At 65.8% G+C, this 53,702-nt stretch carries 46 protein-coding genes and 1 pseudogene; 27 read left to right on the plus strand and 20 right to left on the minus strand.

Annotated features, from left to right (window positions below; translation table 11 throughout):
* Positions 1–1,974: pseudogene (locus tag AWC08_RS39000) on the plus strand (PE family protein); the annotation flags it as partial.
* A gap of 72 nt (positions 1,975–2,046) precedes the next feature.
* On the opposite strand, the gene AWC08_RS09975 reads toward AWC08_RS39000, so the two are convergent.
* Both AWC08_RS09975 and AWC08_RS09980 read right to left on the minus strand, forming a co-directional pair.
* Positions 2,047–2,577: a hypothetical protein gene (locus AWC08_RS09975; RefSeq protein ID WP_069434362.1), complete on the minus strand. Its 531-nt coding sequence runs from the start codon at positions 2,575–2,577 to the stop codon at positions 2,047–2,049.
* A 46-nt stretch (positions 2,578–2,623) separates the two neighbouring features.
* On the minus strand, positions 2,624–3,703 hold the full coding sequence (locus tag AWC08_RS09980; protein WP_065132084.1) for a ferredoxin--NADP reductase: 1,080 nt from the start codon (positions 3,701–3,703) through the stop codon (positions 2,624–2,626).
* A gap of 146 nt (positions 3,704–3,849) precedes the next feature.
* Between AWC08_RS09980 and hsaA the strand changes: the two genes are divergently transcribed.
* The 5 genes from hsaA (at position 3,850) to AWC08_RS10005 (ending at position 8,203) form a co-directional block, all read left to right on the plus strand.
* The gene (hsaA, locus tag AWC08_RS09985) at positions 3,850–5,034 is read left to right on the plus strand and encodes a 3-hydroxy-9,10-secoandrosta-1,3,5(10)-triene-9,17-dione monooxygenase oxygenase subunit (protein ID WP_065132085.1); all 1,185 of its coding nucleotides are present in this window, start codon (positions 3,850–3,852) and stop codon (positions 5,032–5,034) included.
* Positions 5,035–5,036: 2 nt separating this feature from the next.
* Positions 5,037–5,912 (plus strand): 4,5:9,10-diseco-3-hydroxy-5,9,17-trioxoandrosta-1(10),2-diene-4-oate hydrolase, encoded by an 876-nt coding sequence (hsaD, locus tag AWC08_RS09990; protein WP_065132086.1) that lies wholly within the window; start codon positions 5,037–5,039, stop codon positions 5,910–5,912.
* A complete protein-coding gene (gene hsaC, locus AWC08_RS09995; protein ID WP_065132087.1) occupies positions 5,909–6,811 on the plus strand; it encodes an iron-dependent extradiol dioxygenase HsaC in 903 nt (300 codons plus the stop codon). The genes hsaD and hsaC overlap by 4 nt, the downstream gene beginning before the upstream one ends.
* 9 nt (positions 6,812–6,820) lie before the next feature.
* Positions 6,821–7,387 (plus strand): 3-hydroxy-9,10-secoandrosta-1,3,5(10)-triene-9,17-dione monooxygenase reductase subunit, encoded by a 567-nt coding sequence (gene hsaB / locus AWC08_RS10000; RefSeq protein ID WP_065132088.1) that lies wholly within the window; start codon positions 6,821–6,823, stop codon positions 7,385–7,387.
* Between the two features lie 207 nt (positions 7,388–7,594).
* Positions 7,595–8,203, plus strand: a complete 609-nt coding sequence (locus AWC08_RS10005; RefSeq protein WP_065132089.1) for a hypothetical protein — start codon at positions 7,595–7,597, stop codon at positions 8,201–8,203.
* A 13-nt stretch (positions 8,204–8,216) separates the two neighbouring features.
* Here the strand turns inward: AWC08_RS10005 and AWC08_RS10010 are convergent, their stop codons facing one another.
* Entirely contained in the window at positions 8,217–9,947 is a 1,731-nt protein-coding gene (locus AWC08_RS10010; protein ID WP_065132090.1) for a GMC oxidoreductase, read from the minus strand.
* A 325-nt stretch (positions 9,948–10,272) separates the two neighbouring features.
* On the opposite strand from AWC08_RS10010, the gene AWC08_RS10015 reads away from it, so the two are divergent.
* The 10 genes from AWC08_RS10015 (at position 10,273) to AWC08_RS10060 (ending at position 19,366) form a co-directional block, all read left to right on the plus strand.
* On the plus strand, positions 10,273–11,169 hold the full coding sequence (locus AWC08_RS10015; protein ID WP_082986066.1) for an MlaE family ABC transporter permease: 897 nt from the start codon (positions 10,273–10,275) through the stop codon (positions 11,167–11,169).
* The gene (locus AWC08_RS10020) at positions 11,169–12,053 is read left to right on the plus strand and encodes an MlaE family ABC transporter permease (RefSeq protein ID WP_065132091.1); all 885 of its coding nucleotides are present in this window, start codon (positions 11,169–11,171) and stop codon (positions 12,051–12,053) included. The genes AWC08_RS10015 and AWC08_RS10020 overlap by 1 nt, the downstream gene beginning before the upstream one ends.
* A 3-nt stretch (positions 12,054–12,056) precedes the next feature.
* A complete protein-coding gene (locus AWC08_RS10025; RefSeq protein WP_065132092.1) occupies positions 12,057–13,049 on the plus strand; it encodes an MlaD family protein in 993 nt (330 codons plus the stop codon).
* Positions 13,046–14,050, plus strand: coding sequence for an MlaD family protein (locus AWC08_RS10030; RefSeq protein ID WP_065132093.1), 1,005 nt, complete (start codon positions 13,046–13,048; stop codon positions 14,048–14,050). Before AWC08_RS10025 ends, AWC08_RS10030 begins: the two co-directional genes overlap by 4 nt.
* Entirely contained in the window at positions 14,047–15,054 is a 1,008-nt protein-coding gene (locus tag AWC08_RS10035; protein ID WP_069434360.1) for an MlaD family protein, read from the plus strand. The genes AWC08_RS10030 and AWC08_RS10035 overlap by 4 nt, the downstream gene beginning before the upstream one ends.
* A gap of 1 nt (position 15,055) precedes the next feature.
* Positions 15,056–16,180 (plus strand): MlaD family protein, encoded by a 1,125-nt coding sequence (locus AWC08_RS10040; protein ID WP_069434359.1) that lies wholly within the window; start codon positions 15,056–15,058, stop codon positions 16,178–16,180.
* Entirely contained in the window at positions 16,177–17,181 is a 1,005-nt protein-coding gene (locus AWC08_RS10045; protein ID WP_065132096.1) for an MlaD family protein, read from the plus strand. The genes AWC08_RS10040 and AWC08_RS10045 overlap by 4 nt, the downstream gene beginning before the upstream one ends.
* Positions 17,178–18,143 carry an MlaD family protein gene (locus tag AWC08_RS10050; protein WP_069434358.1) on the plus strand — a complete coding sequence of 322 codons (966 nt, stop codon included), beginning with the start codon at positions 17,178–17,180 and terminating at the stop codon, positions 18,141–18,143. The genes AWC08_RS10045 and AWC08_RS10050 overlap by 4 nt, the downstream gene beginning before the upstream one ends.
* A complete protein-coding gene (locus AWC08_RS10055; protein ID WP_232007981.1) occupies positions 18,140–18,796 on the plus strand; it encodes a hypothetical protein in 657 nt (218 codons plus the stop codon). Before AWC08_RS10050 ends, AWC08_RS10055 begins: the two co-directional genes overlap by 4 nt.
* A gap of 213 nt (positions 18,797–19,009) precedes the next feature.
* Entirely contained in the window at positions 19,010–19,366 is a 357-nt protein-coding gene (locus AWC08_RS10060) for a type II toxin-antitoxin system HicB family antitoxin (RefSeq protein WP_069434357.1), read from the plus strand.
* Positions 19,367–19,382: 16 nt separating this feature from the next.
* Here AWC08_RS10060 and AWC08_RS10065 read toward each other — a convergent pair whose 3' ends face one another.
* Together AWC08_RS10065 and AWC08_RS10070 are read right to left on the minus strand one after the other, a co-directional pair.
* Positions 19,383–19,829: a hypothetical protein gene (locus AWC08_RS10065; protein ID WP_069434367.1), complete on the minus strand. Its 447-nt coding sequence runs from the start codon at positions 19,827–19,829 to the stop codon at positions 19,383–19,385.
* 94 nt (positions 19,830–19,923) lie between these two features.
* Positions 19,924–22,968, minus strand: a complete 3,045-nt coding sequence (locus AWC08_RS10070) for a serine/threonine-protein kinase (RefSeq protein ID WP_069434366.1) — start codon at positions 22,966–22,968, stop codon at positions 19,924–19,926.
* A gap of 96 nt (positions 22,969–23,064) precedes the next feature.
* On the opposite strand from AWC08_RS10070, the gene AWC08_RS10075 reads away from it, so the two are divergent.
* On the plus strand, positions 23,065–23,907 hold the full coding sequence (locus AWC08_RS10075) for an arylamine N-acetyltransferase family protein (RefSeq protein WP_069434356.1): 843 nt from the start codon (positions 23,065–23,067) through the stop codon (positions 23,905–23,907).
* Here the strand turns inward: AWC08_RS10075 and AWC08_RS10080 are convergent.
* From AWC08_RS10080 to fadD3, 5 genes are read right to left on the minus strand one after another with little or no spacing between them, the layout of a single operon-like run.
* Positions 23,872–25,038, minus strand: a complete 1,167-nt coding sequence (locus AWC08_RS10080; protein WP_142283502.1) for a pyridoxal phosphate-dependent aminotransferase — start codon at positions 25,036–25,038, stop codon at positions 23,872–23,874. The genes AWC08_RS10075 and AWC08_RS10080 overlap by 36 nt on opposite strands.
* A complete protein-coding gene (gene ipdE2, locus AWC08_RS10085; RefSeq protein ID WP_069434355.1) occupies positions 25,035–25,991 on the minus strand; it encodes an acyl-CoA dehydrogenase IpdE2 in 957 nt (318 codons plus the stop codon). Before ipdE2 ends, AWC08_RS10080 begins: the two co-directional genes overlap by 4 nt.
* On the minus strand, positions 25,988–26,926 hold the full coding sequence (locus AWC08_RS10090) for an acyl-CoA dehydrogenase family protein (RefSeq protein WP_085087741.1): 939 nt from the start codon (positions 26,924–26,926) through the stop codon (positions 25,988–25,990). Before AWC08_RS10090 ends, ipdE2 begins: the two co-directional genes overlap by 4 nt.
* Positions 26,927–26,934: 8 nt before the next feature.
* Positions 26,935–28,071, minus strand: coding sequence for an acyl-CoA dehydrogenase family protein (locus tag AWC08_RS10095; protein ID WP_069434600.1), 1,137 nt, complete (start codon positions 28,069–28,071; stop codon positions 26,935–26,937).
* Position 28,072: 1 nt separating this feature from the next.
* A complete protein-coding gene (gene fadD3, locus AWC08_RS10100) occupies positions 28,073–29,593 on the minus strand; it encodes a 3-((3aS,4S,7aS)-7a-methyl-1,5-dioxo-octahydro-1H-inden-4-yl)propanoate--CoA ligase FadD3 (RefSeq protein WP_065132103.1) in 1,521 nt (506 codons plus the stop codon).
* 114 nt (positions 29,594–29,707) lie between these two features.
* Here fadD3 and ipdE1 point away from each other — a divergent pair, with 114 nt between their 5' ends.
* From ipdE1 to AWC08_RS10115, 3 genes are all read left to right on the plus strand, one after another.
* A complete protein-coding gene (gene ipdE1, locus AWC08_RS10105) occupies positions 29,708–30,856 on the plus strand; it encodes an acyl-CoA dehydrogenase IpdE1 (protein ID WP_065132104.1) in 1,149 nt (382 codons plus the stop codon).
* On the plus strand, positions 30,853–31,641 hold the full coding sequence (gene ipdF / locus AWC08_RS10110; RefSeq protein WP_065132105.1) for a (5R,7aS)-5-hydroxy-7a-methyl-1-oxo-2,3,5,6,7,7a-hexahydro-1H-indene-carboxyl-CoA reductase: 789 nt from the start codon (positions 30,853–30,855) through the stop codon (positions 31,639–31,641). Before ipdE1 ends, ipdF begins: the two co-directional genes overlap by 4 nt.
* A gap of 139 nt (positions 31,642–31,780) precedes the next feature.
* Positions 31,781–32,938, plus strand: a complete 1,158-nt coding sequence (locus AWC08_RS10115; protein WP_065132106.1) for a DUF4878 domain-containing protein — start codon at positions 31,781–31,783, stop codon at positions 32,936–32,938.
* 95 nt (positions 32,939–33,033) lie between these two features.
* On the opposite strand, the gene AWC08_RS10120 is transcribed toward AWC08_RS10115, so the two are convergent.
* The 4 genes from AWC08_RS10120 to AWC08_RS10135 form a co-directional block, all read right to left on the minus strand.
* Positions 33,034–34,650: a PPE family protein gene (locus tag AWC08_RS10120; protein ID WP_372511534.1), complete on the minus strand. Its 1,617-nt coding sequence runs from the start codon at positions 34,648–34,650 to the stop codon at positions 33,034–33,036.
* 182 nt (positions 34,651–34,832) lie between these two features.
* Positions 34,833–36,548, minus strand: coding sequence for a PPE family protein (locus AWC08_RS10125; protein WP_069434601.1), 1,716 nt, complete (start codon positions 36,546–36,548; stop codon positions 34,833–34,835).
* Between the two features lie 486 nt (positions 36,549–37,034).
* Positions 37,035–38,717 carry a PPE family protein gene (locus AWC08_RS10130; protein ID WP_065132107.1) on the minus strand — a complete coding sequence of 561 codons (1,683 nt, stop codon included), beginning with the start codon at positions 38,715–38,717 and terminating at the stop codon, positions 37,035–37,037.
* A gap of 383 nt (positions 38,718–39,100) precedes the next feature.
* Entirely contained in the window at positions 39,101–40,801 is a 1,701-nt protein-coding gene (locus AWC08_RS10135) for a PPE family protein (protein WP_065132140.1), read from the minus strand.
* A gap of 336 nt (positions 40,802–41,137) precedes the next feature.
* Between AWC08_RS10135 and kstR2 the strand changes: the two genes are divergently transcribed.
* The 3 genes from kstR2 (at position 41,138) to AWC08_RS10150 (ending at position 43,901) form a co-directional block, all read left to right on the plus strand.
* Positions 41,138–41,740, plus strand: coding sequence for a TetR family transcriptional regulator KstR2 (kstR2, locus tag AWC08_RS10140; protein WP_142283504.1), 603 nt, complete (start codon positions 41,138–41,140; stop codon positions 41,738–41,740).
* 2 nt (positions 41,741–41,742) lie between these two features.
* A complete protein-coding gene (fadA6, locus tag AWC08_RS10145; RefSeq protein ID WP_065132108.1) occupies positions 41,743–42,912 on the plus strand; it encodes a steroid 3-ketoacyl-CoA thiolase FadA6 in 1,170 nt (389 codons plus the stop codon).
* A 128-nt stretch (positions 42,913–43,040) separates the two neighbouring features.
* The gene (locus tag AWC08_RS10150; RefSeq protein ID WP_065132109.1) at positions 43,041–43,901 is read left to right on the plus strand and encodes a DUF559 domain-containing protein; all 861 of its coding nucleotides are present in this window, start codon (positions 43,041–43,043) and stop codon (positions 43,899–43,901) included.
* 81 nt (positions 43,902–43,982) lie between these two features.
* On the opposite strand, the gene AWC08_RS10155 is transcribed toward AWC08_RS10150, so the two are convergent.
* From AWC08_RS10155 to echA20, 6 genes are all read right to left on the minus strand, one after another.
* Positions 43,983–44,609 carry a superoxide dismutase gene (locus AWC08_RS10155; RefSeq protein WP_065132110.1) on the minus strand — a complete coding sequence of 209 codons (627 nt, stop codon included), beginning with the start codon at positions 44,607–44,609 and terminating at the stop codon, positions 43,983–43,985.
* Positions 44,610–44,803: 194 nt separating this feature from the next.
* On the minus strand, positions 44,804–46,813 hold the full coding sequence (locus AWC08_RS10160) for a fatty acid desaturase (RefSeq protein ID WP_065132111.1): 2,010 nt from the start codon (positions 46,811–46,813) through the stop codon (positions 44,804–44,806).
* Positions 46,814–46,843: 30 nt separating this feature from the next.
* The gene (ipdC, locus tag AWC08_RS10165; RefSeq protein WP_065132112.1) at positions 46,844–47,911 is read right to left on the minus strand and encodes a (3aS,4S,5R,7aS)-5-hydroxy-7a-methyl-1-oxo-octahydro-1H-indene-4-carboxyl-CoA dehydrogenase; all 1,068 of its coding nucleotides are present in this window, start codon (positions 47,909–47,911) and stop codon (positions 46,844–46,846) included.
* On the minus strand, positions 47,911–48,654 hold the full coding sequence (gene ipdB / locus AWC08_RS10170; RefSeq protein ID WP_065132113.1) for a cholesterol ring-cleaving hydrolase subunit IpdB: 744 nt from the start codon (positions 48,652–48,654) through the stop codon (positions 47,911–47,913). The genes ipdC and ipdB overlap by 1 nt, the downstream gene beginning before the upstream one ends.
* Positions 48,651–49,529 carry a cholesterol ring-cleaving hydrolase subunit IpdA gene (gene ipdA / locus AWC08_RS10175; protein ID WP_065132114.1) on the minus strand — a complete coding sequence of 293 codons (879 nt, stop codon included), beginning with the start codon at positions 49,527–49,529 and terminating at the stop codon, positions 48,651–48,653. Before ipdA ends, ipdB begins: the two co-directional genes overlap by 4 nt.
* Complete coding sequence (gene echA20 / locus AWC08_RS10180; RefSeq protein WP_065132115.1) at positions 49,526–50,284, minus strand: (7aS)-7a-methyl-1,5-dioxo-2,3,5,6,7,7a-hexahydro-1H-indene-carboxyl-CoA hydrolase; 759 nt, start codon at positions 50,282–50,284, stop codon at positions 49,526–49,528. Before echA20 ends, ipdA begins: the two co-directional genes overlap by 4 nt.
* 65 nt (positions 50,285–50,349) lie before the next feature.
* Here echA20 and AWC08_RS10185 point away from each other — a divergent pair, with 65 nt between their 5' ends.
* From AWC08_RS10185 to AWC08_RS10200, 4 genes are all read left to right on the plus strand, one after another.
* Positions 50,350–51,138 carry an SDR family oxidoreductase gene (locus AWC08_RS10185; RefSeq protein WP_065132116.1) on the plus strand — a complete coding sequence of 263 codons (789 nt, stop codon included), beginning with the start codon at positions 50,350–50,352 and terminating at the stop codon, positions 51,136–51,138.
* A 15-nt stretch (positions 51,139–51,153) separates the two neighbouring features.
* Positions 51,154–52,074: an SDR family oxidoreductase gene (locus AWC08_RS10190; RefSeq protein ID WP_065132117.1), complete on the plus strand. Its 921-nt coding sequence runs from the start codon at positions 51,154–51,156 to the stop codon at positions 52,072–52,074.
* A 278-nt stretch (positions 52,075–52,352) separates the two neighbouring features.
* Positions 52,353–52,817, plus strand: coding sequence for a hypothetical protein (locus AWC08_RS10195; RefSeq protein WP_142283505.1), 465 nt, complete (start codon positions 52,353–52,355; stop codon positions 52,815–52,817).
* 208 nt (positions 52,818–53,025) lie between these two features.
* The coding region (locus tag AWC08_RS10200) for a PE family protein (RefSeq protein WP_142283506.1) at positions 53,026–53,702 on the plus strand (677 nt) is incomplete at its 3' end.

Here is a 53,702-nt window from a genome sequence, read left to right on the forward strand (position 1 = left end):
GGCGGGGCCGGTGGCGTCGGCGGTGCAGGTGGTGTCGGCGCGGTCGGTGACACCGGTGCGACAGGAGCCATCGGCGGTGCCGGGGGCGCAGGCGGTGCCGGCGGTGCGGCGGCTGGGCCGCTTGGCGTGGGTGGGTTGCTGGGCGCCGGTGGGGCCGGTGGTCATGGCGGGGTCGGCGGAATCGGGGGCCAGGGAGGCGCGGGCACCGACCACAGCGCCACCATCGGCCAAGTCGGCGGAGCCGGCGGGATTGGCGGCACTGGCGGTGCGGGTGGTGCGTCGGGTGCCGGTGGAGCTGGCGGATTGTTCGGTAGCGCAGGGCAGGTGGGCGCCGCCGGTGACGGCGGCCAGGGTGGTTCGGGTGGACATGGCGGCGCCGGTGGTGCGGGCGCGGCGGCACTTGCGGCCGGAGCGACCGGCGATTCCGGTGCGCGCGGCGGGGCGGGCGGTAATGGCGGTGCCGGTGGAGCCGCAGGCGCCGGTAGCGGTGGTCGCCAGGGTGCCGGTGGAGTTGGCGGTAGCGGCGGGGTCGGCGGCACCGGCGGCCAAGGCGGTACCGGTGCGGATAGCACCTCGACGGCGCAGGCTGCCCAGAGCGGCGGGACCGGCGGGACCGGCGGGGCTGGTGGAGACGCGGGAACTGGTGGTGTCGGGTTCGGTGGCACGGCGGCCTCGGGCCAGGCCGGTGACGGCGGCCAGGGCGGCGTCGGCGGCAACGGCGGGCGTGGTGCGGACTTCACCGCGGCGGTGGCGGCCGGTCAGCAGGGTGGCCAGGGCGGTCACGGTGGGGCCGGCGGCACCGGGGGTGCCGGCGGGGCCGCGGGCCAGGGTGGTGGCGGCAACCAGGGTGTCGGTGGTGTCGGCGGCACCGGCGGTGCCGGCGGCACCGGCGGCACCGGTGGCACCGGCAACGACGGCACCGGCTCGGGCCAGGCCGGTAATGTCGGCGGCACCGGCGGTGCCGGCGGGACCGGTGGGGACGCCGGCAACGGCGCCGACAGTGCGTCCGTGACCCAGTCGGGCCAGGCCGGCGGGACCGGCGGGACCGGCGGGACCGGTGGGGACGCCGGTGGCGGTGGTGTCGGGTTCGGTGGCACGGCGGCCGGCGGCAAGGGCGGCACCGGCGGTATAGGCGGTGACGGTGGCACCGGTGGTAAGGGCTTCGGCAGCACAGTCTTTGGTGGTCCTACCACCCAGGGTGGCAGCGGCGGCACCGGCGGCACCGGCGGCCTCGGTGGAAACACCCCCTCGGGCGGACAGAACGGCACGGGCGGCCAAGGTGGTCGCGGCGGCGCCGGCGGCTCAGGCGGCGACTACAGCGTGGCATTCCTCGCGGACGGAACCGGCGGGGGCGGCGGCGGCGGCGGTGCCGGCGGCGCCGGCGGTCAAGCGGGCACCGGTACCGGTTCCCTCGGAACGGGTGGCAGCGGCGGCACGGGTGGTACCGGTGGTAACGGCGGGAATGCGACCAATGGACTTCCGCTCACCGGATTCGGCGGCACAGGAGGTAGCGGAGGTGTTGGTGCATTCGGCGCAACGGCACCCGGCGCCGGCGGCGCTGGGGGCGGCGGAGGTGCCGGCGGCTACGTGACCCAGTTCGGCGGCGCTGCCGGCGGTGGCGGTGGCGGTGGCGGCGCCGCGGTCGCAGTCGGTGGGCAGGGCGGCAGCGGCGGCGCAGGCGGCGATGTCGGCACCGGGATACCCGCTTACACAGGCGGCTCCGGCGGCGCGGGCACGTTCTTGGTGCCCGGTTCTGCTGGCGGCGGCGGAGGTGGCGGGGGCGCCGGCGTCAACATCTCCAACGTGTTCGCCAACGGCGGCAACGGCTTCGCCGGTAACAACGGCAGCGGGGGCGGCACCGGTGCCGTCGGAGGAAACAGCGGTGGCTCCGGCGGCTCCAACCCAGGACAAGGTGGTCAAGGAGGTATCGGGTACAACAGCAACGGCAACGGCGGCACTGGCGGCTCCACCTAAAGTGCCGGCCTGTCGTGCGGCGGGTTCGACCCGGCTAGCTGCGCCACCCAGCGAGCCCTAGGAGCGGCCAGCCTAGGAGAAGTTAGTCTGCGCGCAGGTGCTGGGTGAGGTGAGGTTGACGCCCGAGTACACCACCTGCATGTGGGTGCACACGAAGACCATCACGTTGGTCATCGGCTGCCCGGTCGACCAACTGGTCGAGTCGATGACACCGGTGGTCTGGTACTTGTCCGGCGGTCCCTCGCCGAAGTAGACGGTGGTGATCACGTCGCCCCCGCCGGTTTTCATCACCCGCTCGAACTGGCTCGTCGCATGGGCATCCAGGTAGGCCACCCGGCTGTTGGAGCGGATCTCGGTGGTTTGCCGCGCCCACAGGCCCGGGGGGAAACCCGCCGGCCCGTCGGGGGTCATCAGGTTCGCGCCCGCGACGAAATCGCAGCTGCCGTTGCCATGGCAGTCGACGAAGCTGTGCGTCTGGATCTGGGTAGCTTCGTCGACCGGGAAGAGCGTGGTCGCGGTGTTGCTGGCGGCCGAAGCCATCGGAGTGGGCGCCAGCGCCGCGAGCAGCCCACCCAGCGCCAGACCCGGTAACAGCCGCTTCATCCTGCTCCCCTTCCCACCGATCGCCAAGCAGAACTTATCCCCGCGACTATTCGTCGTAGGTCACTTCTACCGAATCAGATTCCGGGTGAGATTGACAGGCCAGGATCAGCCCGTCGTCGAGGTCCTGCTGTTCGAGCACGTCGTTGACCTCCATGCTCACCTTGCCGCTGCGCAGGGTCACCGCGCAGGCGCCGCAGTGCCCTTCCCGGCAGGAGAACGGGGCGTCTAGCCCCTTGGCCAGCAGCACGTCGAGCAGTTTGGCGTTGCGCGGCCAGGACACGGTGTGGGTTTCGCCGTCCAGCTCCACGACCGCGGTGGCCGCCTCCTCGTCACCGGCGTCCTTGATCGTCACGGCCGCGAACGGGTCGGACTCCAGCGACTTGAATACCTCGATGTGCACCTGCTGCGCAGGCACTTTCAGCGTTTCCAACGCGAGCCGGGCCGCCTCCATGAAGGGCCCGGGCCCGCAGATGAAGGCCGGGCGACCAGTGAACGGCGCCGCCAGTGCCGCCAGCGCGGCCGCGCTCGGTAGGCCTTGCAGCGACTCCAGCCAATGCACCACGGTGAGCCGGTCCGGGTACTTGGTGGCCAGCTCTCGCAGCGCGTCGCGGAAGATGACCGAGCGGTCGTCGCGGTTGGCGTAGACGAGCGTCACCTGCCCGCTGCCTTCGGACAACGCTGATTTGCAGATCGACATGATCGGGGTGATTCCGCTACCGGCGGCCAGCAACAGGAAGTCGTCGTCCAGCGTCTTGGGCACGAAAGTGCCCGAGGGGGCGAGCACGTGGATGCGCATGCCCTTATGGGCGTGCTCGCACAGCCAGTTGGACGCGTAACCGTCCGCCGTCCGCTTCACCGTCACCGTCAGCGAGTCGTCGGTGAACGGCGAACTGCACAGCGAGTAGCAGCGCGCCACCGAGCCGGTGCGGTCGCTGGGCACCCGCAGGGTCAGGAACTGACCGGGCGCATAACGCAGTCGCTCGGGCGGTACGGGTGCATCACCGGGTGCCTCGAACACCAATGACCGCGCGTCGTCGGTTTCGGCGACGACGTCGGCGATCTGCAGCTCCAGGACATGGTCGCCCAGCGGCTCGTCAGGTGCTTGGTCCAGATCCGCCTCAGTCAAGGCGCTTCCTCTCTTCGGTCTCAACTAGAACATGTTATAGAAAACCCGATTCGCATCTCTACCAGCCGCAGGAATACCCTGCTCGACACAAATCGGAACGTGTTCTAGTCTTTGTGTAAGTCAGCACTCCCAGGAGGCATACGTCAGTGACCACTATTCAACAGCGTGATGCGCAGACGGTCCTAGCTGCCATCGATGATCTGCTGCCGCGGATCCGGGAGCGTGCTCAGGCCACAGAAGATCGGCGCCGCTTGCTCGACGAGACCGTTGCGGAACTGGACGAGGTCGGCTTCTTCACGCTGCTGCAGCCGGAGCAGTGGGGCGGACTGCAGTGCGAACCCGCCCTGTTCTTCGAGGCGGTGCGCCGCCTGGCCAGTGCGTGCGGTTCCACCGGCTGGGTGAGCTCGATCCTCGGTGTGCACAACTGGCACATGGCGCTGTTCGACCAGCAGGCCCAGGAAGAGGTCTGGGGTGAGGACGCCAGGACCCGTATCTCCTCGTCGTACGCCCCGATGGGCGCCGGTGTCGTCGTCGACGGCGGCTACCTGGTCAACGGGTCGTGGAACTGGTCATCCGGCTGCGACCACGCCACCTGGGCCTTCCTCGGCGGACCGGTCATCAAGGACGGTCGCCCGGTCGACTTCGGCAGCTTCCTGATCCCCCGCACCGAGTACCGCATCGACGACGTGTGGCACGTGGTCGGGCTGAAGGGCACCGGCAGCAACACCGTCGTCGTCAAGGACGTGTTCGTGCCCCGGCACCGGTTCCTGTCCTACAAGGCGATGAACGACGGCACCGCCGGCGGTTATCAGACCAACACCGCCCCGGTTTACAAGATGCCTTGGGGCACAATGCATCCCACTACCATTTCGGCGCCCATCGTGGGCATGGCGTACGGCGCCTACCAGGCGCATGTGGAGCACCAGGGCAAGCGGGTGCGCGCCGCGTTCGCCGGCGAGAAGGCCAAGGACGACCCGTTCGCCAAGGTGCGCATCGCCGAGGCGGCCAGTGACATCGACGCGGCCTGGCGGCAGCTGAGCGGCAACGTTTCCGACGAGTACGCACTGTTGGCGGCCGGCAAGGAGATCCCGTTCGAGCTGCGGGCCCGGGCCCGGCGCGACCAGGTGCGCGCCACCGGCCGCGCGATCGCTTCGATCGACCGGCTGTTCGAGGCCTCCGGTGCCACCGCACTGGCCAATGACGCACCGGTACAACGCTTCTGGCGGGATGCGCACGCCGGTCGGGTGCACGCAGCCAACGACCCCGAGCGGGCGTACGTGATCTTCGGTAACAACGAGTTCGGGTTGCCCCCCGGCGACACCATGGTCTAGGGATGACCGCCACCGAGGAAATAACGTTCGAATCAACGTCGCGCACCGCGGAAGTCGACGTCGACGGACCGCTGAAGCTGCACTATCACGAGGCGGGCGCCGGTAACGACCAGACGGTGGTGCTGTTGCACGGCGGGGGACCCGGCGCGTCGAGTTGGTCCAACTTCTCGCGCAACATCGCCGTGCTGGCGCGGCAGTTTCGCGTGCTGGCGGTCGACCAGCCCGGCTACGGCCACTCCGACAAGCGGGCCGAGCACGGGCAGTTCAACCGGTACGCGGCCCGGGCCCTCAAAGGTCTGTTCGACCAGCTTGAGCTGGGACGCGTTCCGCTGGTGGGCAATTCACTCGGCGGTGGCACCGCGGTGCGATTCGCGCTGGACTACCCGGACCGGGCCGGCAAGCTGGTGTTGATGGGGCCGGGCGGTCTGAGCGTCAACCTGTTCGCGCCCGACCCGACCGAAGGCGTCAAGCGGCTGGGCAAGTTCTCCATGGAGCCCACCCGCGAAAACCTCGAGGCGTTCCTGCGGGTCATGGTGTACGACCAGAAACTGATCACACCCGAGCTGATCGACCAGCGCTTCGAACTGGCCAGCACGCCAGAGTCGTTGCAGGCGACCCGCGCGATGGGAATGTCGTTCTCCGGGGCCGACTTCGAGCTCGGCATGATGTGGCGCGAGGTGTACAAGCTGCGCCAGCCGGTGCTGTTGATCTGGGGCCGCGAGGACCGGGTCAACCCGCTGGACGGCGCGCTGGTGGCGCTGAAAACCATTCCGAGGGCCCAGCTGCACGTTTTCGGGCAGTGCGGACACTGGGCTCAGGTGGAGAAGTTCGACGAGTTCAACAACCTGACAATCGATTTCCTAGGAGGTGCGAGATGAGCATCCGGTCATTGGGCTATCTGCGCATCGAGGCCACCGACATGGCCGCGTGGCGAGACTACGGCCTGAAGGTGCTCGGCATGGTCGAGGGCAAGGGCACCGTCGAAGGTGCCCTCTACCTTCGGATGGACGACTTTCCGGCCCGGCTGGTGATCGTTCCCGGCGAGCAGGACCGGCTGGCCGAGGCCGGCTGGGAGTGCGCGAACGCGCAAGGGCTGCAGGAGATCCGGAATCGGCTGGAGATAGAGGGCACGCCGTACAAGGAAGCCACCGCCGCCGAACTGGCCGAACGCCGGGTCGACGAGTTAATCCTGTTCAACGATCCCTCCGGCAACCCATTGGCGGTCTTCCATGGCGCGGCCCTGGAACACCGCCGCGTGGTCAGTCCCTACGGGCACAAGTTCGTCACCGAGGAACAGGGCCTGGGTCACGTGGTGCTGACCACCCGCGACGACGCCGAGGCGCTGCACTTCTACCGCGACGTGCTCGGTTTCAAGCTGCGGGACTCGATGCGGATGCCCCCGCAGGTGGTGGGCCGACCCGCCGACGGCGCGCCGGCGTGGCTGCGGTTCTTCGGCTGCAATCCCCGGCACCACTCGCTGGCCTTCCTGCCGATGCCGACGCCGTCGGGCATCGTGCACCTGATGGTGGAAGTGGAGAATTCCGACGACGTCGGCCTGTGCCTGGACCGCGCGCTGCGCCGCAAGGTGCCCATGTCGGCCACCCTCGGCCGGCATGTCAATGACTTGATGCTGTCCTTCTACATGAAGACGCCAGGCGGATTCGACGTCGAATTCGGTTGCGAGGGCAGGAAAGTGCAAGACGACGACTGGATTGCGCGGGAGAGCACCGCGGTGAGCCTGTGGGGCCACGACTTCAGCGTCGGCATGCGTGGCTAACCTTCAGTAATGACTGCTGCGCCGATTGACCCGCGCGCATTCCGCACCGTGCTGGGTCAGTTCTGCACCGGGATCACCATCATCACCACCGTGCACGACGACGTGCCGGTCGGCTTCGCCTGCCAGTCGTTCGCCGCGCTGTCGCTGGACCCGCCACTGGTGCTGTTCTGCCCGACCAAGGTCTCCCGCTCCTGGCAGGCCATCGAGGCCAGTGGCCGGTTCTGCGTCAACGTGCTCACCGAGTCGCAAAAGCACGTCTCGGCCCGATTCGGCTCCAAAGAGCCTGACAAGTTCGCCGGAATCGACTGGCGCGCTTCGGAACTCGGCTCGCCGATCATCGAGGGCTCGCTGGCCTACATCGACTGCACAGTGGCGTCGGTGCATGACGGGGGTGATCACTTCGTCGTGTTCGGTGCGGTGAATTCGCTGTCCGAGGTGCCCAAGATCAAACCCCGTCCGTTGCTGTTTTATCGCGGCTCGTACACCGGCATCGAGCCGGACAAGACCACGCCGGCGCAGTGGCGCGACGACTTAGAGGCATTTCTGACGACCACGACGGACGACACCTGGCTTTAGCCGACGTCTGTCAACCGGCTTTACGCGCGCCCAGAAAAACTGATCGCGGCGTGAATTTGTCCAGCGATGCGATCGCGAATTGTCGCATATTAGACAAAATTGTCTTTTGCAGAAGCTGTTCCATTTCGGCTATTGCGGGGTTAACATCTGGGCCATTGCGCTCCGCCTGGATGACCTATGGGGCCCGATCACAGATAAGGGTATGAAATGTCAGTTGAAGCAACCGAATCCCGCGTTACCGAACTGCGGCAGCGGGAGGCGGCCGACGAGGCCTGGCAATGGATCGTCGACCTGAAAGAGCGAGCGAAGTCTGACAGTGCCGCCGCAGCGGCCGAACTGGACGCGATCTTCCGCAACGGGACGCCGCCGGGCGACCTGGACGGGGCTACCGACGGCATTCTCGTGATGACGACGACTAATCCGGTCGTCGACGCGGCGGCACGCTTCGTCACCAACCTGTGGATGCCGTGGCAGGGCAAGCGGTTCGACCTCGCGGCCGGCACCGGCGACAACCGGATGACCTCCAATGCCAAGCTTCCGTCGAAGTTGCTGTGGCCGCTGTACAAGATGAAGGACGCCGCCGACGGCAAGCTCGCCTTCGACTTCAAGACTTATCAGGACGCCGGCAAGCAGGACCCGGATGTGCAGGTCATGGTCATCGACTATGCAGACGTCAAGGAAAATCCCTACGTGATCATCCGCAGCATCCGCGACGAACTGGTCGAGGTGGTGCCGGGCACCTACCTGGGCAAGATCCTGTTCCGCCTGCCCCGGGACCGCTACGAGATGATCGGCTTCTTCGCGCTGCGCACCTAGTCTGACGACCGGCCTAGGCCCGGTCGTCACCTTCGACGGCCGGGTCATAGCCGGGCAGGTCCAGCTCCTCGCGCATCAGTTCGGCCGTCCGCTCGGCGAACATCGAGATGGTCAGGAACGGGTTGACCCCGATCGCCCGTGGGATCACCGACGCGTCGCACACGTACAACCCGTCGTAAGTGCCGCCGTCCGGCCGGAACACCCGCCCCGCATGGTCGACCACGCCCGCGTCGACGTTGTCCGCCGTGGTGCAGCCGCCCATCGGATGAGCGGTGATCAGGTGCTTGCCCAGGAACCGCTTGTCCCAGCGCGGGTTCTTGATATAGGTGCCGCCGATGGCTTCGACCGCCGGCCGCATGACGGCGTCCACATCCTTGTAGACAAGCTCCGTGGGCGCCCCGGGCCAGTCGATCTTGACGGTGCCGTTCTTGCGCAACACCAGCTCGCCGTCGGAGTTGTCGTGCACCATGATCAGGAAGCCGAGCGAGTGGTTCATCGCCCCGTCGGTGTTGAACGTGATGTCGCGCCGCCACCGGTCCAGCTTGTCTCTGCGATAGTCGCGGTAGCTCGTCGCGGCCAGACCCATCAGCCCGAAGCGGAAGCTGTCAATCAGCGCGCGGGGCAGCGACAGATCCTGCACCGTGAATCGTTTGCGCAGGTCGGACTGGTCGGCGCCGAAGCGCATCGCGGCGGTGATGCTGGGCCCACACGCCAGCAATGAGCGTGGCGGCCCGTCGGTGGTGGCCCAGGTTTGGGTGTCGGTCCGCATGTCGGTGTTGTAGGCGATGCCGAAGTTGTCGCCGTTGCCGCTGAAGTTCTTGCCGACCCGGGTCGACAACGCCAACCCGGCCTGACCCGAGCGCAGCAGGATCCCGTTGCTTCCCAAGGTGCCTGCCGACACCACCACCTGCCGGGCCAGCACCGCGGTCTCTTGGCCGCCCTTGCCGCTGGTGCGACGGGTGATCACGCGCCAGCGGCCGTCGTCGGTCGGCTCGACGCGCAGCCCCTCGATACCGGCGAACAGCTCGACGCCGAAGTGAGCGGCCATCGGCAGGTAATTGGTCATGAGGGTGTTCTTCGAACCGGTGTTGTCGCCGGTCCCGTCGCCGCCGTGGTTGGGGCATCGCCGGCGCTGCACACCGTATTTGGTGACCCGGTCCTCGGTGCTGACGGTGAGATTGAGCAGTTGTAGCTGGGCGCCGGCGTTCTTGGCGATCTGGGTGAAGGCGTCGACTCGGCGCAGCGGCACGTTTTCGGCGTACGGCACCGCGCCCAGCATCCGCCGGGCCCGCGCGTAGTACTCCTCGAGCCCGCCGACCCCCTCCCGCTCCTGCTCCACCAGCCGCTGAAACGCCTTGGGCCACGAGGCCAGGAACACTTCCCGGTCCGGCACGATCGCCACGTTGAAGTTGATCAGCGAGGTGCCACCCAGGCCGTTGGCGTGGATGACGTCGATGGTTTTGAAGCGTTCGAGTTCGATCAACCCCAGTGGATTGAGCGGCGAACGCAGTTCAGCCGCTGCCGCCTTCTCGGTCTCCGGGAAGGTGCCGGTCGGGTGCTCGGAGCCGCGCTCGAAGACCGCGATGCGCAGCTTGCCGCCGGCCCGCGCATTGGCCACCCCGAGCCGTGCTGCGGTGATGGCGCCTCCGTAACCGGAGCCGAGGATCACTACGTCGTACTCGCTGCGCAGCGCATCCGGTGCGGTGGCCAGTGTCGCGGCGGTTTGTGAAGCCGTTGCCTCCATGGCGGCAACCTCCAATGTCAAGGAACCGGTAAATGTGTAGCGCAGCCTAAACCGGTGGCGGCTTGCATACCACAGTTCGCCGCAAATTGGCCGAGAAACTCTTCCGGCTTGACGTGCCGGCCTTTATCGAAGCGGTATAGCAACCGCGTAAAGATACTTTACATTTGAAATTCAGCACAATATGTCCACGCTCTGGACACGGCATCACGGCACCCGAAAGAAATAACAATTGGGACTCGCTTTAATAACGCCCGGTGTTGTACTGTGCGAACTCACTAACAACGTCAGTTAGCCCAAACTTCCGTGTGATCCCCGGGGAATCGTCATGTCTATTTCGTCTGCCTGCCCAGTTGCGGCCGGCTCGCGGACGGTTGCGCCGGAAGCACCTGTGATGCCTCGCCGTAGCGCTCCGAGGATCGTCAGTGCGGGGCGCCGGGCTGTCCGAAAGGCCGACGGCTCGCTGCAGACGCTGGGACGTTTCTTCGACCTGGCCATCCAGTCGGCGGTCTACCTGATCACCGATCTGCTCCGGCTGCGCCACCCGTGGCGGGACACCTTGCACCAGGCGTCGTTCATCGTCAGCGTCACCGCGATCCCCGCGCTGCTGATCTCCATCCCGTTCGGCGTCATCGTCGCCGTCCAGGTGGGCAGCGTCATCCAACAGGTGGGTGCGACCTCGATCTCCGGTGCGGCCGGCGGACTGGGCGTGATTAGGCAGGCCGCGCCGATCGTCGCCGCGCTGCTGCTGGGCGGCGCGGCCGGTGCGGCAGTCACCACCGACCTCGGCGCGCGCAGCATCCGCGACGAGGTTGACGCGTTGCGGGTCATGGGCATCAACCCGGTGCAACGCCTGGTGACGCCCCGGCTGGCCGCGATGATGCTGGTGGCGCCGTTCCTGTGCGTCTTCATCATTTTCATGGGCCTGTCGGCCGGCTACGTGATCAATGTGGCCTTCCAGGACGGCACTCCGGGCAGCTACATCGCCTCGTTCGGATCCTTTGCCACCACAGCCGATCTCGTCGTCGCTCTGCTGAAGACGTGGTTGTTCGGCGTCATCGTCACACTGATCGCCTGCCAACGGGGGCTGGAGGCCAGGGGCGGCCCGCGCGGGGTGGCTGACGCGGTCAACGCCGCCGTCGTGCTGGGCGTCGTCGCGGTCTTTCTGCTCAACCTGGTGATCACCGAACTAGTCACCACGCTCATGCCGACGAAGGTGGGCTGATGACGGGATATGTGGCAAGGCCGGCTGAGTACCGGCCCGGCGGCGTGGCCGCAGCTCTGCGGCTGCCACAGGCAATAGCCAATCGGGGTCTGGCGTTCTTCGAGCGTATTGGACATCAGGCCAGCTTTCTGATCCTGGCGCTGGGCGCGATCCCGCGGACCATGACCCGATACCGCCGCCACACCGGGGCGATCCTGGTCGACATGATCTGGGGCAACGGGTCATTGATCGTCGGCGGCGGGACCGTGGGAGTGCTGGTGTTCATGGGCGCCGCGATCGGGGCGTCGGTCGGCATCGAAGGATACGCCGCCCTGGACATGGTCGGAATGGGGCCGCTGACCGGCTTCATCTCCGCTTACGCCAACACCCGGGAGATGGCGCCGATGATCGCGGCGATCGGATTCGGCGCACAGGCGGGCACCCGGATGACCGCCGAGATCGGCGCTATGCGAATTTCCGAGGAGATCGATGCCCTTGAAGTACAGGGCATTTCGTCGATTCCGTACGTGGTGACTCCGCGCGTCCTCGCCGGCGTCTTCACGATCATTCCGCTTTATCTGATGTCGCTGGTCCTGAGTTACCTGTTCTGCTCCCTGGTGGTGAACGTGGTCCACCACCAGTCATCGGGCACCTACCACCACTACTTCGATGCGTTCATCCAACCGTCCGACGTGCTGCTCTCGGTGGTCAAGGCAGCCATCTTCGTGCTGTTGATTGTGGCAATCCATTGCTACGAGGGCTATTACGCGGCCGGTGGTCCCGAAGGCGTCGGCCGGGCCTCGGGCCGTGCGATCCGGGCCAGCCTGATCTCGGTGGTGGTCGCCGACATGGTGCTCACGTTGGTGTTCTGGGGCAACAATCCGGGCCTGAGGTTGTCGGGGTAGCACATGACGATCCGTAACCTGCTCGCGCGACGGGCGAGCGCCACCACCCTGAGGATTCGCGGCCTTGTCGTTGCCGTGCTGTTGGCTGCGGTGGGCAGCGTGCTCTACCAGACCGCCCAGGGATCCTACGACGACACGTTCAAGCTCACCGTGATCGCCAACACGATCGGTGAGGGCCTGGCACCCGGCGCCGAAGTCAAGTTCCACGGCCTGGCCATCGGCTCGGTGAAGGAACTGGAATCGGTCGGCTACAACAGGCAGCGCATGACGGTGGTACTCGATCCGCACCAGGCCGGGGCGCTGACCACCGATACCAAGGCCAGGTTCACCTCGTCGAACGTATTCGGCACGGCCGCAGTGGAACTCGTCAGCGAGGGCAACGGCCCGCCACTGCGGTCCAACCAGACGCTGGTGATGAGCGCCGACGTGCAGGCCGCATCGATCACCGGACTGCTACGTCAGGGCCAGAAGCTGAGCCGCAGTTTCGACAACCCGGAGTTCGAGCACGTCATCGAGGTTCTGCGCCGGCACGCCGACATCGTCGAGCCGCTGGCCCGGGCCGGATCGGACCTGGCCAAGATCATCGCCGACACCAACACCATGCCGGTCGCGCAGTCACTTTCGGTGCTGGCATCGTTCGTGAGCGGGCTGGGCGATGCGCTTCCAGTGGTCGAACTGAGCACCGGTCTGGTGGACGGGTTGACCCCGCTGGTGGGCCCCGGTGGCATCGAGCGGACCAACCTAGTTTTCGGCCAGACCGGGCAACTGCTGATTGACGTGGGTCAGCTCGCTGCGCAGAACAACGGCTGGATCGTCCAGTTGGTCAACTCGATCATGAACGTCGGCATCCCCGCGTCGTTCGCCGCGGGCAGTCTTGCCCCGGCCTACGACCGGCTGTCGGGCCTGGTCGACCGCGCGGACGGCGCGCTGACGGTGGTCGACGGACAGGTCCGGCTGCGCACCGAAGTGTCCCTGGACGGCGGACCGCGACGATGAGAAAGCTTGCAAAGCCGGTATTTTGGCTGACGGTGTTCACCGCGGTGGCCACCGTGTGCGCAATCCTGCTGCTGACCGCGCTGCGCAGTCCGGTCAACGGCGCGGTCTCGCACTACACCGCGACGTTCACCGACGTCTCCGGACTGGACGTGGGCAACGACGTGCGGATCTCCGGAGTGCAGGTAGGCAAGGTGAAGGGTATCCGGCTCGACGGCCGCACCGCCAAGGTCGATTTCACCGCGCTCAACGAACATCCGGTGTATCGCAACACCATTGCGGCCGTGCGCTACCAGAACCTGCTGGGCCAGCGCTATGTGGAGCTGGTTCAGACCTCGGCGGGCGGCCAACGTCTTCCCGACGGTTCCAGCATCCCCGTGGGCCAGACGGTGCCGTCCTTCGATATCACCAAGCTGTTCAACGGATTCCGTCCGGTATTTCAGACGCTCGACGCGGCCCAGCTCAACCAGTTCGGAGAGAACCTGCTGCGGCTCATCCAGGGTGACGACACCGGCATCGGGCCGGTGCTGCGCGACCTGGACGTCATCTCCAAGTACGCCGTCAACCGGCAGGCCGTCATCACGGTGCTGTTGCACAACCTCAGTGACCTGTCACATGATCTGGGCGGCAAGTCGCAGCAGCTGTTCGATCTCATCAACGCCCTCAACGGTGCGCTGGCGACATTCACATCCAAAGCCGAGCAGTTCCGCACTTCCATCGACATCGAACTGCCGATGATGCGCAGCCTCGTTCGGGTGCTGCAGACCGCCGAACGCGGCTTCGACGCGTCGACATCTCCGCTCTATGGTCTGACCACCCGACTGTTCCCGCAGACACCCACCGTCATCGCCGGGCTGTCTCTGGCCCCCACCCTGATCCAGGGCCTGCGCGACTCGCTGGTCGACGACGAGCGACCGGCCTTCACGTGCTCGCACGGTGAAGTCCGCCTGCCCGGCATCGGCGAAGTGTCCTTCGCTCAGCAGGATTTGGTGGTCTGCCGATGATCGGCCTGCCGAATCGTCGCGTGCTCGACGATCGCGGCGAGGCCGTCCGCAATCGCCGCCTCGGCATCGTGGGGGTGTTCGCCATCGTCGTCGCGTTGGTCACCACCGGGCTGGCATACGTCAATCCGGCCGGCCAGGCCAGCTACACCGCGCACTCGGCCACGTCCGGCGGCGTGCGGGTCGGCGACGAGGTCCGTGTTGCCGGTGTTCCGGTAGGCAAGGTGACCGGGGTCCGGCTGAGCCGGACGCTTGTCGAGGTGACGTTCGACGCCGACCGCTCGGTGTCGATCGGAAATGATTCGACGCTGGATATCCGGCTGCTGACACCACTCGGCGGTCATTACGTGGCTCTCGACCCGCAGGGCAATGTGCCATTGGGCCGCAACATCATTCCGCCGCAGCGGGTCAAGACACCGTTCGAGGGCAACGACATCATCCAGGCCGTCACGCCTTTTCTGCGCGACGTGAACGGGCAGGTCATCCACGACACGTTCACTGAACTCGCCAACGCGACCAACAAATACCCCAATGCGCTGCGTGAGATCCTGCAGTCCGCCAACGAGTTGACCGGATCGCTGAGCAAGATGAGCGGTGATTTCCACCGCGGCCTGGATTTCGTCAACGACGCCAGCAGCGCGTTCACCTCAGGGCGTCAGCAACTCACGGCTTTGATCGAGCAGTTTGCGCTGGTCGGGCAGCGCTATACCAGCAAGTCTGTCGACATCGTCGAATTCTTCACGCTGCTCGGCGAATTGACCCGCATCATCGACCGGGTGATGGTGTTCTACAACCGCGAGCTGGCGCCGTCGGTCAACGGCATCGACGACATCGTCACCGCACTGGTGGCGCATCCGGAGCGGGTAGGCAAGGCCAGCGAGGGTTTGACCCAGATCGTGAATGTGTTGTTGCCGATGCTGCAGGGGCACGGTGTCGTCGTGGACCAGAGCAACCGGGTGGTGCATGCGCCGGCCGTCTGTCTGCCCAACATGGTGAAGCAGTGCTGATATGAAGAAGAAATCCGCCTGGATCGGTGCCACGGTGCTGGCCGTGGTTGCCGGAATGGTCGCCCTCGCGGTCACCGGCGCCAAGGTGATGACACCCGCCACCCGGGAGTTGTGTGCCGAATTCAGCGACGCGGTAGGGCTTTACCCGGGAAACAAGGTGCAGCTGCTGGGCATCGATGTGGGCTCGGTGACGGCGATCGCCAACAAGCCCGATCACGTGCAGGTCGACTTCACCGTGCCCGGCGACCTCGAGTTGCCCGCGGATGTCGGGGCCCTCACCTATTCGCAGTCGATTGTCGCCGACCGGCACGTCGAGCTCACCAAGCCCTACGCCGGTGGTCCCAAGTTCTCCGGCGCGCAGTGCATCAGGCTGGAATCGACGAAGACGCCGATCAGCGTGAGCCAGACCTTCTCTGCGGTCGACAAACTCGCGGGCGCGATCCTGGGCGACGGGCCGGATCCGGCGAAAGCCCCGGGCGCCCAGGCGATCAACCAGAGTCTGGCAGCGCTGAGCCGCTCACTGGAGGGCACTGGACCAGAGACCAACCAGACACTGCGGGATCTGGTGACACTGGTGGGCGACCCCAGCCATGCCGACGCCGAATACCGTCAGTTGCTGGCCAACAGCGAGATCCTGACTTCTGATCTATTGGCGCACTGGGACACCTTCACCACGGTGTTGCAGACCTTGCCCGAGAGCCTGCGGATGATCGAGGGCCTGTCCAACGGATTTGGTTCCGCACTGGCGCATCTCGCCCATTCGCTGCCACTTCTGGTAGATGCGCTGAACCGGTTCGGACCCAGGGCGTACAACAACATCGGCGACAAACTGATCCCGTGGCTGCGGGATGTCCTCACCGCCTACACCCCGCAGATCGTCGGATTCATCAACGCCTTGCCGCCGGTCACTAATTGGCTTGCCGCGCAATATCAGCCGGCCTGGGGGTCGCACCGTGTCACATATATCCCGCCGCAGGTTTCGATGTCGCCGGCGCAGGTCAGCACTATTTGCGGCGTGCTGCGCCAGCGCAACGTACCGGGCGCGGAGGCGGCTTGCGCTCCCGGTGCGAACAACGATGCGGTCACCCTCGGGCTGACCGATCTGCTGCTGGGGGCCGCGTCATGATTCGGCGCTGGCTGGTAGCGATTTCGTTGGTGGGCGGGTGTCTCCTGTCGGGCTGCTCGCTCGATCCGGCCCGTCTGCCGGTGCCGGGTGCCTATGTGCCAATCGGCAAGTACACCATCAAGATCGAGTTTTCCAGTGTGCTGAATCTGCCGGCGCGGGCCAAGGTGGACCTCGGCGGGGTCCAGGTGGGTGTCTTGGACCGGGTCCAGCTGGTGGCCAGCACGGCCGTGGCGTACGTCGACGTCAACAACAGCGTCAAGTTGCCGCAGAACACCCGCGCAGAGCTGCGTCAGGCTACGGTGCTGGGCGACATCTACATTGCGCTGTTGCCGGCGGACAACCCGGCGCCCAGCCACCTGCACGACGGCGACACCATACCGCTGCGCAATACCGTGCCGGCTGACAATGTCGAGGACATCCTGCGCTCGGTGTCGAGCCTGGTGACCGGCGGGTCATTGAACACGCTGGAAGAATCGGTGGCCAACTTCAACAAAGCTTTCTCCAAGGATCCCGCCGAGTTGGATCGGATGCGTCAGAAGCTGGCCGGAATGCTGCGGGACCTGGCGGCCAACCAGGACAAGCTCGACGAGATCCTGGCCAGCACAGAACGTGTCAGCAACGGGTTGCTGGCCGAGACCGGAGCCTTCGACCGGCTGATCAACGAAGGGCCGGTGCGACTGCGGGCGATGTCGGCGGTACTGCCCAGCATCGTCCAATTGCTAGTGTGCGCACAGGATCTGGGCCGTTACGGCGGAGAGTTGTTGGTACCGAATACCCCCGACTTCCTGCAGATGCTGTCCTACATCACGCCCACCGTCCAGACCATCGCGTCAGCCGACACCTCACTGCCCGCGATGGCCGACAAAATGGTTGCACTGATGCGCGACAAGCTCATTCCGTTCTATAGCAACGGTGGCCCGCGAGTGAGCGTGTCGGTCGATCCGGGAACCCGCGCGGACGAGGCGATTGCGGCGATGCGGACGATGGGGATGCTGCCATGAAATTCAATGCCGGGGTAACCGTGGCGATTCTCGTTGTGGCAACGCTGCTGGGCGCGGGGTATCTCACGTTCGGAGTGCTCAAGGTGGAACCCACTGCCCAACCCACCCGGCTCACGCTGATGCTCGACAATTCCGGTGGGTTGATGCCCACGTCGCAGGTGACGATGCGCGGCATCAGGGTCGGCAAGGTGTCCGGAATCCGCACCACGGCAAGCGGACTGAAGGTCTCAATCGACCTCGACCCGGGGCATTCGATCCCCGCGGACAGCGCGATCAGCATCCAAAACCTGTCGCTGGTCGGCGAGCAGTACATCGACTTCAAGCCGGAACACATCGCGCCGCCCTATTTCAGCGACGGCACCGTGATTCCCGCCGAGCGGGTGGCATCCGCGGTCACCGTGAGCGACCTGCTGACCAAGGCCAATGCGCTGCTGTCGGTGCTCAACCCGACGTACGTCAACAATATCGTCGGCACCGTGTCGCAGGTATTCTCCGGCAACGACGCCGCCATCGACGCGTTGGCCGCCACTGCGGGCGGGGCCGCCAAGATCGAGCGCGACAACAAGCAGATGCTCGCCGCACTCTTCGGCAACCTTGCCACGCTGACCGGCAACATCAGCGACCAGGACGTCGGCGGAGTGCTCAGCCGGAGCGGGAAGTTGCTGCCGAGCTCGATCTCGGCGCTGGCCGGGCTGACCCACGAGGTCGACGTGTATGCCCGCGCCGGCGATGGGGTGTTCGCCCCCGGCGCCCCGGTCCCCGCCTTGGTAGCCAACCTCAGGCGGTACCTCGACATGCTGTCCGGGCCGCTGAGCACCTTCGCGGCGGCACTGGAGCCGGCGACCGCGCCACTGCGCGGATTGAAGGTCGACGCAGGGCATTTCGTCGACGTGTGGGAGTCGACTTTCAGTGCTGCAGGCGAAGTTCGTGTGCAGGTGAGCGTTCCGGAGGGACACCGATGAGTGACACGTTGCTTGATGAGATGGAGACGGTCGACGAGGTCGTGGTCACCGAGGAGACCGAGGAGGCTGCCGAAACCCCGCCGGATCGGTTGCGCCGGAAGCGATCCTGGCTGGTGGCACTGGCTGTCATCGCGATCGTGGCGGCCGGGTGGTTCGGGTTCGACAAGTATCGCCACGTGTCCGGCGAGCTGGCTGCGTTGCGCCAGAGCGAATCAGATCGCGATGCCGCCGCCAAGCTCGCCCGGGACTATGCGCTGAAGTCCCTGACCTACACCTTCGAGGACCCCGACGCCTTCTTCCGTTCGGTCGAAGACGGTGTGTCCCAGACGCTGAAGGACAAGTACGTCAACGCCACCGAACTGCTCAAGGGCATCATGATGCAGGCGCAGGTGACGTCCTCCGGTGAAGTGCTCGCCACCGACGCGGTGGTCCAGCCTGGGCAGGTGTATCAGGTGGTGGTGTCGGCCGCGCAGACGACACGCAACTTGCAGAACCCGAAGTCGCGGGTGTCGCTCATCCTGTTGCAGGTCACCGTCAACAAGGCGGGGGAGCGGTGGCAGGTGTCCGACATCGGGCCGAAGACCGGTAGTCACGTGGGTACGGATCCCGTCGGCCCGCTGGAGCCCGGCACGGGACCGGGGCCCGGTCGCTGACGTTTAGCGGCCTCGGCCGGTCACACCCGTCACTTCTGCATCTGTCTTCCGGGGCATGACATCGTCTGAAAGGTGATATCACCGGCGATATCGACTTCGTGAAGGAGTCATGCCGAAGTTTCCCGGTGCCAATGTGACTGTTGTGACCAAGCCGGCAGCGGCGCGGCCGGTAGTGACTGGTGACTCCGGCGATCGCGTGCTACCCAGTTCGGCGTGAACCGCTACACGTTCCGCGTCGAATGGTGTCCGGAATACCATGAATACCTGGCCAAGTGCCTCGAGCTCCCGTTTCTGACCGAGCGAGCGCCGATGGCTCAACAGGCCGTCGCACTGGTGACCCAGGCGGTCGAACAGCACCTTGAGACCTGCCGGGAGGAGGGGAGTGAGGCGCCGCCGCCGCTGACCGAGCGTGACTACAGCGGCACCTTCGTCGTCCGGACGTCGCGGGCGTTACACACCCGGCTCGCCATCGAAGCCACCGAACAAGGCGTCTCGATGAATCAGTGGGTGGTACAACAGCTTTCGGGCCGTCAGTCGAAGAACAGCTTCGGTGAGCTCTTCTTCGACTGACGGCCCAGAGTCGCGGTCAGGTGCGTGCGCCGCGGTAGTGGTCGGTGTCGCCGTAGGAACCTTCGCGGGTGACGACCTCGTCTCGGGTCTGGGACTGTTCGGCGTTCTCGAGCCTGGTGTGGGGGTCGATGGTGTCGGCCCGCTTCCACTGCTCATCGAGCTGCTCTCGCGACGTCGCCGCCTCGCTCTGATGCGCCGCCGCCCGATCCTGCAGACGCTTGGCTTCGGCGGCCTTGGCCTCCGCCTCCGCCTGGGCGGCACGGGCCCGCGCGGCCGTCTCCTCGGCCAGCGCCTCGCGGCGCTCGACCCGGGCGGATTCCACTCTGGCCTGCTCGCGGATCTCCTCGGCCTGCTGGATCTGCCGACGTCGCTTGGCCTTCGACGACACGACGATCAGTGCGGCGATCACCGCTATGACGACTAGGGCGGCGATCACGATCAAGACGATATTGCCGGTACTCATGGTGAGCTCCATTGATAGACGGTTTGCTGCTGTGCGGTAGCCGTCTGGAGCGGATCCCCATATTCCACAAAAATAAAACAAGCGCGCGGTGGTGCTACATGAAGTCCAGTGCCTCGACGGTCGCAGTACCACCCTCGTGCGACGGCCGATTTGCACCACCGATCACGTAGATCGTGTGACCGACCGTCGCCACCGCCTCGCCGTGGCGCGCGGTCGGCATCGGCGGCAGCGTCGACCATTTGCCGTCGGCGATGTCATATGCCTCCACCACCGCCAGCACCTGCGTCGGCTCTTCGCCACCCACCGCCACCACCCGGCCGTCGATGAACGTGGCGCCGTAGCTTCCGCGTGGCGTCGGCATGTCGACCAACTTGGTCCAAGCATCCGCTTGGGGGTCGTAGCGCTCGAACGCCGCGGAATTCTTGTCGGCCGACAGGAACCGGCCGCCGACGGTGTACACGTAGGTGCCGTCGGAGACCGCCGCAAGGTGCTCGCGCGGGGTCGGCATGTTCGCCGCGTCCTTCCACGAGTTGCCGTCGAAGACCTCGGTCTGGGGCACCACTTGCTTGGCGTTCTGCCCACCGACGACCACGAGCTTGTCACCGACCACCGCGGCCGCCGGCGCGGCCCGCGGGTGGGTGAGGCTCGGCAACTCAACCCAGCTGCCGCCGCGCAACGCGAAGACCTTGTTGGAGGCGTCGGCGATGTTGTCGCTGGCGCCGCCGAGGACGACCACCTCGTTGCGGTACGTGGCCGCCGCCGCGTGGTGCAGCGGAGTGGGCAACGGTGGCCCGGTTTCCCAGACGCCGGTGCGCGGGTCATAGCTTTCGACCGTGCTCAGAACCGATCCGTTGTAGAGCCCGCTGATCAGCCAGATCTTGTCGCCCTGAACCGTCCAGGCCATCATCAGCCGTGGACTCTTCGCGTCCGGCAGGCTGCGCCACTGGGCGGCCGGCTGGGTCTTGCGGGCCGGCAGAGTCAGCGCTTCGGCCGATGAAATAACCTGCTGGTCGCCGGGCGCGCTGGCGCCGCCGATCGCGTACACGGTCTTCTCCACTGCCGCCATGGCCATCCCGTGCCGTGCAGTCGCCATGTCCGGCAACCCGTCCCAGGTTTTCGCCATCAGGTCGAACACGGACACGCTCTTGAGGACCTCACCGCCGGACAGACCGCCGGCCGCCACCAAACGGCCGTCGGCGATCGCCACACCGAGATCGCTGCGGGGCCTAGGCAACGGCGGCAACGTCGTCCAGGACTTTGCGTCCGGGTCGTAAGCCTCCACGGCGGCCGAATCGGTGCTTCCGCTGGCTCCGCCGACCGCGTACACCAACTTGCCATTGGTGGCCGCGGCGAGTAGCTGCCGTGGCGTGGGCAGCGGAGCGCCGAGCGACCACGAAGTGCCGTCGAAAATCTCGGTCGTATTCAGCAGCGCGCCACCGGCGTCGACGCCACCGGTGACGATGATCCGGTCGCCGACCACCGCCGCGGCCGCTGCAGCCCTGGGTTGCAGCAGATGTGGCAGCTCGACCCAATGGCTGTTGACCACCCGCCAAACCTGGTCCGTGGCAACAGGTTTGGCGCCAACGGTTTTCCAGCCGCCGAGCACCACCGGGTTGCCTTGCCAGGTCACCGCCATGGCGCGCTGAACCGGAACCGGAAGGTCGTCGCCGCCCTTCCATTCGTCGATGGCCGGGTCGTATCCCTCGTGCCGTCCGGTGACGTTGCCGTCGCTTCCGACACCGCCGAAGATCCAGATGGTGCCGTCGGACTGGGTTGTCGCCGCCGCGTCGCGCGCGATGCGCGCGTTGGTGATCGGTTTCCACACCACCGGCGACTGCGTCCGCGACTGGCTGCCGGCGCTGGTGCTCTTCTTGTCGTCGGGCATTGCGAGGAACACACCGCCGGCGACCAGCAGCAGGACCACCAAGATCGCCGCCCCGATCAGCAGAAGCTTCTTGTTCGGCGCCTTCGGCGCCTGGGCCCCCTGGGCCGGCGGCGTCGCCGGTGGCGGCGGAACATGCGCCTGCGTGTGGGTGCCGTGCACATTGCGCAGCATTCGCGCGGCTTCAGAAGGGTTTTCCGCGACAGCGGGCTCTGCTGCCGGCGGTGGGACCGAGCGGCTGATCGCGGAAGTGGGCCCTTCGTCCCGGCTCGATGGCGGTATCTGCCGCGTCACGCCGGTACCCGTGGGCGGACTCCCCGAGACGCCCGGTGCTGCGACCGACGTGCGCCCGGTGTTGTCGCCCACGCTGGTGATGGCCATCGCGTCGGGCTTCAACCCGCTGGCGCGCTGCGCGGCCTGCAACTCGCGACCGAACGCCTCCGCCGAAGCCGGCCGCTGCTCGGGGTCGACCGACATCGCATGCTCGATTGCCGAACACACCGCGTCGGGAATCCCGTCCGGCCGCATGTCCGGGATACCGGTGGAACTGATCCGCAGGTACTGCGCGATCAGGTCTTCGCCTTTGCGACGCTCATGCGCGGCATTGCCGGCGATCAGCGCGTAAATCGTGGCGCCCAGCGAGTAGATGTCCGCGGCCACCGTCGCCGGATTGCCGGTCATCACTTCCGGAGCGGTGTAGTCGATCGTGCCGGAGAAGAACCCGGTCGCCGTCTCGTACCCACCCTCGATGTGGGCGATGCCGAAATCGCTCAACTGCGGCTCACCGTAATCGTTGATGAGCACATTCGCCGGCTTGATATCCCGGTGCAAGGTGCCGTTGCGGTGAGCGGTTTCCAGTGCCCCGCAAAGCTTCACCCCGATGCGCAGCGCCTCAGGCCATGGGACCGGACCCTCGTGGCGCAGTCGAACCGCGAGGGAATCCGCGGCGTGATACGGCATCACAATGTAAGGGCGGTTGCTGACCGTCATCCCCACGCGCAGGATGTGCACGATGTTCGGATGCCCGGATAGCCCGCCCATCGCGTAGCCCTCACGCAGGAAGCGCTCGCGGCTCTCCTCGTCGAAGTGGGACGGCAAAACCTTGACCGCGACATTTCGCCCCAGCGCCGTCTCGTAGCAGCGATAGATCACACCCGCGCCGCCGCGGCCGACCTGCCGGGCATCCTCGAATCCGGCGGCGGTGAGTTCATCTGCGATGCCGCCTGTTACCGGCGTGCCGTCGGGCTCCTCGGGCATGTGCTGGCGCTTCCCCTCCGCAGCGATGGACATTTCGCGAGGTCAACAGTAGCGAACCTGACCCTGCGTAGTCGCGGTTCAGGCCAGAATGGCTACATGGCTTTGGATTTGAACGCGTACTTCGACCGCGTCGGATATGGGGGTGCCACCGATCCGACCCTGGAGGTGCTGCGGGCCCTGGTGACCGCCCACACCCGCACCATTCCGTTCGAGAACCTCGATCCTTTCCTGGGGGTGCCGGTCGACGATTTGAGCGTGGATGCGTTGACCGACAAGCTGGTTCGCCGGCGCCGTGGCGGTTACTGCTACGAGCAGAACGGCTTGATGGGCTATGTGTTGGCAGAGCTGGGTTTTCAGGTTCGACGGCTGGGCGGGCGCGTGGTGTGGATGAACCCGCCGGATGCGCCGGTTCCCGCTCAGACGCACACTCTGCTCGCCGTGAGCTTCCCCGGCTCCGACGGGCCCTACCTGGTTGACGTCGGCTTCGGCGGCCAGACGCCCACCTCGCCGTTACGGCTGGCGATCGGTGGGGTGCAACAGACGACGCACGAGCCGTTCCGGCTGGAAGATCGCCGCGACGGGTTGGTCTTGCAAGCCCAGGTTCGGGAACAGTGGCAGTCGCTGTATGAGTTCACCACGCAGACCCGGCCGCAGATTGATCTGACCGTTGGCAGTTGGTACGTGTCGACGCACCCGTCGTCGCATTTCGTGACCGGCCTGATGGTTGCCGCAGTCACCGACGACGCACGGATGAACCTGGCCGGCCGCACCCTGACCATCCACCGCGCCGATGGCACCGAGAAGATCTTGCTCGACGACGCGGCCACGGTGGTGGACGTCTTGGGCACCCGGTTCGGTATCGACGTGCCTGACCCCGGCGGCCTCGAAACCCGGCTGGACGCGCTACTGGCTCGGCAGCCAGGCGCCGATCCGGTGTAGCGCGGCTTCGATATCGCTCGTCGGACCGGCGAACGACAACCGGACGTAGGAGTTGCCCCGGGCCGGATCGAAATCGATGCCCGGGGCGATGGCCACGCCGGTTTCGCTCAGCAGCTTCGAGCAGAACGTCAACGAGTCGGTGGTGAAGTCCGAGACGTCGGCGTAGACGTAGAACGCGCCGTCGGTTGGCGCCAGCCGGTCGACGCCGATTCGGCGCAGGCCGTCCAGCAGCATCGAGCGGTTGACCGAATAGTGCTGCAGATTAGTCTCTGCCTCGGCTGTCGACTCGGGGCTGAACGCCGATACCGCGGCGATCTGTGACAGCACCGGCGGACAGATCGTGAAATTGCCGGTGAGGCAGTCCACCGCGCGGCGCAGCTCGGTGGGCACCACCAACCAGCCGAGCCGCCATCCGGTCATCGCGAAGTACTTGGAGAAGCTGTTGACGATCACCGCGTTTCGCGACGTATGCCACGCGCAGCTGGTCTGTGGCGCGCCGTCGTAGACCAGGCCGTGGTACACCTCGTCACTGATCAGCCGCACCTCGTTGTCGTCACACCAGCGCGCAATCGCCGCAAGCTCTTCGGGCGGTATGACGGTGCCGGTGGGATTGGCCGGGCTGGCCACGATGACGCCTTTGACCGGGGGATCGAGTTCAGCGAGCAGCTGCGCGGTGGGCTGGAACCGGGTCTGCGGCCCGCAGGGAATTTCCACCACCTCACATCCCAACGCTGACAGGATGTTTCGATAGCACGGGTAGCCGGGGCTGGCCATCGCCACCCGGTCGCCGACGTCGAAGCACGCCAGGAATGCGAGCAGGAAGCCGCCGGAGGAACCGGTGGTGACCACGACCGCATCGGGCTCCACCGAGATGCCGTGCTGGCGCTGATAATCCGCGGCGATCGCGGCCCGCAGCTCCGGAATGCCCAGCGCCACGGTATAGCCCAGCTGATTGAGATGCAGTGCCGCCGCGGCGGCGGCGCGTACCGGTTCCGGGGCACCGACGCTCGGCTGCCCGGCGGACAGATTGACCAGATCACCGTGGGTGCGCTGACGCTCGGCCGCCGCCAGCCACACATCCATCACATAGAACGGTGGGATGCCGGCGCGCAGCGCGACATGCTGGTTCACGATGTCGAGAGTACTTCGGATTCCAGTCGGTCCAGTAGCTCTCGGGGCGAATCGAACAGCTGTGTACTGCCATGTGCCCGTTTGAAATACAGATGCATGTCGTGTTCCCAGGTGATCGCGATGCCGCCGTGCAGTTGGATGCCCTCGGCCGCAACGGTGTTGAACGCTTCAGTCGCCGCCAGTCGCGCGGTGGCGGCGCTGGTCGGCGACGGTGCGGTGCAGGCGTCGTTGACGACGGCACGAGCCGCGGAGACCGCGACATACAGGTCGGCCATCCGATGCTTGAGCGCCTGGAAACTTCCGATGGGGCGACCGAACTGGATCCGGCTCTTCGTGTACTCGACGGTGAGATCAAGGCAGCGCTCCGCGGCGCCGATCTGCTCGGCGGCCAACAGAATCGCCGCGAAGTCGGCCAGACCCGGGTCCGCGCCCAGCGGCTTGGTTTCCTCGGGCCGCAGCCGAGCAAGCTTGCGGGTGGGATCCATGGTGGTGAGGGGCTGCGCGCTGAACTTCGTCCACCGGGCGAGCTGACCGTCGGTGGCGGCGACCACGACGTCGGCGACGTCGCCGTTGACCACGTAATCCGGGTCCAGCACCAACGCGCCGATGGAGTCGCCTTCGGCGAGCGCGGCCAGGGTGTCGGTGTCGGGTTCACCGCCGGCGAGCAACGCCAGCTCGGCCAGCGTGGTGCCCAGCAGCGGGGAGGGCACCAGCGCGCGGCCGAGTTCCTGCAAAACGGTTGCGGCATCGGCCAGTTCGCCGCCGGCCCCGCCCATCTGCTCCGGGACGACCAGGGCCGCCGCGCCTACCTGCTCGCACAACAGCCGCCACAGCGACTCGTCGTAGCCGCGCTCGGATTCGAAGGCGGCGCGCACCGCCGCCGGGCCCGCGTGCTTGGCGACCAGAGCCGCGACGGTTTCCCGCAGCATCTCCCGTTCATCTGATGTAGTCATGACAGCGCCTCCAGCACTCGGCGTCGGTGCGATTCCGGTGTGCCCCAGGCGGACCGCAGCGCCTGCACCCGCAGCAGCAGCAGCGACAGATCGTGCTCCTGGGTGAAGCCGATGGCGCCGTGGGTCTGCAGGGCCGAGCGCGCCGCGAGCAGCCCCGCCTCGCCGGCGGCGACCTTGGCGGCGCTGACGTCGCGCGGTTCCAGCGTCACCGCCGCGCCGTACACCAGCGGCCGGGCCAGTTCTATCGCGATGTGGACGTCGGCGAGCTTGTGCTTGATCGCCTGATACGAGCCGATCACCCGGCCGAACTGGGTCCGCTGTTTGGCGTAATCGACGCTGCCGGCCAGCAGCGCCTCGGCCGCACCAATCAACTGCGCCGCTGTGGCCAATGTGCCGAACCGGTAGGCCTTTTCGGTATCGGCCGACCAGGCGTCCCCTGTCGGGGTGACGTCGTACAGGCCGCGGCTGGGGTCCACCGAGTCGTGCCGGTCACCCCGTGTGCCCGCGGTGACACTGCCCTGTCCGGCCCGCAGCACCAGTCCGGCGGTGTCGGCGTCGACAGCGCGCGGAGCATCGGGGGGTAGCGCGACGGTGACGATCAGCTCACCGGCGGCCAGACCCGCGCTTCGCTCGTCCTCGGCCAGCAGAATTGGTGCCACGGCGATGGATTCGCTGACCGGTCCGGGCACGCACCAGTGCCCGAGGCGTTCCATCGCGACCACCAGATCCACCGGCGAGGCATCAATGCCGTCGTAGCGCTCCGGCACGATCAGCGCGGTGATGCCAAGGTTGGCCAGCTGCTCCCACACTTTGAGCCCGGGCGCGGTGTCACCGGCGGACCAGGCGCGCACGGCGGCCGGTAGATCCGCGGCTGCCAAGGCGGCGTCGATACTGGCAGCGAAGTCGCGCTGCTGTGCGTCCAGTGCGAAGTCCATCAGCGTTTCTACCCCTTCTTCTCTCGAGGCAGGCCGAGCAGTCGTTCGGAGATGATGTTGCGCTGAATCTCGTTGGTGCCGGCATAGATCGGGCCGCCGAGCGCAAACAGCAGGCCATCGGTCCAGGGACCCGCGAGTTCGCCGTCCGCGCCGCGGAGGTCGAGTGCGGTCTGGTGCAGCGCCACGTCCAAGTCAGACCAGAACACCTTGGTGACCGAGGATTCCGCACCCAGCTCGCCGCCGCTTGCCAGCCGGGTGACGGTCTCGAAGGTCTGCAGCCGATAGGCCTGCGCCTTGATCCAGCCGTCCGCTACGCGGTCGGCGAACTCTGGAGGTGAGCCGCTGTCCTTCCACAGCCGCACCAACCGATCGGCGGCGGCCAGGAATCGGCCCGGACTACGCAGCGACATGCCACGCTCATTGCTCGAGGTGCTCATGGCCGCCCGCCAGCCGTCGTTGGGGGTGCCGATGACGTCGTCATCGGGCACGAAGACGTCGTCGAGGAAGATTTCGCCGAAACCGGTGTCACCGCCGAGCTGGACGATCGGGCGCACGGTGACGCCCTGTGCTTTGAGGTCGAACATGAAGTAGGTGAGCCCGTTGTGGCGCTGGGCGGTGGGGTCAGAGCGGAACAATCCGAATCCCATGTCCGCGAACGGCGCCCGCGAACTCCAGATCTTCTGACCGTTGAGCAGCCAGCCACCGTCGGTCTTGGTGGCGGTGGATCGCAGCGATGCCAGGTCGCTACCGGACTCCGGCTCCGACCAGGCTTGCGCCCAGATCTGGTCACCGCTGGCCATTTTGAGCAGAATCCGGTCCAGCTGCTCTTCGGTGCCGTGCGCGAACAGGGTGGGCGCCAGCATCGAGGTGCCATTCGCGCTGGCCCGGCCGGGCGCACCGGCGCGGAAATACTCCTCTTCGTAGACCACCCAGTGCAGCAGCGGCGCGTCGCGCCCCCCGTACTTCTTGGGCCAGTTGATCACCGACAGGCCCGCGTCGAACAGCACCTTGTCCCAAACCCGATGCTGGGCAAAGCCTTCGGCATTGTCGTAGGACTTCGTCGGGATGGAGTCCCGGTGGGCCGCGAGGAACTCGCGCACCTCGTCCTGGAAGGCCAGCGTTTCTTCGTCGAGTATGAGATCCAATTCAGGCCAACTCTCGCAGTTGTGGTTTGACCACCTTGCCGCCGGCATTGCGCGGCAACGCGTCGACGAACCGCACCGAACGTGGTGCCTTGAAGTTCGCCAAATGCTCACGGGTGTAAGCGATTACCGATGCCTCGTCGAGGTCGGCGCCGGGCCGTGCCACGACGAAGGCCCGGCCCACTTCGCCCAGGCGCGGATCGGGCACGCCGATCACCGCGGCGTCGGCGATGCCGTCCATCCGGGCCAGCACCTGCTCGATTTCGGCGGGGTAGACGTTGAACCCGCCACAGATGTACATGTCTTTGAGCCGGTCGGTGATGCGCAGGTTGCCGGCATCGTCGACGACGCCGATGTCACCGGTGTGCAACCAACCCTCGGTGTCGATGGCAGCAGCCGTGGCCGCGGGATCGTCGAGATAGCCCAGCATGACGTTCGGCCCGCGCAGCAGCACTTCTCCCGCGTCGCCGATACGCAACTCGAAGTCGGCGAACGGGCGCCCGCAGGTGGTCGCCACGGTCACCGCGTCGTCGTCGGCCCGGCACATCGTGCCCATGCCGTTGGCCTCGGTGAGCCCGTAGGCGGTCAGCACGATGTCGATGTCGAGTTCGGACTGCATGCGCTCCACCAGCACCACGGGCACGGTGGCCGCGCCGGTGACTGCGAACCGCAGCGAGCTGAGGTCATAGTCACCACGGGCCGGGTGATCGAGCAGGGTCTGGTAGATCGTGGGCGGCCCGGGCAACACGGTGATGCGGTGTTGCTCGATGGCTTGCAGGGCACGCAGCGGGTCGAAGGTCAAATGCGGGATCAGCGTGGCGCCGGTCTGCAAGCAGGCCAGGATGCCGGCCTTGTAGCCGAAGTTGTGGAAGAACGGATTGATGCAGAGGTAGCGGTCGGCGCTGGTGATCTTGCCGTTGGCGGCCCAGGAGGCCGACGCGGCCAGTGACTGCCGGTGTGCGCACAGCACGCCTTTGCTGCGGCCGGTGGTGCCGGAGGTGAACAGGATGTCGCTGACATCGTCGGGGGAGACCGCGGCGGCGCGCGCTTCCACCGCGGCGAGGTCGGTCCCCCGGCCAATGAACGCGTCCCAGGTGCCGTCGTTTTCGTCGACCGGGATGCGCACGATGTGCCGCAGCGCGGGCAGTGCGTCGCGATCCAGATCCGCGGCCCGGTCGGCGCCGAGGAACTTTCCGGCTGCGAACAGCACCGGCGCCTCGGTGCGCGCGATGATGTCGGACGCCTCAGCCGCGGTGTAGCGCGTGTTCAGCGGCACCATCGCCGCGCCGGCGTGATGGATGGCCAGGCACGCCACCACCCAGTGCCAGGTGTTCGGCGACCAGATGGCCACCCGGTCCTTCGGCTGAACGCCGACCGCGATGAGCGCGGCCGCCGCCCGGTGCACCTCGTCGCGCAGGCCAGCGGCGGTGAAGACGCGGTCGTCGGTGATCAGCGCATCGTGGTTGGGCAGTTCGAGCGCGAAGCGATCCAGCGCCGCGGGAATGGTGCGGGGATCGCTGGACATGGCGGACGCTCCTCCTCAACCGGCCATAGCCAGGCTGGTGCTCGATTGCCCGGCTCCTCCTCAAGCCGTAGCCAGGCTAACAAAGCAAGTGCTTGGTAGGTTAGCCTACAGCTTATGCAGGACGTCGAAGAGTTCCGGGCCGAGGTCCGCCAGTGGCTCGCCGACAATCTGGTCGGCGAATTCGCGGCGCTGAAGGGTCTCGGTGGGCCTGGCCGAGAACACGAAGCCTTCGAAGAACGCCGGGCGTGGAACCAGCACCTGGCGAAGGCGGGCCTGACCTGTCTGGGCTGGCCGGTCGAGCACGGCGGCCGCGGCCTTTCGACCGCGCATCGCGTGGCGTTCTACGAGGAATACGCCCTCGCCGACGCCCCGGACAAGGTCAACCACTTCGGCGAGGAGTTGCTCGGGCCGACGCTGATCGCCTACGGAACCCCGGAGCAGCAGCAACGCTTCCTGCCCCGGATCCTCGACGTGACCGAGCTGTGGTGCCAGGGCTACTCCGAGCCCGGCGCCGGCAGTGACCTGGCCAACGTCTCGACCACCGCCGAACTGGACGGCGACCAGTGGGTGATCAACGGCCAGAAGGTGTGGACGTCGCTGGCGCATCTGTCCCAGTGGTGCTTCGTGGTCGCTCGCACCGAGAAGGGTTCCAAGCGGCACGCCGGGTTGTCGTATCTCCTTGTGCCGCTGGATCAGCCGGGTGTTCAGGTGCGGCCGATCATCCAGATCACCAGCACCGCCGAATTCAACGAGGTGTTCTTCGACGACGCCCGCACCGATGCGTCGATGGTGGTCGGCCAGCCCGGTGACGGGTGGCGGGTCGCCATGGGCACCCTCACGTTCGAGCGCGGCGTCTCGACGTTGGGTCAGCAGATCGTCTATGCCCGTGAACTTTCGAACCTGGCCGAGCTGGCCCAGCGCACGGGCGCGGCCGACGACCCGTTCGTCCGCGAGCGGTTGACCCGGGCATGGACCGGCTTGCGCGCCATGCGGTCCTACGCCTTGGCCACCATGGACGTAGAGCAACCCGGACAGGACAACGTGTCGAAGTTGTTGTGGGCCAATTGGCACCGTTCGCTCGGCGAGCTGGCCATGGACGTGATCGGCAAACCCGGGTTGGTGTTGGAAGACGGCGAATTCGACGAATGGCAGCGGCTGTACCTGTTCACCCGCGCCGACACCATCTATGGCGGATCCAACGAGATTCAGCGCAACATCATCGCCGAGCGGGTGCTCGGTCTGCCGCGGGAGGTTAAAGGGTGAGCTTGTCCGAAGTGCCGAAAGAGATTGCCGGACACGGTCTTCTGCATGGCAAGGTGGTCGTGGTGACCGCCGCCGCGGGCACCGGCATTGGCTCGGCCACGGCGCGCCGCGCCCTGGCCGAAGGCGCGGACGTGCTGGTCTCCGACCATCATGAACGCCGGCTTGGTGAAACCGCGTCGGAATTAACCGCTTTGGGCTTGGGTCGGGTAGAGCACGTGGTGTGCGACGTGACGTCGACCGCGCAGGTTGACGCGCTGATCTCGTCCTGTACGGCGCGGTTCGGCCGACTCGACGTGCTGGTCAACAACGCCGGGTTGGGAGGGCAGACGCCGGTGGCGGACATGACCGACGAGGAGTGGGACCGTGTGCTGGACGTATCGCTGACCTCGGTGTTCCGCGCCACCCGCGCGGCCCTGCGGTACTTCCGCGACGCGCCGCATGGAGGTGTGATCGTCAACAACGCCAGCGTGCTGGGCTGGCGGGCACAGCATTCGCAGTCTCACTATGCCGCCGCGAAGGCCGGCGTTATGGCGTTAACCCGTTGCAGCGCAATCGAAGCCGCGGAGTACGGAGTGCGGATCAACGCGGTGTCGCCCAGCCTCGCGCGGCACAAGTTCCTGGACAAGACGACCTCGGCCGAACTGCTGGATCGGTTGGAGGCGCAGGAGGCGTTCGGTCGCGCCGCCGAACCGTGGGAAGTGGCCGCCACGATCGCTTTCCTGGCCAGTGATTACTCGAGTTATCTGACCGGAGAAGTGATCTCGGTATCCAACCAGCATGCGTGAGCTGCGGGCCTGAAATTCCGCGCGGTTTTTACGTGCGGGCGCGTTTTAAGCTGGGAGCCAGCTGAAACGGCGGTTCATCGCGGCGCCGTCCACACCCGGGGGGGATTGATGCGCACTTTATTGCTGGTAGGAGTCGTTTGTGACCGATAGGCCGGATCAGTACCCGTGGGCACACCCGCCGAATCCCGCGGACGGCGCGACCCAGGTCGCCTGGCTGCCCACCCACCCTGCGCCGAACCCGCCCGGGTGGCCTGCGCAGCCGAATCAGGGTTTCCCGCCGGGCCAGCACGCGTGGCCGGCGGGGCCTCCGATGCCTGGTCAGTTCGGTCCGCCGGGTCCGCCCGGACGGCCGAACCGCAAGCCGCTCATCATCGCCCTGTGCGCCGTCGCGGCCGTGCTACTCGCGGTGGTGCTCGTGGTGTCTTTAGCGTCGACCGGCGACAGCGGATCGGGCAAGGCCGGCGATGCCGTCAAGGGGTACCTGGATGCGCTGGCGCGGGGAGACGCCGTCGCCGCGTTGAGTTACAGCAGCGATCAACCGGGATCCGACCAATTCCTGACCGACGAGATCCTCAAGAAGCAGATTGCGCGCTGGCCCATCAGCGCCGTCAGGATTCTCAGCGACGACTCGGAGCACAGTCTGGGTTTTGCCCGCGTGCACGTGCTGGCGAAGTTCGGCGACAACACCTCCGACGTCACGATGTCGGTGAAGAAGTCGGGGAAGTCCTGGAAGCTCGAACATGCCGCGACCAAGATCGAACCGCTCGGCACCGTGGAGAACGACGCACTGAAGACGTTGCTGTTCTTCGGCAGTCCCGTGGGCACCGCACCGGTATATGTATTTCCCGGCTACATCGACGCGTCGAGCAGCAATGCGAACCTCGCGGTCAAGCAGAAGAAACCGTATCTGCTCGACGGGCTCTCGGCGTCGGGCGGCTACTTCAATGACTTCGACTTCTCACTCAGCGACGCAGGACAGTCGGCGACGACGTCGGCGATCACAGCGGCTTTGTCGGCCTGCACGAAGTCCACACAGCTGGCGCCGCCCAACTGCCCTCAGCGGGCCCGGGATTCGGACGTCGTCGACGGCACCGTCGCCTGGGGACCGCCGGACACCAGCCAACTCAAGCTCAGCTTCTTCGATCCCTATCACCTGGAGGCGAGATACAGCGGCGACGTGCTGTTCCCGCTGACTGCCAGGACCAAATCGGGTGGTGACAAGACCGGCGTCGTCCGCAGCTTCATGAGCGTCAAATCCGACGTGTCGCAGGATCCGCCGCAAGTGTCGGTTCGCTGAGCTGTTCTCGGAGCCGAGGGTGAAGATGGGTCCGGAGATCCCGGATCCCCGAATGGTCAGACTCGAGTCGCCCGGAGGCGGCGAAGTCACCACCGTCAGCTCAGGTTGCGCAGCAGCGCGGTAATGCTGAAGAACCCGGGCAGGCCGCTGCCGGTGTTGAGTGCACCCGAGAGTGAGCCGCTGAAGCCGGGGAGGAAGCCGGCGTCGGGGACGCCGGTGTTGAAGAAGCCGGAAATCTGGCCGTTGGCCGCGGACCCACTGGCCTTGTTGAAGAAGCCCGACATACTGCCGTTGCCGGCGCCGGCGGGGACCGTGTTGTTGATGCCCGAGACGTTGACACCGGTGTTGTTGAGGCCCGAGCGTTGCAGACCGCTGTCGGTGGTGAATCCCGAGCCGCTGTTGGCGGTGCCGGAATTCCAGAAGCCGGTGTTCGTGTTGCCCGAATTTCCGTCGAACGTGTTGAAGTCTCCTGAGTTGTCCATGCCGGTATTCAGGCTGCCGGCGTTGCCGAAACCGGTGTTCAGGCTGCCCGAGTTCCCGATACCGGTGTTGAGCAGGCCGGTGTTGCCGACGCCGAAGTTCCCGGTGCCGGAGCTGGCGAAGCCGATGTTGGCGTTTCCTGAGTTCCCTATGCCGAGGCCTTGGATCTTGCCTAGGTCGGCTGGTACGGGGTTGGCGCCGGAATTGAAGAAGCCCACGTTGCCGTCGCCCGAGTTGAAGAAGCCGATGTTGCCGGTGCCGGAGTTTCCGAAGCCGATGTTGTTGGTGCCGGAATTCAGGCCGGCGAAGTGGAATTGGGCGGTTTTCGCGTCGTAGTACGCGTTGCCGAGGCCGATCAAGTTACTACCCTGCAGGCCGAAGCCGATGTTGTTGTTGCCGGTGTTGCCGGCGCCCTGGTTGCCGTTTCCGTTGTTGCCGAGTCCAATGTTGTTGTTCCCGGTGTTGCCCAGGCCGAGGTTGTTGCCGGTGTTGGGGCCGCCGCTGGTGTTGCCGAGGCCGATGTTTCCGACGCCGAGGTTGCCGAGGCCGAAGTTGCCGCTGCCGATGTTGCCGCTGCCGATGTTGGCGTTGCCGAGGTTGCCGCCGCCCACGTTGGCGCTGCCGCGGTTGCCGTTGCCGAGGTTGCCGCTGCCGGTGTTGCCGCTGCCGATGTTAGACGCGCCTTTATTGCCGACGCCGATGTTGGGCAGTCCCTGCAGGCCGGCCGCCCACGGTGTGAGTTGCGCGGCTGCCGCGGATGCGGCGGCGTGGTAGCTGGTCAGGGCGCTGACGTCGGCTGCCCAGAACTCTTCGTAGAGGCTTTCGGCCGCGGCGATTGCGGGGGCGTTGAGGCCGAGGAAGTTGCTGCGGACCAGTTGTACGAAGGCTTGGTGGTTGGCCGTGATCACCTGCGGGTGAATGGTGGCGGCCTTGGCCGCTTCGAAGGCGGCGGCCACGGCCTTGGCTTGGCCCGAGGTTGCGTGGGCTCGGGCGGCTGCTTCGGCGAGTAACTTGCGGTAGGAAGCCGCGGCCAAGAGCATCGCTTCGGCGGCCGGGCCCTGCCAGGCCTGGCCGGCCAGATTCGAGGTGACCGAGGCGAAAGAATCAGCCGATGATGCCAACTCGTCGGCGAGTGCGGACCAGGCCACGGAGGCCTCGAGCATGGGCGCCGGACCCGCACCCAGAAACATCCTCAAGGAGTTGATCTCCGGCGGGAGCACTGCGAAATTCACGACGATGACCTCCGATGGCTCAGTCGCCCGTAACTACGAAGAACCCGAGGCCCGGACGATAGATGAAACCGGTTCTTATCTGGGGCCTTCGAGCAATATCCAGGAAGTCGACCGCTGACGGAAAATGCTCGCCAAGGCTCCGGCCCCGGCGAGCATTCTCAGTCGCTCGGTCTTCGGTAATGTCAGAGGTTCTTCAGCAGCTGAGTGATGCTGAAGAGGCCCGCCACCCCGGTACCGCGGTTGAGGAAGCCGGAGTTGAATCCGCTGACAACGCCGCTGACCGGGAATAGGGGTGCTAGGGCGCCAGTGACCCCGGTATTGAAGAACCCGGAAATTCGGCCGTCGTTCCCAGTGCCACCGCTGGCTGTGTTGAATAAGCCGGACATGTTCCCGTTGGTAACTCCACCGGAGGCGGTGTTGAAGAAGCCGGAGCTTCCGAAGTTGCCGGTATTCCCGAACCCGGAGTGTGTGGCGGTGCTATCGGTAGTGGCCCCGAAGCCGGTGTTGAGGTTGCCGGAATTCCAGAAACCGGTGTTGGTGTTGCCGGAGTTGCCGTCGAAGGTATTAGTGCTGCCGGAGTTGTTCCAGCCGGTGTTTAAGCTACCCGAGTTGCCGAAGCCAGTATTGAAGCTGCCCGCATTGCCAATACCGGTGTTCAGTTGGCCGACGTTCCCAATGCCGAAGTCTCCCGTGCCGGTATTACCGATGCCGATGTTCCCGAAGCCGGAGTTGCCGATGCCAATGCCTTGGATGTTGCCAAATTCGGGATCGGCAGGTGCGTGGAAGCCTGAGTTGAAGATGCCGACGTTGCCGTCACCGGAGTTGAAGAAGCCGATGTTACCGGTGCCGGAGTTCCCGAAGCCGATGTTGCCGTTGGCAAATGGGTTGTCGAAGTGGAACGCGCCGGTCGCCGAGTCGTAGTAGGCGCCGCCGACACCGACCAGTTTGTTGCCGGTGAGCCCGAACCCGACGTTGCCGTTGCCGGTGTTGCCGGCACCTACATTTAGGTCGCCGTGGTTTCCGAGACCGAAGTTGCCGTTACCGAAGTTGCCCAGACCGAAATTGGCGCCGGGATTGGAGCTGGTGGCGGGGTTGCCGCGATTGCCCATGCCGATGTTGTCGTTACCGAGGTTGCCGAAGCCCCAGTTGCCTCTACCCGTGCCACCGACGCCGAAGCCTCTGTTCCCGCTGCCGATGTTGTTGTTGCCGGTGTTTCCGCCGCCAACGTTGCTGTCACCCGTGTTGCCGTTGCCGAAGTTGTTGTTGCCCGTGTTCCCGTTGCCGAAGTTCAGGCCGCCGTCCTTGTTGCCGATGCCGAAGTTCGGGTCTCCTGGGGCGGCCGGAGCGACACCGCCGGCGCCGCCCAAGAGCTGTCCGATGCCTGGCAGGCTTTTCAGGGTCTGCTGCCAGGATGACAGCTGCGCGGCCACCGCTGACGCTCCGCCGTGGTAACCGACCATCGCGGCGACGTCGGTGGCCCAGAATTCCTCGTAGGCGGCCTCCGCCGCGGCGATGAACGGCGCGTTGAACCCGAAGAAGTTGGTGCGGACGGCCTGCACCATGGCTCGTCGGTTGGCCGAGATCACCTCGGGGTGAACCATCGCGGACTTGCACGCCTCGAACACCTCGGCCACCGCCTTGGCGCCGGTGGAGGCGGTCAGTGCGCGCGTGGAGGCGGCCCGCAGGAACGCGCGGTAAGGGGCCGCCGCTTCGGTCATGGCTGCCGCCGCAGGGCCTTGCCAAGCCTGACTGGTCAGGCCTGTAGTCACCGCGCCGAAGGAGTCCGCCGCTGATCCCAGCTCGTCGGCCAGGCTCGACCACGCCGCCGCGGCTTGCAGCATGGGTGCCGACCCAGCACCGCACATCATTCGCAGCGAATTGACCTCTGGTGGAAGCATGAAAAAGTTCACAGCATTGACCTCCGTTAACCCCTCGCCCGTGAGGGAGCAAACCCGACCCGAGAGACAATACGACTTCACTGTTGTATGTGTTTGGTTTTGCCAAGAATTAGACAAATATGATCACAGCCGACATCCGAAAGCCGAAAACACGAAGGCCGAAGACCGCTTTTACAACTATCGGTTAACTTCGCCGATTGATGACTATCCGGTCACGTCCTTCAGCAGTTTGATGCGGCTAGATCCCGACGCTAACGCAGCGAGTCATTTCGATACATCGGAGCCGACGCCCAGCCAATCTGGCTGAGGCGCTTTCGTGGCCCTGAAATGAAGAATCGGTAATGGTGCTGCGCGAGTTGCCTTGGATGTGTTGAGGCTTCCGGCGTTATCCGCAGCGGTATCGCTTACTGCCCGACGTCGACAGGTTGGTCAAATTGCCGCAGCAATCCTGCCGGCGCCTGCACTGCCTGCTTAACGACCGTCAGCTCAGGTCAGGTTTTTTAAAAGCGACACAATGTTGAAGATGCCCGGCACTTGCGTGCCCATGTTAAGCAAGCCCGAGATTTGCCCGGCAAACAGGTTGCCGGTGGTGCCCGGCGCTCCTGTGTTGAAGAAGCCGGAAATCTGGCCGTTGGTACCGAACACCGGGCTTGCCCCGCTGGCAGTGTTGAAGAAGCCGGACATCGCGCCGTTGCCCGCCGCGCCCGAAGCGGTGTTGAAGAAGCCCGAACTTCCCACGTTGCCCGTGTTGCCAACACCTGAGTGAGTGGCGCCGCTGTTTGTGGTGAAACCGCTGCCCGAGTTCGTGTTCCCGGAATTGAAGAAGCCCGTGTTGGTGCTACCCGAATTGCCGTCGAAGGTATTGAAACTGCCCGAGTTATCCATTCCTGTGTTAAGGAGCCCTGAGTTGGCCAAGCCGGTGTTCAGGACACCCGTGTTCCCGAGGCCGGTGTTCAAGAAGCCGGAGTTGCCCAAGCCGAAGTTCCCCTGGCCAGTGTTTCCGATGCCGATGCTGCCGAATCCGGAGTTGCCAATGCCGACGCCTTGTATCTGGCCCAGGTTGGCAGGATTGGGATTGGCGCCGGAGTTGAAGAAGCCGACATTCCCGTCGCCCGAGTTGAAGAACCCGATGTTGCCAGTGCCCGAGTTGAACAACCCGATGTTGCCGTTGCCCGAGTTCAGACCGAAAGTGAATTGACCGGTCGCAGTGTTGTAGTAGGTGCCGCCGACACCGACCAAGTTGTTCCCGGTGAGGCCGAACCCGATGTTGTTGTTGCCGGTGTTTCCGCCGCCTTGATTGCCGATGCCGGTATTACCTATACCGACGTTGTTGCTGCCGACGTTGCCCAGACCGATGTTCCCGGGGCCGCTGGCAGAGTTGTTGACGTTTCCGAGCCCAAAGTTTCCGTTGCCGGCATTCCCGAAGCCACGGTTGTTGTTGCCGGAGTTGCCGCTGCCGATGTTGTTGTTGCCGGTATTGCCGCCGCCGAAGTTGCCGCTGCCGGTGTTCCCGTTGCCGATGTTGCCGGCACCGGTCCCGCTGTTGTTGCCGTTGCCGATGTTGCCGCCACCCTTGTTGCCGATGCCGAGGTTGGGGTCACCGGGGGCGGCCGGGGCGGCGCCCTTCACTCCGCCGAAGAGCTGGCCGATTCCGGGCAGGCCCTGCAGTGTCTGCTGCCAGGACGACAGTTGGGCGGCAACTGCCGAGGCTCCGCCGTGGTAGCCGAACATCGCGGCCACGTCGGTGGCCCAGAATTCCTCGTAGGCAGCCTCGGCGGCGGCGATGAAGGGCGCGTTGAAACCAAAAAAGTTGGTGCGCACCGCCTGCACCATCGCTCGCCGGTTGGCCGCGATCACCTCGGGGTGAACGACGGCGGATTTGGCCGACTCGAACACCTCAGCAACCGTCTTCGCCCCGACGGAGGCGGTCAGCGCCTGGGTGGAGGCGGCTTGCAGGAACGCGCGGTAGGGGGCGGCCGCTTCCGTCATGGCCGCCGCCGCCGGACCCTGCCAGGCCTGACTGGTCAGCCCTGTGGTCACCGCGCCGAAGCAGTCCGCCGCTGACCCGAGTTCTTCGGCCAGGCCCGACCAGGCCGCTGCGGCCTGGAGCATGGGCGCGGACCCAGCGCCGCACATCATCCGCAACGAGTTGACTTCTGGTGGAAGCATAGAAAAGTTCACAGCGCTGACCTCCGTTAACCCCGCCGCCCGTGAAGAGCCGACCCGACGCGAGAGACGATACGACTTCGCTGTTGAACATGTGTCGTTTTGCTCAAAGATTTCGAGCATGCTGCTGGTTAGTGAACTTTCCGGGGCGTGCGGCGGCCGCTATGCAGTTGCTGAGAGTGCTCAACCACGGTGGGCGACGGGCCGGAGCACGAAGTGCTCGGGCCATCCGAGACGGCCCACGGCCGGCGGGGGCGGGGCTTAGTGACGGCTTCCAGTGCGCGCCGTCCCCTACTGGGTCAAAGACCGCCGACCCTTGAAGAACCGCAATTGTTGAGGCAAAGGTTGGTATCGCCAATGCCCTACTCGAAGCATGGTGCGCCCGCCTACGTCAGGTTCCTCAGAAATTGAGTCAGGCTGAACAATCCGGCCACGCCGGTGCCCGAGTTGAGCAGACCGCTATTCAACCCGGCGACGAACCCACTTGGGAACGGACCCACGGCTGCCGTCACTCCGGTGTTGAAAAACCCAGACATGTCGCCGTTCAAGTTCGTTGCGCCGCTGGCCTTGTTGAAGAATCCTGACACTAAGGTCGGGTTGGCGCCGCTGGGCGTGTTGTAGAAACCGGAGACATTGGTACCGGTATTCCCGAAGCCGGATGTCGTTGCGCCGCTAGATGTGTTGAATCCGGAGCCGGTGTTCGCATTGCCGGAATTCCAAAATCCAGTGTTGGTGTTGCCGGAGTTGCCGTCGAAAGTGTTCATGTTGCCCGCGTTGTTTATGCCCGTGTTGATACCGCCGGCGTTGTTGAAGCCAGTGTTGAAGTTGCCCGCGTTGCTAAATCCGGTGTTCAAGTTGCCGGCGTTGCCGAAGCCAAAGTTACCCTGGCCGGAATTTCCGAACCCGATGTTGCCGAAGCCGCTGTTCCCGAAACCTACGGATTGAATCTGTCCGAGATCTGTCACAATGGGGTTGGAACCTGAATTAAAGAAGCCGACGTTGCCATCGCCGGAGTTGAAGAACCCGATGTTTCCGTTGCCAGAGTTTCCGAAGCCGATGTTGTCGACGCCAGAGTTCAGGCCGTTGAAGTGGAATTGACCGGTGGTCCGGTCGAGGTAGGCATTGCCGATACCGCTCAGATTATTGCCGGTAAGGCCAAATCCAACGTTGTTGTTGCCAGTGTTGCCGGCTCCTTGGTTGCCATTGCCGGTGTTGCCCAGGCCGACGTTGTTGTTACCCGCATTACCCAGGCCGACGTTGTTGTTTCCGGCGGTCGGGGTGAGCAGGCTGTTGCCGAATCCGCTGTTCCCAAGGCCGACGTTCCCATTGCCGAAGTTTCCGAATCCGTAGTTCCCGGAGCCGGAGTTTCCGCTGCCGACGTTAGAATTGCCGAAATTTCCACTACCGATGTTGCCGCTGCCGAGGTTTCCGTTGCCGACGTTGCCGGCACCGGTGCCACTGTTGTTTCCGCTGCCGATGTTTCCGCCACCGGCATTGCCGAGACCGAAGTTGGGGTCCCCCGGCGCGGCTGGAGCGGCTCCCTTTGCCCCGCCGAAGAGTTGCCCGATACCCGGCAGCCCTTGCAGCGTCTGCCGCCACGACGACAACTGTGCCGCCACCGCCGAAGCTCCGCCGTGGTAGCCGACCATCGCGGCGACGTCGGTGGCCCAGAACTCTTCGTAGGCGGCCTCGGCGGCAGCGATGAAGGGGGCGTTGAACCCGAAGAAGTTGGTGCGCACCGCCTGCACCATGGCTTGGCGGTTGGCGGCGATCACCTCGGGCTGGACGATGGCGGACTTGCAGGCCTCGAAGACGTCGGCGACCGCCTTGGCGCCGAGGGAGGCGGTAAGGGCGCGGGTTGAGGCGGCGCGCAGGAATGTGGCGTAGGGCGCCGCTGCTTTTGTCATTGCTGCCGCTGCCGGGCCTTGCCAGGCGTGACTGGTCAGCCCCGCGGTCACCAAAGAAAACGAGTCCGCGGCCGACCCCAGCTCCTCGGCCAGACCCGACCAGGCCGCTGCGGCTTGCAGCATGGGCGCAGACCCCGCGCCGCACATCATCCGCAAGGAATTGATCTCTGGTGGAAGCATGGAGAAATTCACAGCACCGACCTCCGTTAACCCCGTCGCCCACGACGAGCCGACCCGACAGGGGAGACCGTAGGGTTGCGCCAGCGAATATGGTTCTGTTTAGCCAAGTTCTCGAAAATTTTGGCCGAGCGGGTATCCCGTGGCACCTGGCGCCATACCGCAGTAGCTGAGTACGCAGGAATGGTGCCACCGACTAGCCGGATCGCGAGATGGCGGGCCGTGTGGCGGTTCTCGGCGGCCGCCGTGAGCGACCCACTATCTCTCCCGGCCGGCGGAAGCGGGCAAGCCTGCCGGGCCGCGTTGGCCGAGCAAGCGCTTGGTTGATACCCTGATCACGTGGAGCGGGTGGCCGGCCAGGCTAACAGTCGCCGAGACGAGTTACTGGAACTCGCCGCGGTGATGTTCGCCGAACGCGGCTTACGCGCCACGACCGTGCGTGACATCGCCGATGGCGCCGGCATCCTGTCGGGCAGTCTGTACCACCACTTCGCCTCGAAAGAGGAAATGGTGGATGAGCTGCTGCGCGGATTCCTGGACTGGCTGTTTGCACGCTACCGGGAGATCGTCGAGAGCGAACCCAATCCCTTGGAGCGGCTCAAGGGGTTGTTCATGGCGTCGTTCGAGGCGATCGAGCATCGGCACGCCCAGGTCGTCATCTATCAGGATGAGGCGCAACGGCTTTCGTCGCAGCCACGATTCTCCTACATCGACGAGCTCAACAAGCAGCAGCGCAAGATGTGGGTCGACCTGCTCAAGCAGGGCATCAAAGAGGGTTACTTCGCGCCCGACCTGGACGTCGACCTGACTTACCGCTTCATCCGTGACACCACCTGGGTGTCGGTGCGCTGGTATCAGCCCGGCGGACCGCTCACCGCTCAACAGGTGGGTCAAAAATATCTCGCCATCGTTTTGGGCGGGATCGCAAAAGAAGGAGTCTGAACATGGCTGGGTTTTCCGAGGCCTATGTCATCGAAGCTGTGCGTACCGCGGTTGGCAAGCGCGGCGGCGGGTTGGCCGGAGTCCACCCAGTCGACCTCGGTGCCCTGGGTTGGCGCGGCCTTCTGGACCGGGTGGACGTCGACCCCGCCGCCGTCGACGACGTAATAGCCGGTTGCGTCGACGCGATCGGCGGGCAGGCCGGCAACATCGCCCGACTGTCGTGGCTGGCCGCCGGCTACCCGGAAGAGGTGCCCGGTGTCACCGTCGACCGCCAATGCGGATCCAGCCAGCAGGCCATTTCTTTTGGCGCGCAGGCGATCATGTCGGGTACCGCGGACCTCATCGTGGCTGGCGGCATGCAGAACATGAGCCAGATCCCGATCTCGTCGGCGATGACCGTCGGCGAACAATTCGGATTCACTTCACCCACAAACGAATCCAAGCAGTGGCTGCACCGGTACGGCGACCAGGAGATCTCCCAGTTCCGCGGCTCGGAGATGATCGCCGAGAAGTGGAACCTGTCGCGTGAAGAGATGGAGCAGTTCTCGCTGACGAGCCACGAGCGTGCTTTCGCGGCGATCCGCGGTGGCAACTTCGACAACGAAATCCTCAGTGTCGAAACCGAAACCGGCACTTTCCGGGTGGACGAAGGCCCGCGGGAGTCGTCGCTGGAGAAGATGGCCGGATTGAAGACTCTGGTCGACGGCGGCCGCCTGACCGCGGCGATGGCCAGCCAGATCTCCGACGGCGCTTCCGCGGTGCTGCTGGCATCCGAGCAGGCCGTCAAAGACCACGGTTTGACACCACGCGCGCGCATCCACCACATCAGCACCCGCGGTGCCGACCCGGTGTTCATGCTCACCGGGCCCATCCCCGCCACCCGTTACGCGCTGGACAAGACGGGGCTTTCCATCGACGACATCGACACCGTCGAGATCAACGAGGCCTTCGCGCCTGTGGTGATGGCCTGGCTCAAGGAGATCAAGGCCGACCCGGAGAAGGTCAATCCCAACGGCGGCGCGATCGCGCTGGGGCACCCGCTGGGCGCGACCGGCGCCAAGTTGTTCACCACCATGCTGAACACGCTGGAGCGCATCGGCGGTCGCTACGGCCTGCAGACGATGTGCGAGGGCGGCGGCACCGCGAACGTGACTATCATCGAGCGGCTCTAGTTCTGCGCCGGCGCGCCGAGCGTGGCTTATGCGACGCTGCTTCGGCGCGTCGCGTCGTGAGATTCACACTCGGGCAGGGTGGGGATGGGTGATCGCAGCAATAGGTGCTCGGATGCCAGCATCCCCGCATGGACTGGCCGTTTCTCGGCGTCGAAGCGCTGGCCGCCAAGGCCATCCCCGAGCGCGCGATGCGCACGCTCTATCAGCCCGTCTACCCGGGGGTGTACGGGCCGGCCGACATAGAGCTGACGGCAACCCAGCGCGCTTACGCTGCATGGTTGTGGTCACGCCGCCGCGGAGTTGTCGCCGGCAATTCGGCGGCGGCGCTACTCGGCGCGAAGTGGGTCAGCCCGTCACTTGACGCGGAATTGGTCCACCACAATCGAAAACCACCGGCGCGCATCGTCGTTCATTCCGACAAGCTGGCACCTTACGAGCTGCTCGTTGCAGAGGGCGTCCCGATAACCACCCCGGCGCGCACCGCCTTTGACATCGGACGGCGAACCACTACGCGGCTGCACGCAGTCCAGCGGCTCGATGCCCTGGTTCGTGCGACTGATGTCAAGATCGCCGACGTTCACGCGGTCGCCGCCGAACATCCCGGCGCACGCGGGCTGGTGCGGCTCCGTCGGATCCTGCCGCTCGTCGACGGAGGTGCCGAGTCGCCACAAGAGACGCGGACTCGCCTGGCGTTGATGGACGCGGGCCTGCCGAAACCGCAGACTCAGATCAGGGTGTGCGGCGAGTACGGCGACTTCGTGGCCCGTATCGACATGGGCTACCAAGAGCTGCGCGTCGGCATCGAGTACGACGGACCGCAGCACTGGACGGATCCAGCCCAACGCGCCCGCGATATCGACCGGCAGTCGGAGTTGCTCGATCTGGGATGGACGATCATCCGGGTCAGCAATGACCTGCTGCAGTATCGGTTGAGGACCCTTATCGCGCGCGTCGTGTCGGCGATGCAGTCGGCGGGATGGCGTTGGTGACCCGCCGAGTGTGGATCGCACGACGGCCAGCGGCGTGTCGCGTCGTGAGATTCACGCTCGGCGGGAGGGGAGGCCCGGCGGCTAGGGCGCGTCCAGTCCGGAGAGCCGGCCGGTACGGGCCGCGTCGAAGCGGGACGCGACGTCGGTCCAGTTGACCAGGGACCACAGCTGCTCCACATAGTCGGTCTTGACGTTGCGGTACTGCAGATAGAAGGCGTGTTCCCAGGCGTCGAACACCAAAAGTGGCGTGCTCGTGATCGCGAGGCTGATGTGGTGATCATGAATCTGGTGCACGACGAGACGGCTGCCGATCGGATCCCAGGCCAGGGTGCCCCACCCGGAGCCCTGCACTGTGCCGGTTGCCGCGGTCAGTTCGGCGCGGAATGCGTCGAAGTCTCCGAAGAACTCGTCAATGGCCGCGGCCAACTCGCCCCCGGGGCGGTCGCCACCGTCCGGTGACAGGTTCGTCCAGAAGATCGAGTGCAGGGCATGACCGGCGAGGTGAAAAGCCAACGCCCGCTCCAGGCCGGGCAGGTGGCCTAATGAACGCTGGGCTCGGGCTTCCGCCAGCTGTTCGACGGTCGAGTTTGCGCCTTTGACGTAGGCGGCGTGGTGCTTGTCATGGTGGAGTTCCATGATCTCACCGCTGATCGCCGGCTCCAGGGCCCCGTAGTCATAAGTCAGCTCAGGCAGTTGGTAGATCGCCATCAAGGTAGTCCTTTCGCGAAGGGAAGAGGCTGCGCCTCGACGATAACGAAAGTTCGGGTTGCCAAAAAAGTTAGTGTGGCCTACCTTAGAAATCGTCGGAGGGTGTACCGACAGCCACGCGGCCCGCACCGGGTAACCGGTGCGGGCCGCACTTAGATTCGATGGTGAAGCGCCGACGCGTGACGCAGACGCCTCTAGGCGTCGTAGTCGACCGAGACGAACGGCGTGGTCGGGTGCGACTGGCAGGTCAGGATGTAACCGGCGTCCAGCTCGGCTTGTCCCAGCGCGAAGTTGTGGTCCATCTCGACGTTGCCCTCGACAAGCTTGGCCCGGCAGGTGCCGCACGCGCCGCCCATGCAGGCGTACGGCGCGTCGTCGCGCACCTGCAGCGCGCCCTCGAGGATCGAGTCGCCAGGTGTCAGGTCGTACGTCCATTGCTTACCGGACAGCGTGAACGTCACGGTCGCGCTCTCATACGAATGCTCGCCCGACGAAGCGCTCTCGAAACCGTGGAAGAGCTCCAGGTGAATCCGCTCGGCGTCCACCCGATGCTCCAGCAGCGTCTCGCGCACGGTAGTGGTCATCTCCATCGGGCCGCAGATAAACCACTCGTCGACGTGGTCCGGCTGCAGGTTGCCGGTCAGCCACAGGTTCAGCTTGTCGCGATCGATGCGGCCGCGCAGTTCAGGAGTGTGCAACGACTCGCCCGACAGCACGTGCAGGATTTCCAGACGGTCGGCATACCTAGATTCAAGGCGGTCGAGTTCAGCCCGGAACATCGTCGATTCCTTGGTGCGGTTGCCGTAGATGAGCGTGAACCGGCTCTCCGTCTCGATCTCCAAAGTTGTTGCCAGGATTGACAAGACGGGCGTGATGCCGCTGCCGGCCACTAGGCCGACGTAGTGCTTGCGGTTCAGCGGATGCAGCGGGGTGCCGAACCGGCCGGTCGGCGTCATCAGCTCCAGCACGTCACCGGCCTTCAGCTGTTCGGCCACGAACGTCGAAAAAGCGCCGCCCGGAATATGTTTGACCGCGATCCGCAACTGTGCGCGTGTTGCCGGGGCGCAGATCGAGTAGTTGCGGCGCACGCCTTCGGCGCCCACGACGGTGACGTGCTGGCCCGGCTCGAACCCGAACGCGTCCTGCAAGTCCTCGGGTACGGCGAAGGTGACCAGGGTGCTGTCGGCGGTGATGGGGTCCACCGACGCGACCGGGATGCGGTGCAGCACGGCGTGTGGCGAGCTGGATCTGGACGGCATGCGCACCGGAAGCAGCTTGGCCAGTCTGCCGTTGAGCTCTTTCCATTCCCGGTACTCGTCGGGGTTGAGTTGCTGGCCGAAGACCGTGTTGATCGCGGCGTTGCGTTCCAGGTAGGCCTCTTCGTTACGCTTCCACGTACGCAGGTACCGGTAGAACGGCACCGACGGGTGCAGGTGGTGCACCAGGTGGTAGTTCTGCGACAGCAGCACCGGGGTGAACAGCCATTCGGCGCCGACGCGGTTGCGGGTCGCCCGGTACCGGTTGGTGCGCTGCGTGTCCTCGAGTCCGTGATGGGGCAGCCAGTCGAACCACCAGGCCAGAATGGTCAGGCCGATGCGCTGCGGGATCAGGAATACGACGAGCAGGATCACAAAGTTTCCGGTGAGGATGGCCGCGAGTATTCCGGTGATGAAGAGAGCCATCATCAACAGCGACTCCGCGTATTCGGCGACCGGGCGGCTGCGTGCACGCGGGAGGTAGTACTTGATGTAGAAGTACTCCACCAGCGACCACCGGAGTGGCAGCTGCCACCACTTTCCGTGCGAGGCGAAGGTGTCGGGGTCTTCGTCGTCGTCATTAGAGTGCCGGTGATGCTGGATGTGGATGTAGCCGAAAGCCGGGAAGGCGACCACCGGGCCGACGAACAGCCAGGCCAGCCGCCCCATCAGGCCGTTGACCCAGCGGACCGAGCTGATCGAGTAATGCGACGCGTCGTGCACGACGGTGAACATCACGAACGTCACCGCGGCGTTGACCGGAATGGTCACCCACCAGGGTGACCAGCCGTTGATGTAGCCGACGGTGCAGGTGACGAAGGCGGTCAGGGACGCGAGAAAGATCCCGATGGTGGGTAGCGCGAGCTTGGGTACGGCCTCGCCCGGATCGGGCAGCGCGTGCTGCGCGGTGGACCCGGAGGTCGCTGGGGCCTGCTCGACGGTCGACATAGCTGGAAGAGCTTAGTCGACACGCGTCAACTACTCCACTAGCTTGGCGGCGGCCTGCAAATGCTCGATCGCCTCGGCCACCACCGACTCGATCAGCTCGGCGCACGACGGCAGGTCGTCCAGGATGCCGGCCACCTGGCCGGACGCCAGTACGCCGGCCTCAGTATTGCCCTCGACCAGCCCCGCCTTGAGCAGCATCGGGGTGTTCGCCGCCATCACCACCTGCGACCAGGTGAGTTCCTTGCCGTGCCGCATGGCTAGCCCGTCTTGGATCATCGATCGCCAGCTCATCTGCGACATCTGCTTGAATTTGGCGGCGTTGCGCACCGCCGCGGTGAAACCCCTTGCCCGCGAACCGCTTTCCAGCTTCTCCACCAGCCCGGTGCGCAGCACCCGGTGCGGCATGCCGTCGACGCGGGTGGTGACCACGGTCCCGTCCAGGGCGGATTCAAGATAGCGCCGCTTGACGGCGTCGGGCACAGTGGAATCCGAGGTGAGCAGGAAGCGGGTGCCCATGGCAACCCCCGCGGCGCCGTAGGACAACGCCGCGGCCAGTCCACGTCCGTCGAAGAAGCCGCCGGCGGCGATCACCGGGATGCCGGTGCCCTCGACCGCGTCCAGAACGGACGGCAGCAGCAAGGTGGTGGCGACCGGGCCGGTGTGCCCGCCGCCTTCGCCGCCCTGCACGATCATCGCGTCGGCGCCCCACCCGGCCACCTTGCGGGCGTGCTTGGCCGCGCCGATCGACGGGATGACTACCGCGCCGGCCTCTTTGAGCCGGGCGATGAGTTCAGGCTTGGGCGCCAAAGCGAACGAAGCGACCTTGACGCCCTCGCGGATCATCAACTCGACGCGATCACCGGCATCGGCGGCGTCGGCGCGGATGTTGACGCCGAATGGCTTGTCGGTCGCGGCCTTGACTTTGCTTATGGCCGTGGCCAACTCGTCCAGGGTCATGGTGGCCGAGGCCAGGATGCCCAGCCCGCCGGCGTTGGCCGTGGCCGAGACCAGCCGGGCGCCGGCCACCCAACCCATCCCGGTCTGCACTACCGGGTGTTCTATGCCGACCAGCTCGGTCAGCGGTGTCTTGATCCTCACTACCGGATCTCTCTGTCGCGCAGCGCTTTCGGGTCGATGACCTCGCGGATCAGCCGCAGTTCGTCGTCGGTAGGCTGCCGGGTCTCGTCGGCTTCATCGAGGCCGTGCACCTCGAATGACGTGGCTTCGCGGACGTCGTTGGGTGCGACGCCGGGGTGCAGGGACAGCGCCCGCATGGTGTGGTCCGGTCCGCCGAAGTCGAAGACACCCAGGTTGGACACCACCCGGAAGATGTTGACGAACCGGAAAGCCGGGTTGTCGGCGTCTACCTTGTCATAGCCGATGCCGCAGACGATATCAACCTTCTCGGTGAATACCCGCTTGGAATGGTTGCCCACCCAGTAACTGGTGGCGTGATTCATGGTGTTGCCGGGCGAGCCGCGCAGCCCGAACATCTGCCGGGTCGGCTGCTGCAGCGGGCCGAACGCCGAGATGTTCTGATTGCCATAGCGGTCAACCTGATTGGCGCCCATCACCACATGCCGCCGGCCCCAGGCCAGCGTCTCGAAGACGCGTCCGAACGGCATCCAGCCTTCGACAGGTCCGGTCTTGCCGAGTGCGGGGGTATCTGCCAGCAGTTGCGCTTCGCCATCGGTGAGCAGAATGTCTGGAGAGAACGTCAACCGCGCCAGCCGGGCTCCGACCGACGCCATATTGGTCATCGGGCTGATCATGATTTCGCCTGCATCCCTGAATAACTCGGCGCAGGCGACGGCGCAGATCTCGGCGCGGGTGCCGGTCATTTGGCTGCCTCCTCGGCGAACTTGCGCACGGCGGCCTGGTAGTCCTCTTCGCTGCCGGACAGATACGTCGACACGAACTGCTGCCAGCCCTCCTCGGTGGAGGCGGCTTCGGCATAGTGCCGCTGAAACTTCTCGTCTCGGCCGTAATCGGGCGCGGCGGTGGTGAAATGAGCACCACCGGGGGCCTCGACCACGCCGTCGACCATCATACGGTTGATCAACAGTGCTTGCGGCGGCACGGATTTGACGAGTTCCTCGGTGGAGACGATGCGCTCGACCGACAGGAAGCGCTTGTCGGCGGCCATCAGGAACAGGTCGTCGAAGTAGGGGTCGATGCCGGTGTATGCGGCATTGCCTCTGTGGTCACCGAGGTTGAGGTGCGCGAATGCGGCATCGAGGCGCAGCGCGGGCATGGCGATCAAGGTCTCGTAGCCGCCGTCGGTGGGATAGGGGCTGGTGACCGTCTTGAGTTCACCCTCCCAGAAGTCGAGCACCGAACTGCCGAGTCCCGCGCGGGTCGGCAGGAACGGGAGCCGCTGTGCCGCCGCCTGCAGACCGTTGCGCAGCATGCCCTCGTCCATCTCACGGGCCTCGATGGCACCGCTGGTGCGGGCCTTGGCAAACCACGGGTCGTAGAAGGGTGGCGAGTCCAGGGAGACGAACCCGTAGTACACCCGCTTGACCTTGCCGGCCGAACACAGCAGACCGAGGTCCGGTCCGCCGTAGGTGACCACGGTCAGATCGGTGACGTCGGTGCGCAGCAGGGCGCGCACGAAGGCCATCGGCTTGCGTCGCGATCCCCAGCCGGCGATGCCGATGGTCATGCCGCTCTGTACGTGTGCGACAGCATCGTCCAATGAGGTGAGTTTGCTCATTCCTTCTTGCCTTTCGCCGTTCCGGCGAATGCGTCGCGGTGTTCGTCGGCGACGCCGGCCAGGTTGAGCTCGAAGGTAAACCCTTGCTCCATGCGGTAACTCGAGTTCACGCGTTGTACGTCGATCAAATTCAGCGCCTCCTTGGCGGCGCGGATGACGCGGGTGTCCTTGGCGGCGATGTCGCGGGCCACCTTCAGGGCCGCCTCGTCCAGCTCGGCGCGGGGCACCACCTCGTGCACCGAACCGAAGTGGTGCAGGGTGGCGGCGTCCACGGTGGCGGCGGTGAAGAACAGCCGCCGCATCATGTGCTGGGGGACCAGGCGGGACAGATGGGTGGCAGCGCCCAGCGCGCCGCGCTCTACCTCCGGCAGCCCGAAAGTCGCGTCGTCGGAGGCGACGATGACATCGGCGTTGCCGACCAACCCGATCCCACCGCCGACGCAGAAACCGTTCACCGCGGCGATCACCGGCACCGCGCATTCGTACACCGCACGGAACGCCGCGAAGCAGCCGCGGTTCGCGTCGATGAGTGCGGTGAACCCCTCGGTCCGCTGCATCTCCTTGATGTCGACGCCGGCGTTGAAGCCGCGGCCTTCGGCCCGCAGGATCACCGCATGGGTCTGTGGGTCCCGTCCGGCGGCGGTGATCGCGTCGCCGAGTTCGAACCATCCCTGCGACGGAATGGCGTTGACGGGGGGATAGTCGACGGTGACCGCGACTATTCCTGGTTCGGGGGTGGTGGAGGTGATCGTCATAGCACTTCCTGCTGAGTCTGCTGGGCCAATTACCTAAGCAAGCACTTGCTTGGTACGCTAGCACAGTGACCGAACCCCAATCAGCCCCCGGCAGCATCAATCTGGGTCTGTCGGGACGCGTGGTGCTGGTGACGGGGGGCGTTCGCGGCGTGGGGGCCGGCATCAGCTCGGTTTTCGCCGAACAGGGCGCGACGGTCGTCACCTGCGCGCGCCGGCCGGTCGAAGGCTTTCCGCATGAGTTCCACAGCTGCGATGTGCGCGATGAGCAGGCCGTCGAAGCCCTGATCGGCGCGATCGTCGAGCGACACGGCAGGATCGACGTCGTCGTCAACAACGCCGGGGGCTCGCCGTACGTGCTGACGGCGGGGTCAAGCCCGAAGTTCAGCCGCAAGATCATCGAGTTGAATCTCATTGGGGGCCTGTTGGTTTCGCAGTACGCGAACGACAAGATGCAGGACCAGCCCGGCGGCGGGTCGATCGTCAACATCTGCAGTCTCAGCGGCAGGCGGCCCAGTCCGGGCACCGCGGCGTACGGGGCGGCCAAGGCCGGGCTAGAGAGTCTCACCGAGACGCTGGCGGTGGAGTGGGGGCCGAAGGTCCGGGTGAACGCCTGCGTGGTCGGCATGGTGGAAACCGAACAGGCCGATCTGTTCTACGGCGACGCCGAGTCGATCGCCGAGATCTCCAAGAATGTGCCACTGGGCCGACTGGCCAAACCGGCGGATATCGGCTGGGCCGCAGCCTTTTTGGCCTGTGACGCGGCGTCTTACATCAGCGGGGCAACGCTGGAGGTGCACGGTGGTGGTGAGCCGCCGCACTATCTGGCCACAACGAACGCGAGCGCGATCAAGTAGAGGGAGAGGGTAGATATGGGTTGGGTTGACGGGCGGGTGGTCATCGTCACCGGGGCGGGCCGCGGCATCGGCCGGGCGCACGCGCTGGCGTTCGCCGCCGAGGGTGCCCGCGTGGTAGTCAACGACATCGGCGTGGGACTCGACGGATCGGCAGGGGAGAGCCCGGCGCAGCAGGTGGTCGACGAAATCACCGCCGCTGGTGGGGAAGCCGTGGTCAACGGTGACGACGTCGCCGACTGGACCGGTGCGCAGAACCTGATCGACACCGCCGTCGACACATTCGGCGGCCTGGACGTGCTGGTCAACAACGCCGGTTTCATCCGCGACCGAATGTTGGCCAATACCAGCGAAAGTGAGTGGGACGCCGTCATCCGCGTGCACCTCAAGGGGCACTTCGCCACCTTGCGGCATGCGGCGGCCTACTGGCGCCGGCAGATCAAAGGCGGAACCGTCGGCCCGGACGACCTCAACGCCCGCATCATCAACACCAGCTCAGGTGCCGGTCTGCAGGGCAGCGTCGGGCAGGGTAACTACTCCGCCGCCAAGGCGGGCATCGCGGCGTTGACTCTGGTCGGCGCAGCCGAATTCGGGCGCTACGGCATCACGGTCAACGCGATCGCGCCCGCCGCCCGCACCCGGATGACCGAGGCTGTGTTCGCTGAGACCATGGCCGCGCCGGAGGACGGTGCGTTCGACGCCATGGCGCCGGAGAACGTTTCGCCGCTGGTGGTGTGGCTGGGCAGCGTCGAATCCCGCGGCGTCACCGGCAAAGTGTTCGAAGTCGAGGGCGGACTGATCCGCGTCGCCGAAGGGTGGGCGCACGGGCCGCAGATCGACAAGGGCGCGAAGTGGGACCCCGCCGAGCTGGGGCCGGTGGTCACCGACCTGCTGGCCAAGTCCCGGACGCCGGTACCGGTTTACGGGGCCGGTTCGTAGCCGGCGTCGTACCATATGCTCCGAAAGGAGCGGGGGAGTCGGCGCACCGTTCGGGAAGCCGTTGCCCCTGATCACCATTGGACGAGCCGTTAGCCGAATCGCTGAACGACCTGGCGACGCACGGACATTTCACGATGGAGTTCTGCGGCGGAACGACCCCACTGGGCCACAGGTGGGAACTTCGCCGGTTCGACGGCAGCCTTCTTGCCCGAACGGCCAGGGTGCACCGCGGCGGAGCCGTTGCGCAGCGGCTGTGGAAGCTTGTGGTTCTGACCGGAATGGACGCCGGCAACGACATCCATGTCGAACTTCGGGGAGCGCGCGGTGCCGTGCTGGCTCGAATCAGCTCGATCAATGAAAAACCGGCGCCAGTGACGGTGAGTGATCCGGACGGACGACTCATTGCGAAAAGTGTCCACGACAAAGATGCCCTGACGGTGTACGGCGCCGATGACTGCATGGCCGCGCGGCTTGCGTGCCAGGGCGGCGGTCCTTGGCCGGTGAACGATGCAAAAGGCGCGGTGATTGGCCAGCTGGTCGGCGGTGAACCCGGACCGTCGGTAAGTCCGCAGCTCTCGGAACTGCTGGTGTCTCCCCAGACGGCGCTCAACTCGGCGGCCTACAACAACAGTCAGCATCTCGGTTTGCGCCGGGTCACCCAATACAGCTTCATTACAGCGACCGAGGGACCAGCGCCCATGCCAGTCGCATTACTGCCACTTCTGGCAGGGCTCACGTACTGAGCCGCGTCCTGCGGCGAGGTCGACTGCCGACAGAACTCGGTCGAGGTCAGGAACTGGGGTTCGCAGCCGAGTCGTGGCAACGCTCCCACACGAGACGCCGGCGGATTGTTCGCGAACTGCGAGACGGGTGTTCCTGCGCAGCAGTACTGTGCCTTCCTACCGGTCCATGTTCGGGCATGGCTGGTGCGCGACCCCTCGGAGGTGTCAGATGTCATTTGTGATCGTGACGCCGGAGAATATTTTCTCGGCAGCAACAGATTTGGCGGGCATCGCTTCGACCCTCAACGCCGCGGATGTGTCGGCCGCAGCTCATACCACCGGGATTCTTGCGGCAGCCGAAGACGACGTGTCGGCAGCGATCGCAGCGACCTTCTCCCACTACGCCCTGGGTTATCAGGCGCTCAGCACACATGCGGCGGCCTTTCAACAGCAGTTCCTGCGAGCCTTGACGGCGGGTGCGGGGGCCTATGCCGCCGCCGAGGCGGCCAACGCTTCTCCTATGCAGCAGCTGCTTGCCGCGATAAACGCGCCGGTGCAGGCGCTGACCGGGCGCCCATTGATCGGCAACGGGGCTGATGGGGCGCCGGGCACCGGGGCTAACGGGGCCCCGGGCGGGTGGCTGCTCGGTGACGGCGGGGCCGGCGGCTCCGGAGCACCCGCAACGGCGTCTACACCCGGCGGCTCCGGTGGTGCCGGGGGTGCGGCCGGACTGTTGGGCTCAGGTGGTGCCGGCGGCGCTGGCGGGAGCACTTCATTTGTCGCACAGCCCGCCGGGGCCGGTGGCGCCGGCGGGTCCGGCGGGTGGTTGTCGGGCAACGCCGGTGTCGGCGGTGCCGGCGGAGCCGCGTGGGGGGGCGGAAAGGCCGGCGCCGCCGACACCGGCAC

This window comes from Mycobacterium gordonae, assembly GCF_002101675.1.
Classification (GTDB): domain Bacteria; phylum Actinomycetota; class Actinomycetes; order Mycobacteriales; family Mycobacteriaceae; genus Mycobacterium; species Mycobacterium gordonae.

Bases quoted from the DNA above. Each gene is read 5' to 3' on its own strand.
- AWC08_RS09975 (WP_069434362.1), bottom strand. From the start codon at position 2,577: ATGAAGCGGCTGTTACCGGGTCTGGCGCTGGGTGGGCTGCTCGCGGCG.
- hsaD (WP_065132086.1), top strand. From the start codon at position 5,037: ATGACCGCCACCGAGGAAATAACGTTCGAATCAACGTCGCGCACCGCG.
- hsaC (WP_065132087.1), top strand. From the start codon at position 5,909: ATGAGCATCCGGTCATTGGGCTATCTGCGCATCGAGGCCACCGACATG.
- hsaB (WP_065132088.1), top strand. From the start codon at position 6,821: ATGACTGCTGCGCCGATTGACCCGCGCGCATTCCGCACCGTGCTGGGT.
- AWC08_RS10005 (WP_065132089.1), top strand. From the start codon at position 7,595: ATGTCAGTTGAAGCAACCGAATCCCGCGTTACCGAACTGCGGCAGCGG.
- AWC08_RS10010 (WP_065132090.1), bottom strand. From the start codon at position 9,947: ATGGAGGCAACGGCTTCACAAACCGCCGCGACACTGGCCACCGCACCG.
- AWC08_RS10015 (WP_082986066.1), top strand. From the start codon at position 10,273: ATGTCTATTTCGTCTGCCTGCCCAGTTGCGGCCGGCTCGCGGACGGTT.
- AWC08_RS10020 (WP_065132091.1), top strand. From the start codon at position 11,169: ATGACGGGATATGTGGCAAGGCCGGCTGAGTACCGGCCCGGCGGCGTG.
- AWC08_RS10025 (WP_065132092.1), top strand. From the start codon at position 12,057: ATGACGATCCGTAACCTGCTCGCGCGACGGGCGAGCGCCACCACCCTG.
- AWC08_RS10030 (WP_065132093.1), top strand. From the start codon at position 13,046: ATGAGAAAGCTTGCAAAGCCGGTATTTTGGCTGACGGTGTTCACCGCG.
- AWC08_RS10035 (WP_069434360.1), top strand. From the start codon at position 14,047: ATGATCGGCCTGCCGAATCGTCGCGTGCTCGACGATCGCGGCGAGGCC.
- AWC08_RS10040 (WP_069434359.1), top strand. From the start codon at position 15,056: ATGAAGAAGAAATCCGCCTGGATCGGTGCCACGGTGCTGGCCGTGGTT.
- AWC08_RS10045 (WP_065132096.1), top strand. From the start codon at position 16,177: ATGATTCGGCGCTGGCTGGTAGCGATTTCGTTGGTGGGCGGGTGTCTC.
- AWC08_RS10050 (WP_069434358.1), top strand. From the start codon at position 17,178: ATGAAATTCAATGCCGGGGTAACCGTGGCGATTCTCGTTGTGGCAACG.
- AWC08_RS10055 (WP_232007981.1), top strand. From the start codon at position 18,140: ATGAGTGACACGTTGCTTGATGAGATGGAGACGGTCGACGAGGTCGTG.
- AWC08_RS10065 (WP_069434367.1), bottom strand. From the start codon at position 19,829: ATGAGTACCGGCAATATCGTCTTGATCGTGATCGCCGCCCTAGTCGTC.
- AWC08_RS10070 (WP_069434366.1), bottom strand. From the start codon at position 22,968: ATGCCCGAGGAGCCCGACGGCACGCCGGTAACAGGCGGCATCGCAGAT.
- AWC08_RS10075 (WP_069434356.1), top strand. From the start codon at position 23,065: ATGGCTTTGGATTTGAACGCGTACTTCGACCGCGTCGGATATGGGGGT.
- ipdE2 (WP_069434355.1), bottom strand. From the start codon at position 25,991: ATGACTACATCAGATGAACGGGAGATGCTGCGGGAAACCGTCGCGGCT.
- AWC08_RS10090 (WP_085087741.1), bottom strand. From the start codon at position 26,926: ATGGACTTCGCACTGGACGCACAGCAGCGCGACTTCGCTGCCAGTATC.
- fadD3 (WP_065132103.1), bottom strand. From the start codon at position 29,593: ATGTCCAGCGATCCCCGCACCATTCCCGCGGCGCTGGATCGCTTCGCG.
- ipdE1 (WP_065132104.1), top strand. From the start codon at position 29,708: ATGCAGGACGTCGAAGAGTTCCGGGCCGAGGTCCGCCAGTGGCTCGCC.
- AWC08_RS10125 (WP_069434601.1), bottom strand. From the start codon at position 36,548: ATGCTTCCACCAGAGGTCAATTCGCTGCGAATGATGTGCGGTGCTGGG.
- AWC08_RS10130 (WP_065132107.1), bottom strand. From the start codon at position 38,717: ATGCTTCCACCAGAAGTCAACTCGTTGCGGATGATGTGCGGCGCTGGG.
- AWC08_RS10135 (WP_065132140.1), bottom strand. From the start codon at position 40,801: ATGCTTCCACCAGAGATCAATTCCTTGCGGATGATGTGCGGCGCGGGG.
- fadA6 (WP_065132108.1), top strand. From the start codon at position 41,743: ATGGCTGGGTTTTCCGAGGCCTATGTCATCGAAGCTGTGCGTACCGCG.
- AWC08_RS10150 (WP_065132109.1), top strand. From the start codon at position 43,041: ATGGACTGGCCGTTTCTCGGCGTCGAAGCGCTGGCCGCCAAGGCCATC.
- AWC08_RS10155 (WP_065132110.1), bottom strand. From the start codon at position 44,609: ATGGCGATCTACCAACTGCCTGAGCTGACTTATGACTACGGGGCCCTG.
- AWC08_RS10160 (WP_065132111.1), bottom strand. From the start codon at position 46,813: ATGTCGACCGTCGAGCAGGCCCCAGCGACCTCCGGGTCCACCGCGCAG.
- ipdB (WP_065132113.1), bottom strand. From the start codon at position 48,654: ATGACCGGCACCCGCGCCGAGATCTGCGCCGTCGCCTGCGCCGAGTTA.
- ipdA (WP_065132114.1), bottom strand. From the start codon at position 49,529: ATGAGCAAACTCACCTCATTGGACGATGCTGTCGCACACGTACAGAGC.
- echA20 (WP_065132115.1), bottom strand. From the start codon at position 50,284: ATGACGATCACCTCCACCACCCCCGAACCAGGAATAGTCGCGGTCACC.
- AWC08_RS10190 (WP_065132117.1), top strand. From the start codon at position 51,154: ATGGGTTGGGTTGACGGGCGGGTGGTCATCGTCACCGGGGCGGGCCGC.
- AWC08_RS10195 (WP_142283505.1), top strand. From the start codon at position 52,353: ATGGACGCCGGCAACGACATCCATGTCGAACTTCGGGGAGCGCGCGGT.